This is a genomic window from Burkholderiales bacterium (assembly GCA_023511995.1).
In the GTDB taxonomy this organism is placed as follows: domain Bacteria; phylum Pseudomonadota; class Gammaproteobacteria; order Burkholderiales; family Thiobacteraceae; genus Thiobacter.
In genome coordinates this window covers 1-56,132 of the sequence record JAIMAL010000016.1, presented here as the reverse complement: position 1 = coordinate 56,132, position 56,132 = coordinate 1, and the positions used below count along the sequence as shown (strand labels likewise).

General features: G+C 61.7%; 56 protein-coding genes. 24 read left to right on the top strand and 32 right to left on the bottom strand.

All coding sequences use genetic code 11. The features are described from left to right. Nucleotides 1-3: 3 nt before the first annotated feature. Complete coding sequence (locus tag K6T56_09295; protein ID MCL6556540.1) at nucleotides 4-276, bottom strand: hypothetical protein; 273 nt, start codon at nucleotides 274-276, stop codon at nucleotides 4-6. 794 nt (nucleotides 277-1,070) lie between these two features. Here K6T56_09295 and K6T56_09290 point away from each other — a divergent pair. The 6 genes from K6T56_09290 (at nucleotide 1,071) to K6T56_09265 (ending at nucleotide 3,390) form a co-directional block, all read left to right on the top strand. Further along, nucleotides 1,071-1,610, top strand: a complete 540-nt coding sequence (locus tag K6T56_09290; GenBank protein MCL6556539.1) for a hypothetical protein — start codon at nucleotides 1,071-1,073, stop codon at nucleotides 1,608-1,610. A gap of 7 nt (nucleotides 1,611-1,617) precedes the next feature. Continuing rightward, on the top strand, nucleotides 1,618-1,860 hold the full coding sequence (locus K6T56_09285) for a DUF2789 domain-containing protein (protein ID MCL6556538.1): 243 nt from the start codon (nucleotides 1,618-1,620) through the stop codon (nucleotides 1,858-1,860). Between the two features lie 95 nt (nucleotides 1,861-1,955). Beyond that, nucleotides 1,956-2,267, top strand: coding sequence for a DUF883 family protein (locus K6T56_09280; GenBank protein MCL6556537.1), 312 nt, complete (start codon nucleotides 1,956-1,958; stop codon nucleotides 2,265-2,267). Nucleotides 2,268-2,273: 6 nt separating this feature from the next. After that, nucleotides 2,274-2,681 carry a phage holin family protein gene (locus K6T56_09275; GenBank protein ID MCL6556536.1) on the top strand — a complete coding sequence of 136 codons (408 nt, stop codon included), beginning with the start codon at nucleotides 2,274-2,276 and terminating at the stop codon, nucleotides 2,679-2,681. Next, nucleotides 2,659-3,012 (top strand): YqjK-like family protein, encoded by a 354-nt coding sequence (locus K6T56_09270; protein MCL6556535.1) that lies wholly within the window; start codon nucleotides 2,659-2,661, stop codon nucleotides 3,010-3,012. The genes K6T56_09275 and K6T56_09270 overlap by 23 nt, the downstream gene beginning before the upstream one ends. Nucleotides 3,013-3,084: 72 nt before the next feature. Next, on the top strand, nucleotides 3,085-3,390 hold the full coding sequence (locus tag K6T56_09265) for a hypothetical protein (GenBank protein MCL6556534.1): 306 nt from the start codon (nucleotides 3,085-3,087) through the stop codon (nucleotides 3,388-3,390). A gap of 184 nt (nucleotides 3,391-3,574) precedes the next feature. Here the strand turns inward: K6T56_09265 and K6T56_09260 are convergent, their stop codons facing one another. The 14 genes from K6T56_09260 to K6T56_09195 form a co-directional block, all read right to left on the bottom strand. Further along, nucleotides 3,575-4,018 carry a hypothetical protein gene (locus K6T56_09260; GenBank protein ID MCL6556533.1) on the bottom strand — a complete coding sequence of 148 codons (444 nt, stop codon included), beginning with the start codon at nucleotides 4,016-4,018 and terminating at the stop codon, nucleotides 3,575-3,577. A gap of 7 nt (nucleotides 4,019-4,025) precedes the next feature. Beyond that, entirely contained in the window at nucleotides 4,026-5,159 is a 1,134-nt protein-coding gene (locus K6T56_09255; protein MCL6556532.1) for an NAD(P)/FAD-dependent oxidoreductase, read from the bottom strand. Between the two features lie 56 nt (nucleotides 5,160-5,215). Beyond that, nucleotides 5,216-5,446 carry a sulfurtransferase TusA family protein gene (locus K6T56_09250; GenBank protein ID MCL6556531.1) on the bottom strand — a complete coding sequence of 77 codons (231 nt, stop codon included), beginning with the start codon at nucleotides 5,444-5,446 and terminating at the stop codon, nucleotides 5,216-5,218. A gap of 34 nt (nucleotides 5,447-5,480) precedes the next feature. Beyond that, a complete protein-coding gene (locus K6T56_09245) occupies nucleotides 5,481-5,870 on the bottom strand; it encodes a DsrE/DsrF/DrsH-like family protein (protein ID MCL6556530.1) in 390 nt (129 codons plus the stop codon). After that, nucleotides 5,867-6,709, bottom strand: a complete 843-nt coding sequence (locus tag K6T56_09240; GenBank protein ID MCL6556529.1) for an ABC transporter permease — start codon at nucleotides 6,707-6,709, stop codon at nucleotides 5,867-5,869. The genes K6T56_09245 and K6T56_09240 overlap by 4 nt, the downstream gene beginning before the upstream one ends. Before the next feature lie 90 nt (nucleotides 6,710-6,799). After that, nucleotides 6,800-7,573: an ABC transporter permease gene (locus tag K6T56_09235; protein ID MCL6556528.1), complete on the bottom strand. Its 774-nt coding sequence runs from the start codon at nucleotides 7,571-7,573 to the stop codon at nucleotides 6,800-6,802. Nucleotides 7,574-7,602: 29 nt separating this feature from the next. Further along, the gene (locus K6T56_09230; GenBank protein ID MCL6556527.1) at nucleotides 7,603-9,021 is read right to left on the bottom strand and encodes an ABC transporter substrate-binding protein; all 1,419 of its coding nucleotides are present in this window, start codon (nucleotides 9,019-9,021) and stop codon (nucleotides 7,603-7,605) included. A 95-nt stretch (nucleotides 9,022-9,116) separates the two neighbouring features. Beyond that, a complete protein-coding gene (locus tag K6T56_09225) occupies nucleotides 9,117-9,929 on the bottom strand; it encodes an ABC transporter ATP-binding protein (protein MCL6556526.1) in 813 nt (270 codons plus the stop codon). Nucleotides 9,930-10,024: 95 nt separating this feature from the next. Next, nucleotides 10,025-10,447 carry a hypothetical protein gene (locus tag K6T56_09220; protein MCL6556525.1) on the bottom strand — a complete coding sequence of 141 codons (423 nt, stop codon included), beginning with the start codon at nucleotides 10,445-10,447 and terminating at the stop codon, nucleotides 10,025-10,027. A 49-nt stretch (nucleotides 10,448-10,496) separates the two neighbouring features. Continuing rightward, complete coding sequence (gene scnC, locus K6T56_09215; GenBank protein MCL6556524.1) at nucleotides 10,497-11,219, bottom strand: thiocyanate hydrolase subunit gamma; 723 nt, start codon at nucleotides 11,217-11,219, stop codon at nucleotides 10,497-10,499. Nucleotides 11,220-11,248: 29 nt separating this feature from the next. Continuing rightward, nucleotides 11,249-11,620: a nitrile hydratase subunit beta gene (locus K6T56_09210; GenBank protein ID MCL6556523.1), complete on the bottom strand. Its 372-nt coding sequence runs from the start codon at nucleotides 11,618-11,620 to the stop codon at nucleotides 11,249-11,251. A 15-nt stretch (nucleotides 11,621-11,635) separates the two neighbouring features. Further along, nucleotides 11,636-12,130: a nitrile hydratase subunit beta gene (locus K6T56_09205; protein ID MCL6556522.1), complete on the bottom strand. Its 495-nt coding sequence runs from the start codon at nucleotides 12,128-12,130 to the stop codon at nucleotides 11,636-11,638. Between the two features lie 333 nt (nucleotides 12,131-12,463). Further along, a complete protein-coding gene (locus K6T56_09200) occupies nucleotides 12,464-13,279 on the bottom strand; it encodes a methyltransferase domain-containing protein (protein MCL6556521.1) in 816 nt (271 codons plus the stop codon). A gap of 693 nt (nucleotides 13,280-13,972) precedes the next feature. Continuing rightward, the gene (locus K6T56_09195; protein MCL6556520.1) at nucleotides 13,973-14,623 is read right to left on the bottom strand and encodes a HupE/UreJ family protein; all 651 of its coding nucleotides are present in this window, start codon (nucleotides 14,621-14,623) and stop codon (nucleotides 13,973-13,975) included. 250 nt (nucleotides 14,624-14,873) lie between these two features. On the opposite strand from K6T56_09195, the gene cynR reads away from it, so the two are divergent. The 4 genes from cynR to K6T56_09175 all read left to right on the top strand — a co-directional run bounded on the left by cynR (nucleotide 14,874) and on the right by K6T56_09175 (nucleotide 20,334). After that, entirely contained in the window at nucleotides 14,874-15,839 is a 966-nt protein-coding gene (gene cynR, locus K6T56_09190; GenBank protein ID MCL6556519.1) for a transcriptional regulator CynR, read from the top strand. A gap of 1,613 nt (nucleotides 15,840-17,452) precedes the next feature. Next, entirely contained in the window at nucleotides 17,453-17,917 is a 465-nt protein-coding gene (locus K6T56_09185; GenBank protein ID MCL6556518.1) for a hypothetical protein, read from the top strand. 340 nt (nucleotides 17,918-18,257) lie between these two features. Further along, nucleotides 18,258-19,544, top strand: a complete 1,287-nt coding sequence (glcF, locus tag K6T56_09180) for a glycolate oxidase subunit GlcF (GenBank protein MCL6556517.1) — start codon at nucleotides 18,258-18,260, stop codon at nucleotides 19,542-19,544. Nucleotides 19,545-19,554: 10 nt separating this feature from the next. Continuing rightward, a complete protein-coding gene (locus K6T56_09175; GenBank protein MCL6556516.1) occupies nucleotides 19,555-20,334 on the top strand; it encodes a transporter in 780 nt (259 codons plus the stop codon). A gap of 1,489 nt (nucleotides 20,335-21,823) precedes the next feature. Here K6T56_09175 and cynS read toward each other — a convergent pair. Genes cynS through K6T56_09155 form a run of 4 tightly spaced genes read right to left on the bottom strand, consistent with a single transcriptional unit; the run spans nucleotide 21,824 to nucleotide 25,432 of the window. After that, complete coding sequence (gene cynS / locus K6T56_09170; protein MCL6556515.1) at nucleotides 21,824-22,267, bottom strand: cyanase; 444 nt, start codon at nucleotides 22,265-22,267, stop codon at nucleotides 21,824-21,826. A 26-nt stretch (nucleotides 22,268-22,293) separates the two neighbouring features. Then, the gene (locus K6T56_09165; GenBank protein MCL6556514.1) at nucleotides 22,294-23,220 is read right to left on the bottom strand and encodes an ABC transporter ATP-binding protein; all 927 of its coding nucleotides are present in this window, start codon (nucleotides 23,218-23,220) and stop codon (nucleotides 22,294-22,296) included. 10 nt (nucleotides 23,221-23,230) lie between these two features. Next, entirely contained in the window at nucleotides 23,231-24,064 is an 834-nt protein-coding gene (gene ntrB, locus K6T56_09160) for a nitrate ABC transporter permease (GenBank protein ID MCL6556513.1), read from the bottom strand. 6 nt (nucleotides 24,065-24,070) lie between these two features. Then, complete coding sequence (locus K6T56_09155; protein ID MCL6556512.1) at nucleotides 24,071-25,432, bottom strand: ABC transporter substrate-binding protein; 1,362 nt, start codon at nucleotides 25,430-25,432, stop codon at nucleotides 24,071-24,073. A 702-nt stretch (nucleotides 25,433-26,134) separates the two neighbouring features. Here K6T56_09155 and K6T56_09150 point away from each other — a divergent pair. After that, nucleotides 26,135-28,663, top strand: a complete 2,529-nt coding sequence (locus tag K6T56_09150) for a cation-translocating P-type ATPase (GenBank protein MCL6556511.1) — start codon at nucleotides 26,135-26,137, stop codon at nucleotides 28,661-28,663. Nucleotides 28,664-28,755: 92 nt separating this feature from the next. Here K6T56_09150 and speE read toward each other — a convergent pair whose 3' ends face one another. The 3 genes from speE to K6T56_09135 form a co-directional block, all read right to left on the bottom strand. Beyond that, nucleotides 28,756-30,021 carry a polyamine aminopropyltransferase gene (speE, locus tag K6T56_09145; GenBank protein MCL6556510.1) on the bottom strand — a complete coding sequence of 422 codons (1,266 nt, stop codon included), beginning with the start codon at nucleotides 30,019-30,021 and terminating at the stop codon, nucleotides 28,756-28,758. A 136-nt stretch (nucleotides 30,022-30,157) separates the two neighbouring features. Then, a complete protein-coding gene (locus K6T56_09140) occupies nucleotides 30,158-31,429 on the bottom strand; it encodes a nitrate/sulfonate/bicarbonate ABC transporter ATP-binding protein (GenBank protein ID MCL6556509.1) in 1,272 nt (423 codons plus the stop codon). Nucleotides 31,430-31,432: 3 nt separating this feature from the next. Beyond that, nucleotides 31,433-33,148: an ABC transporter permease subunit gene (locus tag K6T56_09135; GenBank protein ID MCL6556508.1), complete on the bottom strand. Its 1,716-nt coding sequence runs from the start codon at nucleotides 33,146-33,148 to the stop codon at nucleotides 31,433-31,435. A gap of 141 nt (nucleotides 33,149-33,289) precedes the next feature. Here K6T56_09135 and merT point away from each other — a divergent pair, with 141 nt between their 5' ends. The 8 genes from merT (at nucleotide 33,290) to K6T56_09095 (ending at nucleotide 43,158) form a co-directional block, all read left to right on the top strand. Next, nucleotides 33,290-33,637, top strand: a complete 348-nt coding sequence (merT, locus tag K6T56_09130; GenBank protein ID MCL6556507.1) for a mercuric ion transporter MerT — start codon at nucleotides 33,290-33,292, stop codon at nucleotides 33,635-33,637. A gap of 11 nt (nucleotides 33,638-33,648) precedes the next feature. Beyond that, entirely contained in the window at nucleotides 33,649-33,942 is a 294-nt protein-coding gene (merP, locus tag K6T56_09125; GenBank protein MCL6556506.1) for a mercury resistance system periplasmic binding protein MerP, read from the top strand. 2 nt (nucleotides 33,943-33,944) lie between these two features. After that, entirely contained in the window at nucleotides 33,945-35,564 is a 1,620-nt protein-coding gene (gene merA / locus K6T56_09120; protein ID MCL6556505.1) for a mercury(II) reductase, read from the top strand. A 369-nt stretch (nucleotides 35,565-35,933) separates the two neighbouring features. After that, nucleotides 35,934-36,968, top strand: coding sequence for an efflux RND transporter periplasmic adaptor subunit (locus K6T56_09115; protein MCL6556504.1), 1,035 nt, complete (start codon nucleotides 35,934-35,936; stop codon nucleotides 36,966-36,968). Continuing rightward, complete coding sequence (locus K6T56_09110) at nucleotides 36,965-40,009, top strand: efflux RND transporter permease subunit (GenBank protein ID MCL6556503.1); 3,045 nt, start codon at nucleotides 36,965-36,967, stop codon at nucleotides 40,007-40,009. Before K6T56_09115 ends, K6T56_09110 begins: the two co-directional genes overlap by 4 nt. A gap of 284 nt (nucleotides 40,010-40,293) precedes the next feature. Then, nucleotides 40,294-41,541 (top strand): molybdopterin-dependent oxidoreductase, encoded by a 1,248-nt coding sequence (locus tag K6T56_09105; GenBank protein ID MCL6556502.1) that lies wholly within the window; start codon nucleotides 40,294-40,296, stop codon nucleotides 41,539-41,541. After that, the gene (locus tag K6T56_09100; GenBank protein MCL6556501.1) at nucleotides 41,538-41,822 is read left to right on the top strand and encodes a cytochrome c; all 285 of its coding nucleotides are present in this window, start codon (nucleotides 41,538-41,540) and stop codon (nucleotides 41,820-41,822) included. Before K6T56_09105 ends, K6T56_09100 begins: the two co-directional genes overlap by 4 nt. Before the next feature lie 148 nt (nucleotides 41,823-41,970). Further along, a complete protein-coding gene (locus K6T56_09095) occupies nucleotides 41,971-43,158 on the top strand; it encodes an MFS transporter (protein MCL6556500.1) in 1,188 nt (395 codons plus the stop codon). A gap of 18 nt (nucleotides 43,159-43,176) precedes the next feature. Here the strand turns inward: K6T56_09095 and K6T56_09090 are convergent, their stop codons facing one another. Together K6T56_09090 and K6T56_09085 are read right to left on the bottom strand one after the other, a co-directional pair. Further along, on the bottom strand, nucleotides 43,177-45,663 hold the full coding sequence (locus tag K6T56_09090; protein ID MCL6556499.1) for an arsenate reductase (azurin) large subunit: 2,487 nt from the start codon (nucleotides 45,661-45,663) through the stop codon (nucleotides 43,177-43,179). An 11-nt stretch (nucleotides 45,664-45,674) separates the two neighbouring features. Next, on the bottom strand, nucleotides 45,675-46,193 hold the full coding sequence (locus K6T56_09085) for an arsenate reductase (azurin) small subunit (GenBank protein ID MCL6556498.1): 519 nt from the start codon (nucleotides 46,191-46,193) through the stop codon (nucleotides 45,675-45,677). Between the two features lie 171 nt (nucleotides 46,194-46,364). Between K6T56_09085 and K6T56_09080 the strand changes: the two genes are divergently transcribed. From K6T56_09080 to K6T56_09070, 3 genes are read left to right on the top strand one after another with little or no spacing between them, the layout of a single operon-like run. Next, nucleotides 46,365-47,210, top strand: a complete 846-nt coding sequence (locus tag K6T56_09080; GenBank protein ID MCL6556497.1) for a PhnD/SsuA/transferrin family substrate-binding protein — start codon at nucleotides 46,365-46,367, stop codon at nucleotides 47,208-47,210. Next, nucleotides 47,207-48,607, top strand: coding sequence for a two-component sensor histidine kinase (locus K6T56_09075; GenBank protein ID MCL6556496.1), 1,401 nt, complete (start codon nucleotides 47,207-47,209; stop codon nucleotides 48,605-48,607). The genes K6T56_09080 and K6T56_09075 overlap by 4 nt, the downstream gene beginning before the upstream one ends. Next, entirely contained in the window at nucleotides 48,604-49,920 is a 1,317-nt protein-coding gene (locus tag K6T56_09070) for a sigma-54 dependent transcriptional regulator (GenBank protein ID MCL6556495.1), read from the top strand. The genes K6T56_09075 and K6T56_09070 overlap by 4 nt, the downstream gene beginning before the upstream one ends. Before the next feature lies 1 nt (nucleotide 49,921). Here K6T56_09070 and K6T56_09065 read toward each other — a convergent pair whose 3' ends face one another. From K6T56_09065 to K6T56_09030, 8 genes are all read right to left on the bottom strand, one after another. Beyond that, entirely contained in the window at nucleotides 49,922-50,329 is a 408-nt protein-coding gene (locus K6T56_09065) for an arsenate reductase ArsC (protein ID MCL6556494.1), read from the bottom strand. After that, nucleotides 50,326-50,835, bottom strand: a complete 510-nt coding sequence (locus K6T56_09060; GenBank protein ID MCL6556493.1) for a DUF302 domain-containing protein — start codon at nucleotides 50,833-50,835, stop codon at nucleotides 50,326-50,328. The genes K6T56_09065 and K6T56_09060 overlap by 4 nt, the downstream gene beginning before the upstream one ends. Nucleotides 50,836-50,877: 42 nt before the next feature. Continuing rightward, nucleotides 50,878-51,222 carry a LysR family transcriptional regulator gene (locus K6T56_09055; GenBank protein MCL6556492.1) on the bottom strand — a complete coding sequence of 115 codons (345 nt, stop codon included), beginning with the start codon at nucleotides 51,220-51,222 and terminating at the stop codon, nucleotides 50,878-50,880. Then, entirely contained in the window at nucleotides 51,222-51,677 is a 456-nt protein-coding gene (gene moaE / locus K6T56_09050) for a molybdopterin synthase catalytic subunit MoaE (GenBank protein MCL6556491.1), read from the bottom strand. The genes K6T56_09055 and moaE overlap by 1 nt, the downstream gene beginning before the upstream one ends. Continuing rightward, nucleotides 51,674-51,928, bottom strand: coding sequence for a molybdopterin converting factor subunit 1 (moaD, locus tag K6T56_09045; protein ID MCL6556490.1), 255 nt, complete (start codon nucleotides 51,926-51,928; stop codon nucleotides 51,674-51,676). Before moaD ends, moaE begins: the two co-directional genes overlap by 4 nt. Further along, nucleotides 51,925-53,142 carry a molybdopterin molybdotransferase MoeA gene (locus tag K6T56_09040; GenBank protein ID MCL6556489.1) on the bottom strand — a complete coding sequence of 406 codons (1,218 nt, stop codon included), beginning with the start codon at nucleotides 53,140-53,142 and terminating at the stop codon, nucleotides 51,925-51,927. The genes moaD and K6T56_09040 overlap by 4 nt, the downstream gene beginning before the upstream one ends. Then, the gene (gene mobB, locus K6T56_09035) at nucleotides 53,139-53,648 is read right to left on the bottom strand and encodes a molybdopterin-guanine dinucleotide biosynthesis protein B (protein MCL6556488.1); all 510 of its coding nucleotides are present in this window, start codon (nucleotides 53,646-53,648) and stop codon (nucleotides 53,139-53,141) included. The genes K6T56_09040 and mobB overlap by 4 nt, the downstream gene beginning before the upstream one ends. A 246-nt stretch (nucleotides 53,649-53,894) precedes the next feature. Next, nucleotides 53,895-54,020 carry a 30S ribosomal protein THX gene (locus K6T56_09030; GenBank protein ID MCL6556487.1) on the bottom strand — a complete coding sequence of 42 codons (126 nt, stop codon included), beginning with the start codon at nucleotides 54,018-54,020 and terminating at the stop codon, nucleotides 53,895-53,897. A gap of 199 nt (nucleotides 54,021-54,219) precedes the next feature. Here K6T56_09030 and moaA point away from each other — a divergent pair, with 199 nt between their 5' ends. Both moaA and K6T56_09020 read left to right on the top strand, forming a co-directional pair. Then, entirely contained in the window at nucleotides 54,220-55,293 is a 1,074-nt protein-coding gene (gene moaA / locus K6T56_09025; protein ID MCL6556486.1) for a GTP 3',8-cyclase MoaA, read from the top strand. 316 nt (nucleotides 55,294-55,609) lie between these two features. Further along, the coding region (locus K6T56_09020) for a hypothetical protein (GenBank protein ID MCL6556485.1) at nucleotides 55,610-56,132 on the top strand (523 nt) is incomplete at its 3' end.

The window sequence follows — 56,132 nt, the reverse complement described above, 5'->3', positions numbered from 1 at the left end:
GCATCAACTTCTGACACCCCGCCACTCCATGCCCGCAATGCCGCCAAAGCCTGACAATAGCCCCAAAGGCCAGTCCCGCTGGGTGGATACCCCGGCCGGCGTCGGCAACCCGCTGAAGGGGATCGGGCGGACGAGGGATGTCGCCAGGGTCCCTGCGAGGGCGGGGCCGGCAACGGTGTAGACGGACAGCCGGCAAATGGCAACGGCAAACGGCGCGATGATGAAGGCGCCGCCGAGACCGTGGGTACCGCCGATGTTGCCGACCGCGAAGGCCAAGCGGAATAGGCCCGGCGTGCCAAAAAAGAGTTCCGTTCAAGAACTCCTATTCCTGGTGAGCCAAAAATGCCCCATCCAAATCGTGACATCGGCGCTCACCCCTTTCGAAGCCCCGGTACCCCCTTGGTCTGCGTGACCAACGCGTCGTCAAGCTTCGACTGCGACCGGCCCTTGCAGGGAAAAACTCGAAAGCAGGCGTCGGGCCATGTGTACCAGGACGCCGCCAGCGAAGTGCGTGAACTGGTGCGGCTTCCGCAATAGCAGGCGCGCATGTCATGGCCAATGCCGATTCCTGCCTAGCCCGGCAACGAAGACCCGGGTCACTGGCCATGCCACACGGCCTTCCCTGTTCGAGCGCCAGACACCACTGGGAATCGCACCCGGTTTGAAGGCGACACGGGTGGCACTCACCGAATGCTGGTGAAGGGCAGCACACTCACCTCAAAAGGCAGCAGCGAATGCGCCGGAGATAAGCACCGTCGCGCCGAAAACGCAATCACCAAGGCCACGAGGGAAAAGAACCACGTTTCCACACCGGCGACGGCAAGGCAAAGGTACGTTCGGTTTATTGTGATTCCCTCAAGCCGTGGTCGGTCCAATGAGAGAGCGGCAGGATCTGGCGGGGCCTCAGCCCGTCACGCCACGGCCGCTAACACCGGGACAGGAATTTACAGCGACTTGCGGCAGCGGATAGCGGCTTGTGCCCGCCACGCGCGGCTCCTGCATCGTTGGTGACGGGCGGCGGCCAAGAGGTTATAGTGTCGCTTTGATTTTCGTCCAGCCGGCAAACCCCCATGTCTCCTTCCCCCATTTTCCTCGAGCGGGCCAGACTCACAGGCGCCCTAGAGGTGCTCGACAGTCTGCATGAAGATTTCGCTCTACGTCGTGATGAGGCACAAAGCGAGGCCGCGCGCGATGCCTATGATGAAGTACTCACCGTGGTGGAAGCCCTGCAGGCCGAATACCAGCGCCGCCGGGAGGCTCTGCCAGCAGTCAGGAGCGGTCATGCCACTTTCGTTTTCCTTCTCGATGGAATGGGCAAGGTGCATCCGCTGCCCCATGGACTGTATCTCGCCCTGGTGCGCGGGGTGGCCACGGCACCGGAATTTTCCGGCAAAATCTTGCGCATCGCCGAGTGGTACGTGCGCCTGAAGGACAATGAACCGGAGGCGGTGGTGAACGAACACTACGGCTATCTCGCCTTCGATGCCGAAGGCCGCCTCGACTGGAAACGCAGCCGGCCCGAGGCGCACGAGGCCCTGCCCACTCGCGAGGAGCGGGCATGTATCGAAGCCGCCCTATTTGCTGCGCCCACCCCCGAGGTAGAGTGTTGAGGATCCCATGGAGCACGGTTTTCATCCCTTTCATGAGCTCTTCGAGCAGCTGGGATTGCCCAGTGACGGGGAGGCCATCCGCCGCTTCATCGCCGAACATTCGCCGCTGCCCCACGACGTGCCGCTCCACGCCGCGCCTTTCTGGACGCCCGCCCAGGCAGCTTTCCTGCGCGAGGCCATCGAGGCGGACAGCGACTGGGCGGAGGTGGTGGATGCCCTCAACGCCGCCCTGCGCGAGCATCCGGCATGAAGCGGGGTTGAAATTTTCTCTTCCCGGCAGCAGATTACTCTAAACCGCGGAAGTCTCCGCGGATCCCTCCCATCCACTGAAAGAAAGGTCTCACCATGGCAACGGAAGAACTCAACGCCCAGGAAAAACTCGTCGCCGACATGAAAGCTGTCATCAGCGACGCGGAAGAGGTACTCAAAGCCACCGCCGACCAGACCGGCGAAAAAATCGCCTCCCTGCGCGCACGGGTGCAGGAACGACTGCACGCAGCAAAAGCGAGGCTTGCCGCCGCGGAGGCCGTGCTGGTGGAAAAGACCAAGGCCGCGGCACGCGCCACCGATGCCTACGTGCATGAGAATCCCTGGAAGGCGGTGGGCATCGCCGCGGGCATCGGTTTCCTGGTGGGCTTCATCCTCGGCCGCCGCTGATCCTTCATGAGCACGCCCGCCGGAGGGGAAGGTCTCTTCGCCTCCCTGAAAACCCTTGCGGCCACTCTGGTCGCAATGGGGAAGACGCGCCTTGAACTCCTCTCCACGGAGATCGCCGTGGAGAAGGCGCGGCTGATGCGTCAACTCATCGTGGCGCAGCTCTTCGTCTTCTTCCTCATGCTCGCCATCGTCTTCGGCGCGTGGTGGTTGGTACTCCTTTTCGAGGCGTGGCGGGTTGGCCTCGTCGGCACCCTGGGGCTTGCCTTTCTGCTGGCTGCGCTGCTGTGCGCCCGCTGGCTCGTGCAAAGCAGCCGGCAGTCTCCGCCGCCGCTCGCCGACACCCTGGCCGAGCTGGAGGAAGACCTGGCGCAGTTGAGATCCGCGGCAGGCCATGATCAGCCGAAGAGAAGCTGAACTCCTCGCCCAGCGCACTATGCTGCGGGAACGCATTCGCCATCAGCGGAGCGCCCTTGCCACAGCGGCGCAGCCCCTCGCCCGCGCCTGCGGCCAGGTGGATCAGTTACGTGCCCTGGGGAGCGGTGTCATCCGCGCCGCACACGCCTTCACCGCGCACCACCCGTGGGCATTGGCCCTGTTCGTGGGCGTCCTGGTCGCGGTGCGTCCGCGACGTGCCTGGCGCTGGGCGGGCCGTGTGTTTTGGGCATGGCGCCTCATTCGGCGCGCGACGGCCCTCTGGCAACGTTTGACTGCTGGCAGCCCTGTGCACTTCGTTTCGCCACGCTGAAAGAGCACTGTGCTATAAAAAACCAGGGACCATCGTCCGATGGTCGCCCATTCACGACGAAAGGAGAAACGAATGAAAACCACTTTGCGGGTAGCCCTATTGGCCACTTTGGCTTTATCGGGAGTTGCGTTAGCTCAGGGTCCCCACTACCGCTTCAACCAGAACAACACCCCCGGCTGGAGCATGATGACTCCGGAGGAGAGGGCCGAGCATCGAAACAAGATGCTTGCCGCCAAGACCTATGAGGAATGCAAGCAGATTCATGAGGAACACCGCAAGGCGATGGAAGCGCGTGCAAAAGAGAAGGGCGTCACCCTCAACATGCCCCGCTATGATGCCTGTGACCGCATGCGGGCGCGCGGTTTCTTCCGCCAATAACTGTCTCGCGCCGAATCGGGGGAGGGGCGCAGACTGTGCGCCAGTCCGAAACCCAAAAAGTTCACAAACTCAATTAGGTCACGCGGAGCCTGCCTCTCTCTCCCCGAACATGGCCGCTGGAAAACATTCGGCTTTCCTTTCCATGGGCGCCTATCACCTTCGGCCCAGCTGAATGGCCCTCTTCTCACGGCTGCGCGCCCACGCCTTTTCGGTGAATTTCTCTCAAGTTCTCGCTAAGCTTACCACCAATCAACGACAACAAGCGCAATCCTTCAACCACGCCCGGCCCCCGGATAATCTCCAGCAGAGACAGAATCCCTGCAGGCGCCTGCGGTGTCGCCGCGATCTCCCGGCCCGCATGGCTAAAAGCATCAGCCATTGATACCAAGAACCGTTGATTCTCCGGCCGATCAAGCTCATGCAAAAGGTAAACAAGACCCTGATTCCGGGTCAGCCGGTCCAGCAGATTAAGTCCTTCACTCACGGCAGCCGCCAGCCTTCCCACCATCTCGTCGGTCATCGCATCGCGCGCGGCTGCGAGCAGATTGGCAAGTTCTACGATCGTCGCAATAGTTGGCTCGTCCAAGCTAAAAGGTACCGCCTCGTTCGCCGTCTGCGTGTTCATCATACCTCCCTCAGAGCAAGCCACGGACCGTTGTCCAATACATCTGGTTGTACGCCTTCTTAAACCAGTGTATCCACTTCGATGGCGGTTTCAAGTCCGGCAAATTTACGTAATCGAACGCGTTGTACGTCGCCCGATCTAGTCCCGCTTCGATGAAACAATACACCTTTCCGTCGTACTCCCGGACCGGCAAGCCAGTCTTGACCAGAGATGAGACGTTTTCTGCAACAATCTCCGCCTGAAAATGCGCAGCCGAGCCGGTTTTGCTGACCGGCAAATTGGTCGCATCGCCAATCACATAAACGTTCTCATGCCCTGCCATCGTCAGCTTATGGCGATCGGTGGGAATCCAGCCCGCTTGGCCAAGCTTATTATTTTCGATTTCCTCCATCCCTCGATGGGGCGGAATTGCGATTAGCAAATCATATTTACATTGAGTCCCTTCTTCACTATACACAATCTTTTCGACCGGATCGATCTCTTTAACGTTAAACAACGTCTCATACTCGATGCCACATTTATCGAACTCCGGCTTCGCCCACACGGCGACGTTGCGGGTCCCGTGCACCTGGTTAATGGGATAATGGTAGCGCAGTTTTACTTTGTCGCGTATTCCCCGCGCCTTAAAGAAATCATGCAGCATAAATACGGCTTCCACAGGCGCGACCGGGCATTTGTGCGGCAAAGAAACGACAATCGCAACCGTACCACCACGAAATTCCATCAAACGGCGGTACAGGCGAACTGCCCCTTCCTCTGTATAAAAATGTTCGGCTCCTTCATTTAAACCGGGAATTTCCTCTGGGACGATACGACACCCCGTCGCTATGATAAGCACATCATAGTCATATATTTTGCCCGAACGCGTCAACAGCTGGTTCTTATCCAGCTCAAATCTCTCCACCGGATCGACATGAAATTCGACAGTCTGCTCGAGTAATGACGCTTCGTCGCGGTAAAGCTCGTTGGGCATCATCTGCCCAAACGCCACGTAGAGCAGCCCGGGCTGGTACATGTGCCGGGGTGATGCCGACAGCAACACAATTTTCGCTTTATGCTGTCGAATTTCTTCCGCGAGGTGGCGCGCCAAGTGGTTCGCCGCTACGGTACCACCGGTACCACCACCGACAATGACGATCTTCATTCCCTATCTCTCCTTTCACCTGCACGCGCCCGGCCCCACAGAAGCCAGTTAGCCTTTCATTTCGCCTTCCTTACTTTGATGTGCCACACTCCGTCTATCTTCTCGCTACCGACCATCTCATGCCCAACTTTGTTCACCCACTCTGGAACATCGGTCGCCGACCCGTCATCAGTCGACAACAGCTCTACAATGTCTCCGACGTTGACCTGTTTCATGTTACTAATCAGCTCCATGAGCGGCCCTGGACAGAACGTATTACGGGCATCAACCACCTTGGTACTACTCATGTTTCGACTCCCCATCCCTTAGCCGCAACCTATCTTAGAACGTAAGTATAGGGCCGCCCTCTGCGTCCCCAAGAAACTTGGTCAACCCGGTCGGCGCGCCAAGTCCTTGCTCAAGTTGCTCCTGTTTGAGCTGGAGGATGTCCATCGCCATGGAACAAGGCAGCAGTTGCGCATCGCCCAGTTCCACCGCTTGCATAAACAACTGCTTGAACTCAGGAACCCCAGGTCTTCTCAGTTGGTCTCCGATACGCCCTTCGCTGGCCGGCTTCAGATCATGCCCCTTTATGAAAAACTCTAATGCGTTCATCGATAGAAACACCCTTACCTCGGTGCCCATCGCCGCGGCGACCGACGCTACCATCGCCGCCATCTGCAGCTTCTCCAGCGTTCCGCTCACGCAGACCACGCTGAGCTTACCACTCATTCTTGTACCCCTCTTTGCCAGGTGAAACGCCTAATCACGAACACACAGGCCGAGTCGAGTATATAGCCGACCACACCGATCACAAGAATTAAGCCCATCAAATTATCGTATTCCAAGCTTTCGCGCGCGTCCTGTATGGCATAGCCAAATCCAGATGTGACCCCAAGAAACTCCGCCGGAATGATCACGATCCAGCCCACCCCTATGGCAAGGCGAATCCCGGTCATGATGTCATAGGTAATGGCTGGAACCACGATCTTTGTCACCATGTGCCACGGTCTCGCGCCAAGATTTTTCGCCACCTTGAACCAGCTTGGGTCCACCTTGCCTAGCCCAGCCGCGGTCGCAAACATAATCGGCCACACTGCAGCGATCGCTATGAGAAAGATGATGGCTTCATCCCAGCCCCGGAACACGACGATTGCAATCGGCTCCCAGGACAAGGGGCTAATCATACGCAAAAATTGAAACGGCACATCGCTGAGCTGCTGAAACCACCGACTCCGCCCTAACGCAATCCCGATTGGAACCCCAATCGCAATTGCAATCAGCAATCCACTACCCAACCTATAGCCACTACTCTGCAACGCATTCGGAATGATTCCGCTGCTCCAGAGCTCCGGTAGCGCTTTCAGGGCGGCTTCAGGGCTAAAGTCCCGAAACTCGGCCAGGTTCGGGTTCAGAGTGATTATATGAATGCCCGCCCACCACAAGCCAAAAAGCGCGGCAAGGCCTGCTCCGAAATACCAGCTTTTCTGCGCGGTGTTCTTTGCGAAACGTGACAGGCAGTTGCCCGTCACTCCGCCGCTCACCATTTCTGTTGTCGCTGCACGTGCCATTATCTAGGACCCTGGATAATCGTTATTCGACTTTTCCCCACACCTTCGCAATGCCTAAATGCTTTCCCACTCGTTTTCCGACGGCCGCTACTAATGGTGCCAACTGTACTTTTTGACTAGGAATTTCATCACACCGTCCAGGGTGTAGCCAATTAAGCCAATAGTCAACACCAGGGCGGTTAGATGATGATAGGACAAGGTTTCGCGAGCGTCCTCGATTGCGTAGCCCAGGCCAGAGGTCACGCCCAGATATTCCGCCGGAACCAGAACGATCCACGCCACCCCCAAAGCGAGCCGCATGCCAGAGAAGACATCATAGGCAATCGCTGGCCAAACGATTTTCGTCAGCAACTGCGAAGGCCGGGCTCCAAGGTTTCTCGCCACCTTGAACCAAGCCGGATCAACCTTCGCTAGCCCAGCCGCCGTTCCATAGATGACCGGCCACACCGAAGCCATCGCAATTAGGAAAATAATTGCTCCATCCCATGTCGCAAAGATCAGTACCGCCAGCGGCGTCCAGGATAGAGGGCTAATCATCCGCACAAACTGAAAAGGGGAGTTCGCGTACGCCGCAAACCATTTACTTCGCCCCAGAACTACCCCCACCGGCACGCCGATGGCAATCGCTATTGCCAGCCCCATGCCAAGCCGGTAGCCGCTAGCGATCGACGCCGCCTGGATCTTCCCCATCTCCCATAATTCAGGGAACGCGCCGAGGGTGGGTACCAGCCCGAATTTGGCAAAGCTGGCGGTTTCCGGGTTACTGACGATCCAGTAGCCACCGGCAAGCCAGATTGCGGCGATGATGCCAATGCCCGCAACGGCGAACATTACCCGCCGCAGCTGCGTCTGGACAAGCTGCATTGCTCTTGTCGGCTGAGCCCGCAACTCAGTCATAGTTGAATGACCTCAACACGATTGAAGGGGTCACCAGTCTGGGGCACGCTCAAGTCGGCACGCCATCCTGGATTTTCCTCAAGCGCCTTCTTAACGTATGTGTACTGCACCAGGTCCTGCGCGACAAAATCAGGAGAGAGTTTCTTCACAAAGTCGATCTCCCCTCCGACCAGCAGATCGCGCATTTCTTCAACAACACGCTTGGTCGCCGAGGGATACGGCCAGGGCTGAAAATTAATCCTATGCTGTTGCCACTGTGGGTGCTTGATCGCCGGAGGCTGGCTATAATAGGCGGCGTCATAAAAGAGCAACACCCTTTCGACTACTTCTTTATCGAATGGAAGATATTTCTTGCCATCTTTTGATAGCATCTCTGCCATTGCTTTTCGATTATCCCGCAAGTGCAGTTGCGCCTTGACGATTGCGCGGTGTATGGCCTGCGCCCACTCTGCACGCGCAGGGTCCATTGCATCATCCTCGTGCATTACCACCACGCAGCACGGGTGTCCCTTCCACACATCACCGGTGAACCGAAGGATTCTGCCCCCCGCTTTGAGCTCACCTAAGGCATTGAAAGGTTCCGCCACGATATAAGCATCGATCTGCCCCGCCGCGAGGGCCGGTGGCATATCCGGCGGATTGAGTACCAAAAAGTTAACCTCGTTGGGCGCCAGCTTGGCATCTTGCGGCCGAATGACCGGGGTAAGTCCGGCATTGCGAACGATTCTCTGCGCGATAATATTGTGAATTGAATACCAGTAAGGCACAGCCAACTGTTTTCCGCCTAGCTCATGGGGCGCCATTACTCCAGATTTCTTGCTCACCACCAAGGCCGAGCCGTTGGTGTGATTCCATGCGGTGATTTTGATCGGGAATTTGTTGTAGTACCGCATGTAAATCGGCAAGGGTATCAGCATATGACTGAGATTGAATCGCTGCGCCGAGAACGCTTCCACCAAAGGCGACCAACCCCTGATCAGTGTCGGCGGCTCCGATTCAAGGCCCTCCCGCTTGAAGAAACCAAGCTCATGGGCTACCAGCAAAGTTGCGGCATCGGTAATCGGAATGTAGCCAATCTTGATTACAGGATCAAAAGGTTTTTTCTTTCTCGGCTCCTGTTGCGCCGATGCACGCGGCGCGGCCAACATCGCGCCTAGGCCGCCGGCCGCCGCTAGCGCCGCAATCTTGAGGAGGTCGCGACGGGACACCGCCGTACCGAGCACCTTGGCGAAAAGCGGATCGTAATCAAGCGCCAGATTCGGGTCTTCGGCGCCCTCTCTCACCGCCTCACTTTTTGGCATCAGCCTGCGCAGCCGCTCGCTTACACCGTGTTTTCTGTTACATAAAGTGCAGCAGCAACCATCGACATGCACCAATGGCTTCGCCTCTGTCAGCTCATCTTTTTCACGTTTCATGACAAACCTCCTTTGGCATCAAATCATCGCGGCGGATACCGATTCTCGGCGGGATCACCCGCGGGTCTTTTTGCCGCTTAGTTAGCACCGTCCTCCTAGCTACTACTTGACCCTCCCGTTGCAGCAACCTGCTGGGCACTGCCACCACCTCTTGCAACCGCCTCCTGGAAGGCGGACAAAAGCTGTGCACGCAGTTTTTGTACCGCTGGATCACTACGTTCCCTTGGGTCAGGCAAATCTATGGTCATTTCACGCATGATCGTGCCGGGCGAACCTGCCATGATGACAGCCCGATCCGCCATAATGACAGCTTCGTCGATATCATGCGTGACTATGATGATATTGAAGCCTAGCCGCTTAGCGATGGAACGCACATCTTTTTGCAAGGCCGCCCGGGTAAACGCGTCCAAAGCGGAAAAAGGTTCGTCAAGGAGCAGAAGTTCCGGTTCCATGACCAGGGATCGCGCTAGCGCAACCCGTTGTTGCTGACCACCAGAAAGATCCTGCACGTTGGATTCCGCAAACTCTTCCAGCTCAACCAATCGAATCGCGTCATTGACACGTTTTTCAATCTCCGCCTTGCTCCATTTCCCGAAGGTCAGCCCGACCCCCACGTTTTGACGTACGGTCATCCAGGGGTACAAATGGGGCGCCTGGAACATCATTACCCAGCGGGGTGAAGGGCCCAAAACCTCCGTCCCGTTGAGTACCACACGTCCTTCGCTAGGCTTTAGTAAGCCCGCGATGATGTGAAGCAGCGTAGACTTGCCGCAACCGGAGCGCCCGATGATGGCAAGTGCTTCTCCAGGCGGTGAGACCAAATCGACACGCGAAAAAGTCACTTGCTTTCGCCCGGGATAGCGATGCGAAAGCCCCTCGATCCTCATTTCCGTCCCACGAATTGCCATCGACTCAAATCCCCTTGGTTGCGCCTAAGGTACGGTGCGCCTGCATTGCGAGTCACAAGAGACGCGCCAGCATAGGGTCACGCGGCCAGACTGAATTAAACGCTCCGCAATCGTTCCCCTACCTCCTGCAGCTTCCGCGCAAGCTCCTCTTCTGTAAAGAAGCCGCGTTTCAGCATGGAATGCGCTAACGCAAGCAGCTGACGCTCAGGATAGGGAACTTCCGCGTAAATCGTTTCTGCCAGATCATCTTCTTCCGCGCGCCTTTCTAGGGACGGCAGGGCGCAGGAACCAGGCTCGATCTCGTCGTAGGACTTGACACAGGAGTCCCCTGCCAGCAGATCACAAGTGGCTTCCAGATCAATCTTCCATGGTGGATCTGGATTTGTTACCCCATATTGCGCAGCGAGATCCTCCCATACTCTTCCCCTCGCCCGCAGTTCCTCCAGGATGGGTATCGGACGAAGCTCGCTTCCATCCCACGTCCTGTACCCTACCGTGCCCGTTTGCTGTTGAGACATGCCACCCTCCTTCTCGCACGAAGCGTCACCCTCCGGTACAATCCCCCTACTAGTGGTCATGATGGACCGGCCGCCTCGCCTTGAGAACGGGCCGTTTCGCGTTTGTCGTGACTCCCGGTTTCGGCACGGCCACGCCGATCAAACAGTCACGCGTCACAATCTCCGCCAATTGCTCCTCGGTCCACCCCTCGGTCCCCTCTGGCCGAACGGGAAGAACGATGTATCGCGTCTTCTGGTTCGAATCCACAACCCGAATCTCAACGTCCGGATCAAGTTGCAAACCGAACTCGGCCAACACTTGCCGAGGCCACCTGACCAAGCGCCGGCGATAATTTGGCGTGCGATACCACTCTGGTGATTGCCCCAAGATCGGACGCGGGTAGCAAGAGCAAAGCGTACACACCACGACGTGTTTGAGTTTCGGTGTATCTTCCAAAACGCGAAGGTGGCAATAATCGCTCGGCGTCCCAAATTTTGTCGGAGGCGTCAGAACCCAGTCCACGCCGACGGCCTTGCTCGCAGCGACACCGTCTTCCACTGCAAGCTTCTTAAACTCGGGATCAAGCCACGCCTTTGCCACCAATCTCGCCGCGGGAAGTGGCCCCAAGCTGTGTACGTACTCTTTCCACACGCGGTGATCCTCAGCCGAAAAAAGCCCTTTCTCGATCGCGAGTTCACGTACCGCCATTTCAAGAATTTCAAAGTCGCTCACCTCATCTACCATTGGGGCGGGAGCGTGCTCGTGTTCATGGGGATGAGTGTCCATCGTCATTTCCTAGACTCCTTATCAAACAGCAATGCTCATGCCAGTTCGAGATAACGTTCAGGAATTTCTGTTTCCACGCTATCGTTACCGTACACATCGAGGTACTCCGGCCACAGGTCCTTCTGTTTGAAGACAATGCTGTAGAACCATTCTACGTGTTCTTCGTTGCCGAAGGCCTCGTCTTCTGCCGCAGGGCTCTCATAGACCAGCCTGACAATAGTCCCTACCGCTCCCCGTGTATATGTCTGCGTTCGCGTGTAAAACAGATCTGGAATATCCTTGATGCGCACGCGATCGCCGACTTTGAATTTTGGTGGGCCGGCCATCCCCTTGAAGCATTGCGGGTCGCCGATACCCGTGGCCATTTTGGCATGATGTTCCCTGTCCCAATGTGGTTTAGTGCTCATGGATCCACCTCTCGCTCACTTGCTCTCCGATGCGTTTTTAGGGGGAAGATATTCACCCAGTCCTTCACCTCTAGCTACACGCTCCCTCAGTTCCATGATCTTGTAGTGCAGCTCGGTGAGGGTGATGAACTGCTTATCGATCATGATGCGCGCAGCGGCAAGCAACCACCGCCCATAATAGGGGAGCCCAAGGTAGGCCGTTTGCCCAATATCCACGTTTTGCCTTCTGCGTCTCTCCTCGGCAGTCCACACGCCCCGCCACGCCAGACATTCGCATGTCGCGAAAGTGTTAAGCTCCCACAGTTCTTCTTCCTTTTCGTGAAACACGTGCGGCAGGCCAGGGATGTCCGGCTCACCGCCTATGTCGTGTGCTGTGCGTGTGTAGGCCCGGAAGAGAGTGTGGTCGATTTCGGTGGGCGCTGGTGCATGGGTTTGTTTATGTAGCGCCGGTTGAAGCAGCGGTGTAGTGTCCAGATGTCTAAGGACTTCCTGCCTTACTGTCTCTGACATTGCTGTTCTCCTCTATTGACGTACTGATCGTACTGGTATTGATCGACACAGCCTCGATGGCCCCGCCATCTAAGCTCGCCCAAGCTCCTCACCCCAAGAATTCGCGCAGCAACCCTAGCGCACGGCAAACGTCCTACTCTTATGTGTAACTTAGACCGAGGTTTACCTCAGATCCAATAGGGATTCAAAATCTCAGTCATAGGGATTCCCAATACCCTGGCCTAGCTACCCCCGCGCCCGCCGGCCTACCTAACGACCATCCGGGGCGAAGCGCCCGATACGTTAGCTCGCGCACCGCGTTCAGCTCGACTGTGCATCCCATCGTTTAGGCCCTTAGGATCTCGTAATCAAAAAGGTGTAATAATTACAGGATGCAAAAAAAGTGCCTTTTTCCCATGCCTGGCTTTGATAAGCATACCAACATGCAACCGCTGACGTCGGCAGCATGCCCGACTGTTCTACGTAGGGGACAAATGTTTCCGCAAAAGAACGAAAGTAACTTGCATATCCAATTTCCGTGACGGCGTCACCCCACGCGTCAAGCACCCTGAGCCCACATGCTGGTAGCAACCGCGGCAGATCCTGAATAAGAGCAGGGTTGTTAAAGGTGCAATTCGCAAGTGCCATATTCATTTCCTGGGCCAGGTGATGGTCCGGATACGCATAACTCAGTGAACTGTAATCCCCATCAAAAATGACCATCGTTCCACCAGGTCTCAAAACTCTCCCCATTTCCACTAATGCAGACATCGGGTCGGTGACATGGCTCAAGAGCGTATTGGCTATGACAATATCGAAGGTGGCGTTAGGATAGCCAAGTTGGTGTACATCTCCTGTGCGAAAGGTCAGCCGGTCTAGCAGCCCTTCAGCGTTGGCGAAGTGAACCGCAGCGTCGATAAACTCTTGGCTTTGGTCGATGCCAAAACCCAGTCCTGTGAAGTCATCGCGTTTTAGCAAGCGCCTTAAAAAAGCCCCGGTGCCGCATCCGACATCCAGAACCAAGGGTTGCTCTGCCAGATTCAGCTGGCCGAGATATTTGTCAAGCAATGTTGTGAAAACGGGGTCTTGCGCACGACTCTCAAGACGCCTGATTAACTGCTGAACTGCTGCCGGGTCGAGATCGTTAACGTAGCGATAGGGGTCCCTCATCATGGCCCCCTGGGTTGGCCAGCCGCGCCTGGTAGGCGACCAAACCTTTAGCTTGGCTGCCCTCACCCCGGACTCCGCGGCCCTATCACCCACCAGGCGCTCCCGTTTCCTATCGTCACCCGCCCGAGCCAAACCTCAATTCCTCCACACGAGCACTTTCCAGAGTCTCCCCCCGTCACCCCACTTAATGGGGCCCTTTCTTGTGGACTCAGGGGCAAGCGAGTCACTTGAAAGCTCTTTTCCCTTGGTCATTTGACGAAGATGCTGTTTCGGACTCGGCTCTGTTTGCGGTTTTCATGGTTTTGATGGTGGACCACACCTCACACAGCATGTCAGCCTACCCTCCGCACTGGGAGATCTCGGCTCGGGGCGCCCTAGCCCTCTTAGGAACTCCTCGACCCAACCTGCCAAAGATCAGGGGCGGCGCCGGCGGGACAGGAAGCGTGCGATCCCTCTCCAAACTCGTTGGCCGCTTCTTGCTGTTCAGCTGTCCTATTCAAACGCATGGGGGAGACCCATCACCCGACTACGCATCCATCCCTTCCGGCAACCCAGTTAAAAGCGCACCTCCTGTCTCTTTGAGCTACCCCTCAATTGCCTCGGCTGCGGGCTAGCTGCGAGGGAGGAATTAGGGGGGCACCGGGCAGAGAGACCCTTCTCTGGTAGGATCTGCTCTGAGCCGCCCTGCCCCATTTACGCAACGCGAAGGGCCATAAACACAGTGCCAACGGCAAGCGCGGCAACGCTAGCGAGCCGGACAGTCCAGGTTTGCACACGGGGAGCGGCTACCCCGAGTCGCTCAATGGCGAACGCACCAAGGGCAATCACTGCATATTGCACCAAAGCAAATCCAAGCAAGTACGCAACCAACGGCGTAGGTTCAGCACCGACGATCGACTCCCCATAGACATAGCCGTGCACGAGCCCGCTCAGCGCAAAAAACCCACTTAACGCCAAGGCACGCAGGTGCAAGCGCGCGAGAACAAGGACTGCCCCGAGAATTATGCTTGTCGCCACCAGAACCTCTGCAAGTGGCAGATTCGTGGCCTCAAGATGGATAGCTGTTCCTGCTATGGTTGCAACAACAAAAGCTAGCGGCGCTAACCAGCGGTGAGTGCCTCGCAGCACGGTCGTCAGAAAGATCGCGACGACGAGGAAAAATAGATGATCGATATCGATGACGGGATGCGCCAAGCCAGACAGTAACCCTTGTTCAAAAGTCGCTGGGGTCTGCCCGTCCATCATGTGATGGGCGAATGCAGCTGGTACCACTCCCGCGGTCAAACCTCCGGCCAACAGACGTGCCCCAAAGCGGTGCGTGTTAAAGTAGAGTCGTAGATTCATCGCTGATCTCCTCGTCTTGGTTGTTCACATCCATCAGGTCTTCCCGCCAAACCCCAGCCCTGAGCACGCCGCCCAGGCGGCAAAGTCGGGCGGAGCTCGACGGTCGGTTAATGTGCCATTGCAGGCGAACACAAAATCCTTTGCTTCGACGATCACGCGGCATCGCTTCCGCGTGGCCCAATCAAAGTGTATAGTAGGGTTCTGTTGAGGCACCAAGATCAATTTCCGATGGGTCTTATAGGGTTTGGCTATGGACCGAAACCCTGCCTTCCCCAGAGCTCTGCGCTACCTGCTGGCCATTGCGGAGACCGGGAGCTTTACGCGCGCTGCAGAGGTGCTATACGTATCACAGCCCTCTCTGTCCCAGCAGATCAAGCAACTAGAGGACCTTCTCGGCGTCCAACTCCTTGACCGTTCCGGGCGTGCTACGCGTCTTACCCCGGCAGGGGAGGTGTATGTCTACCATGCGAGGCGCGCCCTGCGAGAGCTTGAGCTGGCACGGCGGGCAGTCCAAGAGTTGGATGACTTGAGCCGCGGTTCTCTGCGGATCGGAATGACGCCCATCACAGATGTGCTTGCGGTATCGCTGCTCGAACAGTTCTCGCGTCGCTTTCCTGCGATCAACGTTAGCGTTACCGAGATGCCGCAGCGCGACATTGTGTCCGCACTCGGTGCCGACGAAATCGACCTGGGGATCGCCTTCAGCAGTGCGCTCTCAGCGCATTCCACGACGGATGAAGTCGACAGCGTCATGTTGTTTGTTGAGCAGCTAGTTCTCGCTGTTGCTGCCCATCATCCCATCTCCGCGCATGGTGGCCCGGTGCCCAAACATGTACTCGAGGAGTACCCCCTCGTCATGTTCAGCACCGATTACGAACTGCGTCGACAGGTCGACCAGTACTGCATGGACTATGGCGTTTCTCCTCAGGCACGGATGGAAGTCACCTCGCTGAGTGTCATTCTTGAACTTGTCCGGCTTGGGCACTTAGTAACTGTGCTGCCGCGGACACTCGTGTGCGCCCAGCATGGCTTACAACCCATAAGCCTGCTGCCGGAGCTACCCCGTCACACGATATGTCTTCTGTGTAGGAAAGATGGGTACAAAAGCCCCGCCTGCCGCGCCTTTGGTGCCCTCGCTCTCACTTGGGCGACAGAACGATGCCCCCTTGGCTCCAACTCTGCGCCATGTCCTGCGGGAAGCAACTGTAGTTCTTAGAATTGAGCCGCCCGCAGGCATGCTGTGACGATGGGTCACCCGCGTTCGTCAAGGGTTGCGTGGAGCGCGCAGCTTGCATCCTGACTACCTTGCTGCGAATGGTGAATCAACCCTGGGGCGACTCACGTCGAAAACCAGGAGGTGGTCAACGCATCGATTACTTATTCGCCGTCAGGCATGGCCTGGTCCCAGGCCGATCACCCCGCGGTGGAACAGGTCGATTTACATCGCTCCAGCCACCCAGCCATCACTCCCTCCAAGGTCTGTCATATCCTCGCTCTATACCCGATTCGGTGCTGCCATGGCGCGGTTCCGGAGAGCAGACGCTCCCCGCAGACCGGCCGTGGCTGGTGTCAAACTGGGCGTTTCGTGGTGTCTCGGAGGCAGTGGGCCGTCCTTGTCGCCTCTCCGACCGTCTGCCCATCCCATCGGACACCTTGGAGTCACGCCGCCAAAAGCCAGCGATCATCCTCGGGCTGCCGCAAGTCCTTAAGACTGCTCCTGAATGAGGTGACTCGGGTCAGTTACTCGCCAACGGTCGGAAAGCGCCGATGGCTCGCACTGCTTTCAGGCTCGATGGCCGCTGCTCGACAGAGAGGACAGCGCGAATCGTTACCCGCGGCTCGTACTTCACCTACCGATCGAAACAGATAGATGGCCCCCTACGCACAGCCTTTGCGTAGGATGCCATGGCCTTCTCGAGGATACCGTTATCTCTAAGGTTGCGCGGCACACTGCGAGTTGCAGGCTACGGCGTTTCGAACCGCCGGTTGAGCTGCTATTCCCGGCGGTCTAGACCACGTTACCGACCGCCCGGTCGACCAAACCCGGCTCTCCGCGCGCCTGCCTAACGAAGCTATCCTGCCTTTACACGCCTGCGCGCGAGCGCCTTCAAGTCCGCAATGTTCTTTTACCCAAGCACCCTGAGCATCTTTCCCCATCCCCTCCGCGCATTTTTTGACGTAGTTTTGCAAGGCATAACTGCGGCAGACGACCACGAACAGAAAACCCCTAGCCCCGCGGTAGCAGTCGGCCGGCTGAAACGGCCCGGTGGAGCGAGGGACCTCGCCCTGCGAATTCCTCCTGTTTTGGCATGCCGGACTGCCGGGCGTGTAGGGAAAGACCCCGCTTAGCAGGTACCCTGCGACTTCGTCGCACAGCACCGCTTATAGCCGCCGTCGTCCCTGGCGAGTCCTGCCAAAGACCAGCTGTTAGGTCCCGGACGATTGTATGGAGACAAAACGACGTGCATTATTCGTCAGCCACAAGGTGATGTGGGAGCTGATTGATAACTCCCCAGCAAAGGGACATGGACATCGGACTGTAGTATAAGAACGCCGCGACCCCGCCGGCGAGGCGGGCGTATATGCAAAGCCCGTCGTTGTTGGTCGCGCAAGGTGCGGCTGAACTAGCTTCTTCTGCAGACACCCTTCGGCGCAGGAAGAGCCGCGACAGCGTCGAAGACCGACCGCATACTGCGCATCCACTGCAAACCACCCTCACGCCCGCGCAGGGAGCCGTGGGATCACGCTGCGCGCCCCCGTTGCTGCCTCTGGACGATCTCTTCATCGTCGTGCGCGAGCTCGTCCACGAAGGCATGTCGCCGCTCGCCCTTGCACCACCTGCTGGTTCGGCAAGGGGGATCTCGCATAGCCGCTGCAGTCGGTGAGAAGCCGGGGCACGAGACGTTCGAGAGCGATGAGCCGGGCTTTGTGCATCTCTACGTTAAGTATCTACCTAAGACCCCTGAAGAGGAGCACCGCCGCCACCTCTTTCTCGCCGTCGACCGTGCAACACGCTGGATGTTCGTGAAGCTCTATGCCGACAAGACGGCGGCTTGTGGGCGTGCCTTTTGGGCCGCACTGCCTAAGAGCTGCCCGCCGCGCAGCAAAACGCTACTGAGGGAAAACGGCACGGCGTTCACGGACCGCCTGTTTGGCTCCAAGGATCACCAAGCGACGGCTGAACACGAATTTGATCGACCTTGTGCTGCGCCCGAGATCGCGCCCCCTCTGACCCAAGCGCCGCACATCACCGACCAACGTGCTGGTAGAGCGCTTCAATGGTCGGAGCCCTGAGATCCTGACCACGTACCACTTCAAGAGTGTGGACGACTTGGAGACCGCCTTGCACATTATGTCTGGCCATACAACCCTCTTCTAGCGCCGAAAGCGCTTGGCCGCGCTGCCCCATGGAAGCCATGAAAAGTGGTATGCTCAAAGCCCTTATCTGTTCGTTAAACCAACACTAAGCGTTCGGGATTCGACGAGCAGCCTCAGTCATACCGGATTCCTATAGCTGCCATCCGCAAAAATTCTTAGACAAACCGTTAAAAGCTATCCATCTTAATTGTGGGTTACCTCTAGGAAGAATCCCTTCCGGCACGATCCGGAGTTGCTGCCATGGAGTGCGCTGGACATGCTTGTGGAGACCGCTGAGCGTTTTCGTCAAATCCCATTTGGCCGGGAGGCGGCACGGCTTATTGACGCATGTGTACAGTGTGGGCAGTGCACAGTCCGTTGCCCAACGTTCCGCCTGACCAACGATGAATGGGACGGCCCACGCGGTCGGATCTATCTGACCAAGCAATTCCTCGAGGACAGAGCACCAACCCTGCATTTGCTTCCGCCGGCGTATGAACTACGTAGGCTGACTAGTCCGGATTTCCGCCAGGACGTGCGCTTCTACCTGGATCGCTGTCTGGGCTGCCGCTCGTGCGAAGCAAGCTGCCCCCAGGGTGTGCGTTACGGCCGTCTACTTGATTTTGCACGTGTGCTGCTCGAGAGGGAAATGCCGCGGCCCCTGAAGGAGAGAGTTCTACGTCAGCTGGTCCGCTCGATTGTTCCGTATCCCGCTCGCTTCACACTGGCGCTGCGCACGGCGCAACTGCTGAGACCCTTATTACCAGCGAGCGCACAGCGGCTGATTCCTCCACTTGTACGATCAAAAAGGCACACATGGCCACAGCCGTCACACAGGCGGACGATGGTGGTTTGGCAGGGCTGCGTGCAACCCGCACTGGCTCCTGGCATCAACTTCGCAGCCGCGCGCGTGTTGGATCGCTTGGGTATCTCTCTCGTTCCGGCGAAGTCTGGATGTTGCGGCGCGATCAGCCTGCACATGGGGATGTGGGACGAAGCCCAGCAATTTATGCGAAAAGCCATTGATTCTCTCTGGCACCATGTGAATGCTGGTGCTCAGGCAATTGTCGTCACCTCGAGTGGCTGCGGCATGCATTTGCGTGAATATGGAGAGCTCTTGGCCGACGATCCTGCTTACCGCGAAAAGGCACAACGCGTGAGTTCGCTGGTTCGCGACGTTGCCGAGGTCATTACGGCCGAGTGGGCACCCGGTCAGCCACCCGAGGTGATCCAACGCGAGGAAACGCGGATCACCTTTCAGGCGCCTTGCAGCCTTCAGCACGGAGAAAAGTTGGCGGGAGTTGTAGAGGCTCTTCTGCGCCGTACCGGCTATAAGGTCTTACCGGTGGCCTATGGTTTCACATGCTGCGGAGCGGCTGGTTCGTACAAATTGTTCCAGCCGAAAATAGCAGAACAACTTCGGCAGCAGAAACTTAAGACGCTCGTCACGGGACGTGCCGAGCTCATCGCAACAGCCAACATCGGCTGCCTTACACACCTGGCCGCAGCATCCCCCCTTCCTGTCTATCATTGGCTTGAGCTCCTTGATGCTCGCCTAAAGTGAAAGAGGAGGTATGGTTTTTCCGCTTCGTAAGCGCTACTGCTTGATCACCGCCTTGCTCCTCGTGAGCGGGCCGATGAACCAGACACACGCAGCGCATCCCCTGATTACAGAAGATACCGCGACCCAGGGTGCGGGCAGATTCCAACTGGAAGTAGCCCACGACTCGGCGAGGTTAAAAACTGATGGTAGCAAGATGCGGCAGGACGTGTATAGGATCACGCTCTCTGCAGGACTTGACGATAAGCTCGACGTGATCGTTGGTTTGCCTTACCAACGCAATCGAGACTCTTCAGGAGGTCCCTCAGCGCAAACACAGACCGAAGGCTTTTCTGACCTCGCTATCGCTCTCAAATGGCGCTTCTACGAGGAGGCACAACTAAGTTTCGCCTTGCGCCCGGATTTTAGTCTGCCTACCGGGGAAAACGGACTGAGCGCCAATCGCGTCATTCCCAGTATTTTCGGCGTCATGACCTATCGCATGCCCCATTGGACCACACACCTTCACGTCGGCTATACGCGCAACTTCTACGACTCTGAACCTCAGCGCAAACACCTACACCACCTTTCGGCCGCGGCCGAGTACCATATCAATTCCAGCTTGCGGCTCGTCAGCGACCTTAGCCAGCAGACCAACCCAAAGCTTGGAGAGACGGCCTACGTCAGGTCGCTCCTTCTTGGAGCGATATTCTCCCCTACCCCGGACTTCGATATCGATTTTGGCCTACGTTTCGGCCTGACTGACAGCGCTCCCAACACGAGCTGGCTGTTCGGTCTCACGTTTCGGTGGTAGGGCAGGCTTTCACCATAAAATCACGCCCTCGTCAGGGTGTGTCTCCCTTCTCTCCTAAGGTTGTGCACAAGCTTGTGTCACCGGCCTATTCCAGTAGTTGCCCTTCCGACTGATCGCGCAAGTCATTCGGTTTGTGACAAGACCTGCCCGAAACACCTCGTTTGTGTACCCGCTGCTTTCCCCTCACTGAGTGGGTAATTAGTTCAGCACAGGTTTTCTCTTTAACCATGGCTGGCCTCTTCACCCTTGAGCAGGTCGATCACCATCGACAGGCCTGCCAGTCCCCCCATCTGGGTGCGGCCGTAACACATCCATTCCATGCCCGATTCGACGCTGTGAGGCAAAGCGCCACTGCGTAAATCCTACGCAACCGGCCCGCTCTGCCTGGGTCACGCGTGGACCTTCTCGCCGCCTATGCCATCGCCCTGCTATCACACTTAGGTCCTTATCTTCCTAAGAATGCCATGGCAGCGTTCTGGTATTTCCGGTGCGATACCAGGGCCCCGCCACGCGGACCCGTTGTCCTGCTGGTAATGAGGCAGGCGCATCCTGGGTGATGCATGCTGTCTTTTGCTTCGCACCTGTCCGACGACGGATCCTGCGAATAGCACCGCAACTTCTCATCCGTCTGCGCCCAGCAGCCGTCACTGATACCGTACTGCGCAGCCATCTGTACCTTGCCAAGCAAATAATCCACCAAGCGTATCCGTCCAGCGCCTTTCTCACTCGGCCCGACTTTTGAGGCGGACGGAAAATTGGTCGAGGAAGTGGGGGGCCGTCCTCGGAGAAGACCAGCCAGTCGGCCGGTTTGGGGTCGATGCGCGCACAGCCATAAAGAGCTGCGCCAAAGGATCGTCGACCAAGGACTCCGGGATGGTGTGCTCGAAGCGCTGGGGGACGTTCATCTTCGGTGTCTGGGTTCCAACGCTCGATGCCGTCCCGCTCGAGCAGCCGATCGTCTGTCGAACCGAGGGGCGTTGTTCGTGGGCAGCGTGTTGCGAGTGGGCAGCTGCGGTGGGGCGGGCTTGGAGGGTGGGCAAAAGCAAAGCCTGTGTGGGAGACGGGGTCGCGGTGAAGGCGACGATGTCACGGCGCAGCCGGTCGTGGATTCGGTAGAGGGTCGGGAGGCCGCCACCTGCAGCGGCTGCTCGTGCCGTTTCTTGGGGGCCCGGGCTTGGCGTGGCGGCTGAGGGGCTCAACTCCCCCCGGCGGTGCATGCGCGGGGTGTGGCGCCCAGGCTGCGATGCGACACAAAGCGCATCGCGAGTCGCTTACAGGCCGTGGCGATCTCCAAAGGGCAGAATGTTAAGCGGTTGCTCGTGTCTTTGGCAGTCATCTGCCAAAGATGCCCCGAGGCGGCTAGCCGGTTAGGCCCCCGCATGCGATATCCAATGTGATGCACTCGTCTGGCAGGCCTCTTGGATCAAGGGCCTGCCAGGGTTTCTGAATTGGTGCACCAAGCCAACAGCCGGCAAGCCGTGATCCTGCCTCAATACATCTTGTAGGGGAGGAACTTTCCGCTGAGCACGATCTTGACCCTGTCCCCTTTCGGATCGGGCTCACGGCTGATGTCCATAGAGAAATCGATCGCACTCATGATGCCGTCGCCAAACTCCTCGTGGATCAACTCCTTGATAGTCGTACCGTAGACCATGATTAGCTCGTAAAACCGGTAAATCAGGGGATCGGTAGGCACCGTGGTCGGCAGCGATCCCTTATACGGAACCACCTGCAACAAAGCTACCGCTTCGGCAGGTAGCTCCAACAACTCCCCCAACACCCTGGCTTGTTCTGCGGTGAAGGTCATCTGTCCCAAGCACCCTGCAGTGACCCACTCCTTGCTCTGGCCCACTGCCTTAGCGATCTCGCTCCACTTCAGCCCTTTCTTCAGTTTGTTGGCAACAATCATTTCAGTGACGTCAGCGCGATTCATAACGATTACTCCTCAATTCAACGAGTTTAGGATACAGAAGGTACAGTCTGCCGAGGTGGGTACACCAACTCCCGCCCACCGTCGGCTTCCTCGTCCGCCTCAAGCCCCGGGCAAACGATTGGCGGACTATGGCCATCGTAATCGGGCTGTGCAGCCATCGTAGAGTGCCTGGAACGGTTCACCAGGAAATCAATCAAGTGGTTGCGGATGCGATAGTAGTGGGGGTGCTTGTATACATCATGTTTTGTCCGACTCCGCGGCAAGGTATTGACTACGATCTCGGCAATCCTCGCTTCTGGTCCGTTGGTCATCAGCAAAACCTTGTCGGCCAACCGGATGGCCTCATCCACGTCGTGAGTGATCATAAACACAGTCTGACGGGTCTTGGCGCAAATACTCAGCAGTTCATCCTGGATCATCGCGCGGGTCAGTGCGTCGAGCGCAGCAAAAGGCTCGTCCAGCAGCAACATCTTGGGTTCAATAGAAAACGCGCGCGCAATTCCGACCCGCTGCCTCATGCCGCCCGAGAGCTCGGCCGGCTTTTTGTATTCGTGTCCAGTCAAATGCACCAAGTCTATGTATTTCTGACAATGGGCACGAACCTTGTCCTTGCTCCATTCTGGCCAGCGCGATTTAATGGCGAACTCGATGTTTTCCCTCACCGTAAGCCAGGGAAAGAGAGCATGCCCCTGGAATACGACGCCTCGGTCCAACCCGGGCCCTGATACCTGCCGACCGTCCATGATCACGACGCCGTCGGTGGCCTCATCCAGCCCAGCAAGAATATTCAGTATCGTCGATTTGCCGCAGCCTGAATGGCCGATGATGCAAACAAATTCACCACGCTCAATAGTGAAGTGCACCTCTTTGATTGCCGCCACGGGCTTGCCGCCCCGCCTGGCTGGGAAAATCTTGGTTAAGCCCTCCACTTTGAGAAAAGGCTGGGTGCTCATAAGCTTTCCCTCATTCTGTGTAGCTGACCAGCTTGAGTAGAGCGCCAAAAACGATATCCAGGCAAAGCCCTACCACGCCAATCAGGAATATGGCAACAATTACGTTGACGATGCTAAGATTGTTCCATTCGTTCCAGACGAAATATCCTATACCCGTGCCCCCAATCAACATCTCGGCAGCAACAATCACCAGCCACGCTATACCCATAGAGATGCGCATGCCAGTGACGATGGTCGGGGCAGCTGCAGGGAGGATCACTCCCCAGGCGGTGCGTAAGGGTTTGACTTCAAGAGTTCTGGCGACGTTGAGCCATTCCTTCTTCACAGAGGCAACCCCATGTGCGGTATTGAGTAACATCGGCCAAATCGAACAGATAAAGATCACGAATATGGCCGACAGACTAGAGTCCTTCAGGGTATAAAGTGCCAGTGGCATCCAAGCCAGAGGCGAAATTGGCTTCATGACCTGGACGAACGGATTCAGCGCACCCTGCATCACCGGCGACATGCCAATAACGAACCCAAGCGGAATCGCCACGATGGCAGCCAGCACAAACCCAGAGATAACGCGAGCCAACGAATACGCGAGCTGAATACCAATCCCTTTGTCATTGGGACCATTGTCATAGAAGGGACTGGATAGTTTGCTCAGAAGCGTCCTGCCGACCGCCATTGGGCCAGGGATGTCAGAAGTTTGGGCACTGCCCCCCATAAGAGTGGCGTACTCGTCAGTGACTCTGGCCGACGTCTTGTGATCTGCCTCTGTGGCAATATGCCAGACCAGTAGAAAAGCCGTCAGAATCACCAGGGAGAGCAGTCCGGACCGAAAAGCAAGAGATCGCATCATCGCTCAGGCCCTCCTCAAGGTGAAGGAACGCAAATATTCCTCGGGTTTGGCGGGATCGAATTCCTTGCCCATAATGGTGTGTTTACGGTAGTTTTCCTTGGGTGGGTTCAAGCCTAGTTCCATCATGCGTTTTCTGGCGTCCGTTGCCAAAAACACATTTTCCGCAATCTGTCGATAATCCAAATCTCCCTTGACGTATCCCCAACGCTTTAACTGTGTAAGTATCCATACCGCCATCGACTGCCAAGGGAAGGGGTCGAAGTCGACTCGATCCGGCACGTTCTTGACATTGCCCAGACCATCGGCAAAGCGGCCGCTCATGACCTGCTCCAATACTGGTACAGGCTGGTTGAGGTAGTTGGCTGGGGCAATCGCTTGGATGATGGTACTTCGGTTGGCTTTGTTACTGGCGTAGTGGGTAGCCAGCGCAATGGCACGGAACAGCGCACCAAAGGTATTGGGATAGGTCTTGGCGAAGCCTTCCGCCACGCCGAACGCGCAGCAAGGATGCCCGTCCCAGATTTCCTTGGACAAGGTGTGAATAAAGCCAACACCTTCGAAGACCGCGCGCTGATTGAACGGTTCCGGGCCAAGGAAGCCGTCTATGTTTCCGGCACGGAGGTTGGCCACCATGTCGGGTGGCGGCAGCACGCGCAGCTCGACGTCCTTGTCGGGATCAAGACCATGTTCTGCCAGGAAATAGCGCAACAGCAAATTGTGGATCGAATAATCGAAGGGAATCCCAAACTTCATGCCCTTCCACGAGCTGGGAGACAGCTTGTCTTTATGCTTGAGGTGCAGAGTGATGGCCTGGCCGTTGATGTTCTCGATCGCGGCAACGTCAATTGCGACCGGCCTGGAACCGAGCCCCAGGCTCATGGCAATGGGCATGGGTGAGAGCATGTGTGAAGCGTCGTATTCTTTGTTGATAACCTTGTCGCGCACCACTGCCCAGCCCGCCGTCTTGACGAGGGTTACGTTGAGTCCCTGCTTGGCATAAAAACCCATGGGTTCAGCCATGATGATCGGAGTGGCGCAGGTGATCGGAATAAAGCCAATCTTGAGATCCTTCTTTTCTATCGGGCCACCACCCTCGGCTGCTAGAGCCTTGGCGGCGCTCAGAGGAAAGAAATGAGAGATCGCCGCCAGCGCTGTCCCCGCTCCCACGGCGCGAATGAAATTGCGCCTTGTCTCGTCTTTCGGAAACATGGCGCGCACCACTGTGGCTTCCACCAGGCGGCCAATGACGGCCTCCTCTCCGCGCACCTCGGCGTCGTGTTCAGCCTGGCTGTGATGGCGGCCGCAGGCGCAGCCGCGCCGGTGCAGGCGCAGGTTGGGGTCGAATGGATTCTTGAACGCAGACATCACAGACTCCTTTCACACACCGTGAACAGTCGCTCGCTGTCCTTTCGCGTAGCAATATGCGTTCCAACCCAAGTGAAAAAATCCGGCTAGCGGAAAGCTAGCGATCCATCTGGCCTTTTCTCACCGTGACAGCGGAGTCGCGAAGGTTCCGCATCATCCCCAATGCACAATAACTGGGCACGATGCACCTTAGCAGTGCATCAAGAAATCAGTAGACTCGACGTGACAATAGGATCAGACCATGCACTTCCTTGCGTATCCTCGAAGCGGGCGAAATGTGTAAACTGCCCCAGCATCGAGGTGAAGCACATGCACGTGTATCAGATCATCAGATCGTTGAGCTGCCTGACGACCTTCCGCGGGACGAGTCGACCGGGAGCCACTCGCTTTCGACTTGCACACGATCAGGTAGACTGTAGAAAGGGTTAGCGAAGTAGAAGGGGGGCGCGGATCTGCTCCTGATCATCTGGCCGGGAAAATGCCGCGCACACGCTCTCTCTGAAAGCTTCAGTAAAAAGCTGAACACATACCCAATCGCTTGACAGCCACCCGCTTTTTGGATGCAAACCCATGCTTCTTTAAGGCCCTCCCTGGGCCATGGGCGCACGGTTCAATCGCAACGACCGCCGGCCCCCACGGGCCGTCTCTTCGCCGACCCGGCGCCACCCTCCGGCGCTGCCTGATTCCGGCTCTCCTGCTGGGATGACGACGCCAAAGGCGCCTTCCGGTCTCGACGCGACGGAAGCAGCGCGGCGCCTGCAGGAGGAGGGACCCAATGTCCTTCCGGGTGAGGCGCGGCACGGGTTTTTACGGCTCCTTGTGGAGGCCCTGGCCGAGCCCATGTTCCTGCTACTGCTCGGTGCCGCTTTCCTCTATTCCCTGTTCGGGGAACTGCGCGAGGCGCTGTTTTTGCTCGGCTTCGTGCTGGTCACTCTGGGGCTTACCCTCTATCAGGAAGGCCGCAGCGAGCAAGCGATCACCAGGCTGCGCGATCTGTCGAGCCCGCGTGCGCTGGTGATCCGCGATGGGCAGCGGGTGCGCATTCCCGGCCGCGAAGTGGTGCGCGGCGATTTGGTGGTATTGAGCGAAGGCGACAGGGTTCCCGCCGACGGCGTGTTGATTGAGGCCAGCGGGCTCATGGTGGACGAATCACTGCTCACGGGCGAGGCCGTGCCCGTGCGCAAACTGCCCGCCGAGGGCGAACCGTCACCGACGCAGCCCGGGGGTGAGGACACGCCCTTCGTCTATTCCGGGACGCTGGTGGTGGCCGGCCACGGGATTGCCCGCATCACCGCGACCGGCCCCCGCAGTGAAATGGGTCGCATCGGCCTGTCTCTCGCCGGTCTAACCCGGGAAAGCTCGCCTCTAAAGCAGCAGACCGCCCGTCTCATCCGCACCCTCGCCCTCTTTGCCCTCGCCGCGAGTATCACGCTCGCCCTCATCTATGGGTTTCTGCGCGGTGAGTGGCTCACCGCCGTGCTCGCCGGCATTGCGCTGGCGATGGCACTACTGCCGGAGGAGTATCCGGTGGTGCTGACCCTTTTCCCCGCTCTGGGAGCCTGGCGCCTGTCCGCGCAGAAGGTTCTCACGCGCCGCGTGGCAGCGATCGAAACTCTGGGCGCGGTGTCGGTGCTGTGTGTGGACAAGACCGGTACCCTCACCGAAAACCGCATGCAGGTGGCGGAGCTGTGGCAGCCGCAAGCAGGACTCGCAGTGGCGGCCTGTACGCAACTGCCCGAATCCTTCCATCCCCTGGTGGAATTCGCCATCCTCGCCAGTGAAGAAGATCCCTTCGACCCCATGGATCAGGCTTTCCATGCTCTGGGGCAACGTCTCCTGGCCGACACGGAACATCTGCACCGAGATTGGACGCTGGTGCACGACTACGGTCTTCATCCGCAACTGCGCACCATGGCCCATGTCTGGCGGAGTACTACCGAGTCGGCCCATATTGTGGCGGTCAAGGGCGCACCAGAGGCCGTGGTGGACCTCTGCCATTTGGCGCCGGGGGAAGCGCAAAGGGTGTTGGAGGCGGCGGAGGCGATGGCATCACGCGGCCGGCGTGTGCTGGCCGTGGCAGGGGCGCGCTTTGCCGGCGAGGTCCTGCCTGCCATGGAACACGATTTCGATTTCCGCTTTCTCGGGCTGGTGGGACTGGAAGACCCCTTGCGTGCCGAAATCCCGGAGGCCGTCGCCCAATGTCACGCGGCAGGGATTCGCGTGGTGATGATCACCGGCGACTATCCCACTACCGCCCGCGCTATCGCCCTTAAGGCGGGATTGCCGGCCGATGACGTGCTGTCCGGCGAGGAGTTGGCGCGGCTCGATGAGGCGGCATTGCGCCAACGCCTTGCTGGTGTGCATGTCTGCGCGCGTATCACACCGGCGCAGAAACTGCGCCTGGTTCAAGCCTTTCGCGCCGCGGGCGAAATCGTGGCCATGACCGGCGACGGCGTGAACGACGCGCCGGCGCTGAAGGCCGCACACGTGGGCATCGCCATGGGCAACCGGGGCACCGACGTGGCGCGGGAGGCGGCATCCCTGGTCCTCCTCGATGACAACTTCGCCTCCATCGTCAATGCCATCCGCCAGGGGCGGCGTATCTTCGACAACCTGCAGAAATCCATGTCCTACATCATGGCGGTGCACGTGCCCATCGCCGGCATCGCGCTGCTGCCGGTGCTGGCAGGCCTGCCACCGGTGTTGTATCCCGCCCATATCGCCTTCTTGGAGCTCATCATCGACCCGGCTTGTTCCCTCGCCTTCGAAAACGAACCCGCCGAAGAGGACATCATGCGTCGTCCGCCGCGCGATCCCCAGGCTTTGCTCTTCGGCGGCGCGACCCTCGCCCGCGCCCTCGCCCAGGGGGCCGCCGTGCTGGCCGTGGCCGGCATCGCGCTGTTCTGGGCCGCGTCCCACCTCGATGCAGAGCAGGCCCGTGCTTTCCTCTTTGCCCTGCTGGTATCGGCCAACCTCGCCCTGATCTTCGTCAACCGCAGACGAGGCCTTTCCCTCGCTACACTGCGGCTCCCTAACCGGGTGCTTTTTCTGGTGACGGTGGCCACGTTGGCGCTCCTGCTTTTCGTGCTCTATGTGCCGTCCCTCGCCGCCCTATTTCACTTCCGGCCGCCGCCAGCTGTGGGCGTGGTTGGGGCGTGTCTGCTAGGTTTTGCCGCGACCGTTCCCCTTGCTCTGGTGCAAGGACGCAGGACCTTCTCACACCGGGCCTAAGCCCCGGCGCAAGCGCAAGGCACTATACCGCTTGCACAGGACAATTCGAGGCGCACCGAGACCGCACGGCAGCAGGCTGCCGTGCGGTGGCTTTACGCCGTGGCGCGTTGAGGGGCGATGTCGTCGGCAGGACGCACCAGTTCGCGATAGAAATTGGGCAGGGCGAACAAGGCGTAGTGAACGTCGGCGTTGTAGTAGTTGAGATGGGGAAGGGCGGCGCTGCGGCTTTCCACCACGGCCCGCTCCACGGCGGTGGGATCGAGGCGGTCGGAAGCGACCGCGAAGCCCCAATAGGCTCCATAGAGGGGAACGTAAAGGCCGAAACAGTGCACCTCGGCAAAGACGCGGCGCAGGGCCATCACGATGGCGCGCACCTGCTGCGGCTCGAAGACGGGCGTGCCGGTGTGCAACACGACGGCAGCGCCGGGACGCATCACCCGTTTGACGGTGTGAAAGAATGCCTCGGTGTAGAGGGAGCCGGCGGGCGTTTCGGGATCGGTGAGATCGAGCAAAATCAGGTCGAAGCGGTCCTCGGTTTCCTGCACATAGGCGAAACCATCGCCGATACGCACCGAAAGACGCGGATCAGCAAACACGCCGCGATGGATGCCGGCAAGATGCTGGCGGGCCACGGCGACCACTTCCGCGTCCAGCTCCGCCATGACGACGCGCTCGACGCTTTCATGTTTGAGCACCTCCTCGGCCGCGCCGCCATCGCCGCCGCCGATGATCAACACTTGGCGCGGTGCACCATGGGCCACCGCCGCTGGATGCACGAGGGCCTCGTGGTAGAAAAATTCCTCGCCCTCCGAGGTCATGAAATGGCCATCGATGCGCAGGGTGCGGCCAAAGGCGGGCGTGTCGAAGACTTCGATGGTCTGGTAGGGACTGCGTTTGGTGAGCAGGCGCTGGCGGCTGCGCAAGCCATAGACGGCATCGCCGGCATCGTTCAAAGGCTCGATGATGAGCTCATCCGGCGGATGCTCCTCACTGCCCCGCTGCAGGCGGTGGATTTCACTGCGCGCCGGGTCGAAAGCGGCGACGATTTCGCGCAGCAGCGTCTCCGCCTTGCCCGAATTGTCGGTGGTGAAATTGCACACGTACACGTCCAGGGTGACGGCTCGTTTCTCCGGCCAGGTGTGTACGGCAAGGTGGGATTCGGCGAGCAAAAGCATCCCGGTCACGCCCCCGGGCTCGCCGTTGTATGGTGGAAAGGCATACCACTTCTCGTCCACCAGAGTAAGCCCGGCGGCGACGGTGTGGCCGCGGCAAAGTCCTGCGAGTTGTTCGGCGTCGGTCATCAGACCGTCGGCACAGCGGCAGTCATACAGATCAGCCGTCAGATGAAGCCCCTGCATGGCTCAATCCCCCATCCAATCGGTTGCACCACCAGACCGAACAGGCCTGGACGAAAAGCCCGCGATTATATCAGCTTGATGCCAGAAAACGGAAGATGGCGCAGGTTGCGCCCAATGAGCGCAAGATGGGGGCGGTTCAGTCACTTTCCAGATAGAGCTCGTGACTGTCGTGGTCGTAGGCGAAGAGGTCAGCAAAGCGGCCCCAGTCCACCGCGATGTCGAGCTGACGTTCGGCCTCGGCGCCGAATTCCGGTGTCAGCCGCTCGACGAAATAATCTCGGTCGACACGCTGGTTGTCGTCCTGTTGCAGGCTCTCGTAAATCCAGCGGATCAGGGGCACGCGCAGCAGCCGGCCGGCGATGATCTCTTTGCGCACGGGAATACTGGCTTCGGCGTATTCCTGTCCCAGCGGTGTGAGGATGATGTCGCCGGCCTCGAGACGCGCCAGTCCCAGCCGCTCGGCGGCCTCCACCAGCGGCGCTAGGGTAGTGTAGTCGGCACCGATGGCCTGCGCCAGCCGCGGTAGATCGGCGCGGCCGTTTTCGGCAGCGATTTTTTCTGTAAGCCCGCCGAGGGCGATCAGGCGCACATCGGGCAGCCGCCGCAGCACCGCGCCGGTCCCCGGTGCGGCGCCCTGAACTTCCGCTTCGCTGCCGGTGCGGCCGGTGACGGCGGCGTACACCCGATCCACCAGGGCCTGGAAGGCGACGTCCTTGCGCGCGCGGGGATGACGCAGACCGACGTGGATTTCCCCCAGCACCCGGCCGGGGTCCTTGGCCATCACCACGATGCGGTCGGCAAGCTCCACCGCCTCTTCGATGTTGTGGGTGACCATGAGAATGGCCCGAGTAGGCATTGCCTGCGCCAGCCACAGCTCCAAAAGTTCGCCGCGCAAGGACTCCGCGGAGAGCACATCCAGCGCGGAGAATGGTTCGTCCAGGCAAAGGAGCTCTGGCTCCACGGCCAGGGCCCGGGCGAAGCCCACCTTCTGCCGCATGCCCCCCGAAAGCTCCCGCGGATAAGCCGACTCGAAGCCCGACAACCCCACCAAGTCCACCAGTTCTTGGGCGCGCCTAGTGCGCCGCGCTTTGTCCACGCCGCGCGCCTTCAGCGCCACCTCCACGTTCTCCAGGACGGTGAGCCAGGGAAAGAGGGCGAAGGTCTGGAAGACGATGGCAGTATGGGGGTTGACACCGTGCAGGCGGCTGCCCCGGTAACGCACCACACCGTGACTCGGTGCGGTGAGACCGGCAATGATGCGCAGCAGCGTCGATTTGCCGCAGCCGGACGGCCCCACCAGGCAGACGAGCTCACCGGTCTCGATGGTGAGATTGATATCACGGAGGGCGTGGAAGTGGCCGAAGCTCTTGCCCACGTGTTCGAGATGGACGAGTGCATCGGCGGCCATAATTCACTCCAAACGGTAACGCGCTTCGGCGAGACGATACAGACGCAGCCAAAAAAGCCGGTTGGTGAGCACCACCGTCAGCACCATGACCAGGGTGGCGGCAGCGAGCAGTGGAAAGTCGCCCTGCTCAGTGGCCCGCGCGATGACGGCGCCGATGCCTTCCGTGGCATGGGTCTGGCCGGCGAATTCCACGTATTCGGCGACGACGCTGGCATTCCACGCCCCTCCCACGGCGGTGATGGCGCCGGTGACGGCGTAAGGAAAAAGCGCGGGTAAATAAAGGACGCGCCAACGGCCCCAACCGGACAGGCCGAGCAATGCCGCGGTATCGCGCAAATCCCGCGGAATGGCGGAGGTGCCCGCGATCACGTTGAACAGCAGATACCACTGGCTGCCCAGCATCATGAGAAGAACGGCGGACACATCGAGCCCGCCGGGCAGCCGGAGGAAGAAGAGCAACACGAGGGGAAACAGCGCCGTCGCCGGCACCGAGGCCGCCACCTGCGCCACCGGCTGCAGCAGAGCGGCAAGGCGCGGCCGCGTGCCGATGGCCACGCCGACGGGCAAGGTCCACGCCGCCGCCAGCAGTAACGCCGCCATCACGCGCAGGAAGGTGGCTAAAAGCCCGCGGCCGATGTCCGCCCAGGCTGCCAGCGGCAGGGTAGACAGCATATCGAAAAGCCGCAGCAGGCCTAAGCCTACGGCTAGGGCCAGCGCGCCCCACAGGACGCGTCGCGTGAAACTTCCCCGCGCCGTTGTCTCGCCAAAGTGCACGGTCGCAGTGGGATCCTGCCAGCGGCGATCCAGACGCTCCATGAGCGGCTGCCAGGCTTGGCTGATGAAACGCTCCACGAGGAGTGAACGGGCGAGGACATCCCTTAGCCACGAGCTCACGTGGTTTGCCCCTTCCACCGTTTCCAGCTTGAAGCGTTCCGCCCAGGCCAGCAGGGGCCGCCACAAAAGCTGGTCGAGGGCGACGATGAGGCCAATCAAGGTGCCCACGCCCAAAACGAGCGCATGGGTATCGCCTTGGTGGGCCGCCGTTTGCAGATAGCTGCCCAGGCCCGGCAGGCGGAAATCGCGGCTGCCCACAGTGAACATCTCCGCCGCCATGAGGAAAAACCAGCCACCCGCAAAGCTCATGATGCTGTTCCAGATGAGGCCCAGCGCGGCAAACGGTAGCTCCACGTATTTGAAGCGGAACCAGCCGCCGAAACGGAACACCGCCGCCGCCTCCAAGAGTTCCCGCGGCACGGTGCGCGCCGACTGGTAAGTGCTGAAGGCGAGGTGCCAGGCCTGGGAAGTGAAGATGAGCACGATGGAGGCGAGCTCCACCGCCACCCCCGTGGGAAGGATCACGGTAAGGGAAAGGAGCACCACCGGCAAAAAGGAGAGGATGGGCACGCTCTGCAGGACGTCGAGGAGCGGCAGCAGAACCCGCTCCGCCCGCCGGTTGTGGGCCGCGTAAAGCCCATAACTGACGGCAAAGAGCAGAGACAACCCATAGGCCGCCAGCATCCGCAGAAAAGACAGTGCCGCATACCAGGGCAGGGCCGAGGCGGCGAGAGAAATCTCCGGTCCCTTCACCACCGCCGGCGCATGGAAGGCCAGACGCGCACCAAGCCAGACGACGGCGCCGATGGCCGCGAGCACCACCGCATCGCCCCAGGTGAGGGGCGGGCGGGCAGGCAGGGAAAGGGGGAAATCGAGGCGACGCATGGGGGGCCGAGGCCAAGCCCCGCATCCTACCCCAGTGCCCGGCTGCGTGCCACCCTCGCGGCCTGTCCACTTCCACCCCTTGACTCCGTACCGCAGTACAGGGTCCATACTGGCCGCGTCTCGATGATTGGAGCCCAGACCATGACGCGTACCCGTAGCCCCAGACTGCCCCTCATCGGGGGCGTGCTCGCCGCCCTTGGCGCCTCCCTCTGCTGTATCGGCCCACTGGTGCTGGTGCTGCTCGGCGTGGGAGGCGCCTGGGTGGGGAGTCTTGCCCGCCTCGAGCCCTTCCGCCCCTTCTTCCTCGCCGCCGCCGCGGCTGCCCTCTATTTCGCCTGGCGCAGGCTCTACTCCCCTGCTGCCTGCACCCCCGGCGCGGTATGCGCAAGCCCGCGTGTGAGCCGCCTGTACAAGGCGCTCTTCTGGCTCGTGGCCCTCCTTGTGCTCTTTGCTTTCGTCTTCCCTTACCTTGCGCCCCTCTTTTACTGAAAGGAGTCCTTATGCTGAAAAAACTCATCCTCTTGCTCATGCTCGCCTTCGGCCTTGCGGGAAGCGCTTTTGCCGCCATGCGCACCGTCGTTCTTTCTGTGCCGGGCATGTATTGCGAAGTTTGTCCCATTACCGTCAAAAAAGCCCTGCAGAAAGTGCCAGGCGTGACCAAGGTGGAAGTCTCCTTCGCAAAGAAGGAGGCCGTAGTCACCTTCGACGACGCCAAAACCAGCATCAAGGCCCTGGAAGACGCCACCTTCGAGGCGGGCTATGAATCCACGGTGAAAAGCGGGGCAGCGAAATGAAGGTGCACACCTTGGCCATCCACGGCATGACCTGTGGGCACTGTGCCGACACGGTAAAAGAGGCGCTGTTGTCGGTGACGGGGGTGCGCCACGCCGAGGTCTCCTATGCCGCGGCCACGGCCCGGGTGGAAGCGGAGCCAGACACGCCCGTCGACGCCCTCCTCGATGCCGTCCGCGCCAGGGGCTACCGCGCCGAGGCAATGGAAAACCCTGGCCCGGCGAAAGCGCCGGGGCTTTCCGTGGCCATCATCGGCAGTGGCTCGGCAGCCTTTGCCGCCGCCCTCCGCGCCGTCGAGGCCGGCGCGGCGGTGACCCTCATCGAGGCGGCCACCCTGGGCGGCACCTGCGTCAACGTGGGTTGCGTGCCGTCGAAGATTTTCATCCGCACCGCCCACCTCGCCCATCTTGCTGCGCGGCACCCCTTCACTGGGCTTGGTCGGCAGGCGCTGGCCGTGGACCGCCGCTCCCTCCTCGCCCAGCAGCAGGCACGGGTGGCGGAATTACGCCATGCCAAATACGAAAGCCTGCTTGAAACTCATCCCGGCATCCGACTTTTGCGCGGCTTTGCGCGCTTCGAAGATGCCCACACTCTTCTCGTAACGCAGCCAGACGGCAATAGCTTGCGCCTGACACCGGACCGCATCCTCATTGCCACCGGACGCCTGCCCCACATACCACCGCTGCCTGGGCTCGCCGGCACGCCCTTCTGGACCTCCACCGAGGCGCTGCTGGCGGAGGAAATGCCAGCCCACCTCCTCGTGCTGGGGGGCTCGGTGGTGGCCCTGGAACTCGCCCAGGCCTACCTGCGCCTGGGCTCCCGGGTCACTCTGATTGCCCGGGGTAGGCTGCTCCCGAAGGAGGATCCGGCCCTCGGCGAAGGCCTCAAGGCGGCACTGATCGAGGAAGGCATGACCGTGTTGACGGACACCCCGGTCACGGCCGTGGCTTTCGACGGCCAATCGTTCTTACTGAAAACCGGCCTAGGCGCCACCCGCGGCGACCGGTTGCTCGTTGCCACCGGTCGCACACCCAATACCGCCGGACTCGCCTTGGAGCGCGCCGGTGTTGCCGTGGATGCCAGCGGCGCCATCGTCGTGGACGACCACCTGCGCACCTCGGTGCCCCACATCTATGCGGCGGGCGATTGCACCAACTCGCCTCAGTTCGTGTACGTGGCGGCAGCCGCCGGCACCCATGCTGCCATCAACATGACCGGCGGCGATGTGGCACTGGATCTTTCCGTGGTGCCAGCAGTGGTCTTCACCGATCCCCAAGTGGCCACCGTGGGTCTTTCCGAAGAAGAGGCGAAACGGCTTGGCGTGGAAACCGACAGCCGCACCCTGACGCTGGACAACGTGCCCCGGGCGCTCGCCAATTTCGACACCCGTGGCTTCATCAAACTGGTGGCGGAGAAAGCCAGCGGACGCCTGCTGGGCGCACAGGTGCTGGCGGCGGAAGGTGGCGAAATCATCCAGACCGCGGCGCTGGCCATCAAAAACCGCATGACGGTGCAAGCACTCGCCGCCCAGCTCTTCCCCTACCTCACCATGGTAGAAGGGCTCAAACTCTGCGCGCAGACTTTCACCAAAGACGTGAGCCAGTTGTCCTGCTGCGCGGGATAGAAACCTCAGGGGCGCCAGTAGCGGTAACCCTTTAGTTGCAGCCGGATCATCTCCGGCGCACCGGCGGGCACGAACTCCACCTCCAGCGGGAAATCGGCATCCCTCTAGCCGTAGGCGCGCATGCTGATGCGGCAAGCCTTGAAGCGCACGCCCTGCCGCGCCAGGGCAGCGAGCAGGATTAGGTATCGTTGTACAACGTCGTTGCCCGATTTTCGCCGCGTGTGCGGCATGTCAGCCTCGAGTCTCTCTCCACCCGAGCTTTCCGCTTCGCAGTGGCGAGGCCGACACGACACCGGCGATTCCAAAGGGTGGCCTGCTTTGGCGCGGACGGCATCTGCTATCATCGCCGCACCTTCCATCGGTCCCGTCATGTCTGCGCGTCTTGTTTTACTCGCTTTGCTTTTCGCCACTACCGCCTGTCAGGACCGCTCGACACCGCCGTCCTCCCCGCCACCCCGTGTGGTGCGGACGGCCGTCGTCGCTCCCGCCGGCGGAGCGGAGCTCACCCTTTCTGGCATCGTCCATGCCCGTTTCGAAACGCCCCTTTCCTTCCAGGTGGGTGGACGGATCCACGCGAGACATGTGGATACCGGTCAGCGGGTGAAGGCCGGTCAACTTCTCTTCGAGCTGGACCCCCGGGATCTTCTCGAAGCGGTGCGCGCCGCGGAGGCGGAACGCGCGGCGGCCCAGACCGGCGCCGAGGCGGCGCGCCGGGAGCTTGCGCGCATGGAATCCCTCGCCGCCCGCCAGTTCGTCTCCGCCGCCGCGGTGGAACGCGCCCAGTCCACCGCGGCGGAAACCGCCGGACGGCTTGCCGCGCTGGAGGCCCGGCTCACCCAGGCGCGCAACGCGCTGGCGTATGGGCGACTCGCCGCGCCGGCCGACGGGGTGATCACCACCATCACGGGGGAGCCTGGACAGGTGGTGAATCCCGGCCAGACGGTGGCCGTGCTCGCCCAGGGCGAGGCGCGGGAGGTGGAGGTGGATTTTCCCGAACACGTCCCGCCCCCTGAGGAGGGCGTGCTCAAGGAAACCGGCGCGCGACTGCGGCTGCGCGAAGTGGCTGGCGCCGCCGATCCGGTGACGCGCACGTTCCGCGCACGCTACCGGATCGAGGACGCCCCTGCCCCCCTGCCGCTGGGGGGTGTCGTGCGGGCGGTGTTCCGTCGCGGCGGATCGTCGACGGCCTTGCGCGTGCCCCTTGCCGCCCTCGATGAGCGTGGCAGTGGTCCCCGCGTGTGGCGCATCATCGACGGACGCGCCCAGCCCGTCACCGTCGAGGTGCTCAGCGTGGACCTGGAAAACGCCACCGTGCGCGGCCCCTTGCGCGCCGGTGAACGGGTGATCGCCCTCGGCACGCATCTGCTCCATCCCGGCATGCCAGTGCGGGAAGCCGCGCCATGAGCTTTCCCAATCTCTCCGCGCTCGCCGTGCGCGAGCGGGCGGTGACGCTGTTTTTCCTCATCCTGGCGGTGGTGGGGGGACTGTTCGCCTTCCTCTCCCTGGGCCGCGCCGAGGACCCGGCCTTCACCGTGCGCGTGATGATGGTTTCGGTGCTGTGGCCGGGCGCCACCCCGCAGGAGCTGCAGGACCAGGTGGTGGACCGCCTGGAAAAGCGCATCCAGGAAGTCGAGTATCTCCACCGCATCGAAACCACGGTGCGGCCGGGCCGCGCCGATCTGCAGGTGGAATTCCACGACTATGCCCCGCAGGCGCGGATACGGGACCTTTTCTATGAAGTGCGCAAACGCATGCAGGACGAAGCCCCACGTCTGCCGCCCGGCGCCCTGGGGCCCTTCGTCAATGACGATTTTTCCGATGTCTATTTCGCCCTCATCGCCCTCACGGCGCCGGGGCTGCCCCATGCCGCGCTGGTGGAGGCTGCCGAGGGCGTGCGCGACCGCCTGCAGGGCGTGGAAGGCGTGCATAAGGCCATCCTCCTCGGCGAACGGCCGGAGCGCCTCTACGTGGAATTCGACAGCGCCCGCCTCGCCAATCTGGGCGTAAGCCCTGATGCCGTCTTCGCCGCCATCGATGCCCACAACCGTCTGGTTCCGGCCGGCCGCGTGGACAGCCGCGGTCCCCGCCTCTACCTGCGGGTGGACCGGGACCTGAGCGAGCCGGAGAAACTCGCCGCGGTGCCGCTCGCGGTGGGCGACCGGGTGTTCCGCCTCGGCGACATCGCGACGGTGCGCCGCGGCTACGAGGAGCCGCCCAGCTACCTGGTGCGCGCCCGCGGCGAGGAAGCGGTGCTGCTCGGTGTGGTGATGCAAAAGGGGGAGAATGGCCTTGCCTTCGGTGAGCGTCTGCGCGCCTTCGTCGCCCGGGAGAACAGCCGGCTGCCGCTGGGCATGGGGCTTGCGCTGCTCACCCATCAGGCGGATGCCATCGCCCGCGCCGTGAATCTCTTTGAGCTCAAATTCCTGGCCGCCCTGGTGGCCGTGATGGGGGTGAGCATGCTTGCCCTGGGCCTGCGCGCCGGCATCGTGGTGGGGGTGGCCGTACCGGTGACGCTGGGCCTCACCTTCCTCGCCATGAAGGCCCTGGGCATCAACCTGGACCGCATCACCCTGGGCGCCCTCATCATCAGCCTCGGGCTTTTGGTGGACGATGCCATCATCGCCGTGGAAATGATGCTGGTCAAAATGGAACAGGGCTGGGACAAAATCCGCGCCGCCGCCCATGCCTGGAACGTCACCGCTGCTCCCATGCTGGTGGGCACGCTGGTCACCGCGGCAGGCTTCCTGCCCATCGGTTTTGCCCGTTCCGGGGTAGGCGAATACGCCGGCAACATCTTCTGGGTGCTGGGCCTGAGTCTGGTGATCTCCTGGCTGGTGGCGGTGGTGTTCACCCCCTACCTGGGTGTCAGCCTGCTTCCCGCGCGGCCGGCGCAAAGCCACGCCGACCCCTACGCCACACGCGGCTACCAGCGCCTGCGCGCCCTCATCCGGCTGTGTGTGGAAAGGCGCAAGACCGTGGTCGCCATCACCCTCGCGCTCCTTGCCCTGTCGGCGGTGCTGCTGACCACGGCGGTGCAAAAACAGTTTTTCCCCGGTTCGGACCGGCCAGAAGTGCTGGTGAGCGTGTATGCCCCGCAGGGTAGCAGCATCACGGTTACCGATGCCACCGTGCGCCGGCTGGAGGAGCTGCTCAAGTCCCTGCCGGAGGTGAAGACGCTTTCCGCCTATGTGGGCGGCGGTGCGCCCCGCTTTTTCATTTCTGCCAATCCGGAGCCGCCGGATCCCGCCTTCGCCAAACTCGTCGCCGTCACCGGCAACGCTGCCGAGCGTGATCGTGTCATCCGCTTTTTGCGCGCGCGCATCGAGGCGGGGGATTTCCCCGAGGCGAGGATCCGGGTGGCGCGGTTATTGTATGGTCCGCCGGTACCCTGGCCGGTCACCTTCCGCGTGATGGGGCCCGATCCGCAGGTCCTAAGGGACATCGCCCACCGCGTGCGGGCGCTCATGGAGGTGCACCCCAACGTACGCGATGCCCACCTGGAATGGGACGAGCGCGCGCCCGTGCTGCACATCAGCATGGACGCCGATCGTCTCGCCCGACTCGGCCTCACCCCCCTACATGTCGCGCAGCAGCTGCAATTCCAGCTCGAAGGCGGCAGCGTCACCCAGGTCCGACGCGGCAGGCGCGCGGTGGAAGTGATCGCCCGCGGTCACCCCGAGGGTGCCTCCTTCGAAGTGCGCAACCGGGAAGGACGCAAGATTCCGCTAAGCCAGCTCGGCCAGTTGCAAATTCGCTATGAAGAACCCGTGATCAAGCGCTACAACCGCACGCCCTTCGTGGCCGTCCTGGCGGACGTGGAAGGCGCACAAGCCAATGACGTGACGGCGGTCCTATGGCAGCACATGGAAGAGCTGCGCCGCAGGCTGCCCGAGGGTTACCGCATCGATACCGGCGGTTCCGTGGAACAGTCGGCGAAAGCGGAGAATTCCATCCGCCGCCTGCAACCGCTGATGGTGGCGGTGATGTTGATTTTGATCATGCTGCAGATGCGCTCCTTCAGCGGCACCTTCATGGTGGTGGCCACGGCACCGCTCGGTCTGATTGGTGCCGTGGCTGCCCTCCTCCTCTTCCGTCAACCGTTTGGCTTCGTCGCCTTGTTGGGGCTGATCGGACTGGCGGGCATCCTCATGCGCAACACCCTCATCCTCACCCAGCAGGTGAAAGACAATCTGGCCCAGGGCCAGGAAGCGGAACACGCCGTGGTGGAGGCGGCGGTCTCCCGCGCCCGGCCGGTGGTGCTCACTGCGCTGGCAGCAGCTCTTGCCTTCGTGCCTCTGACCTTCGACGCCTTTTGGGGGCCGGTCGCCTTCGTCCTCGCCGGCGGTGTCATCGCCGGTACCGCCATCACCCTCCTTTTCGTGCCCGCCCTCTATGCCCTCTGGTTCCGCCTGCCTGCGGGCGGGCCAAGGGGACTTCCGGCGTAAGCCGCCTTTTCCCGCCTGTCCGTGTCAAGGCAACGTTAAACCGAGTCCAATCCCTTGACGCAGTTTATTGGGTGGTCTAATAGTGAAAGGCGATAGCCGGCATCGCCCTGTCGGGGTCGGGTTTCCGGGCGCGGACTGGCTGTCGCACGGCCTGCGCCCGGAAATCCGGGACAAAAACAGAGGGACAACTCCCCGCGTGCCGTTCCCCCTGGGACGAGGCCGGGGAGATCTTTTCCCCTGCCGGGGCGATCAGGCCAATCCCCATTTCCAAACGAGGAGGAAATATGACCACACGCAGGGAATTTCTCACCCGTGGGCTTGCCCTCGGTGCGGCAGGGCTGTGGCTGCCCCAGGGACGGGCCGAGGGGCTTTTCGACATCCCCGTCCCGACGCTGCCAGCAGGTGATGTGGAACAGTCGGTCATGGCCACGCTGCCGGGCAAACGGCCACTGATCAAGCGCACCTGGCGGCCCGCCAATTTCGAGACGCCGGTGGCGCTCTTTGACCGCAGCGACTTCACACCCAACGATGCCTTCTTCGTCCGCTGGCACCTCGCCGACCTGCCGGAGGCCAACGATCCGCGCCTCGCCGAGACCAATTACGTCCTCAAGATTGGCGGCGATGCGGTGGAGAACCCCTTGAGCCTGAGCCTGCCACAACTCAAACGGGAGTTTGAACAGGTGGAACTCGTCGCCGTCTGCCAGTGTTCCGGCAATCGACGGGGACTCGTGCAGCCCCATGTCGCGGGCATCGAGTGGGGCTATGGCGCCATGGGCCAGGCCCGGTGGCGGGGTGTTCGGCTGCGCGATGTGCTCAACCGCGCGCGCCTGCGCAAGGAAGCCCTGGAAGTGGTTTACGACGGCCTGGACCGGCCTGTGCTGGAGAAGACCCCCGATTTCATCAAGAGCCTGCCGGTGTGGAAGGCACTGGATGAAAACACCCTGCTCGCCTGGGAGATGAACGGGGAGCCGTTGCCCTATCACAACGGCTACCCACTCCGCCTGGTGGTGCCGGGGTGGACGGCCACTTACTGGGTGAAGATGATTTCCGAGATCAATGTGGTGAGCAAACCCTACGATGGATTCTGGATGAAAACGGCCTACCGCGTGCCCATGGGCAAATTCCCGGTGACCGACCGCTTCATCAGCCAGGAAGTACCGGGTGGACCCAACACGCCCATCACCGAAATGGTGGTGAACTCCCTCATCACCAATCTGGAACCCAACCAGAAAATCCGGGCTGGCCAGTGGACCGAGGTGCGCGGCATCGCTTGGGATGGCGGCCGGGGCATCCGTCTGGTCGAGGTCTCCACGGATGGAGGTCGCAGCTGGCAGCCCGCTGAACTGGGGCGCGATCTGGGCAACTTCGCCTGGCGGTCGTGGAGCTATCGCTTCAAACCGCGCAAGGGCCGTTACGGCATCCTCGCCAAAGCCACCAATGCCGCCGGTTCCACGCAGACCTTCCAGTGGATCGCCAATCCCGCCGGCTATCATCACAACGTGATTCAGCGCATCGACGTGGAGGCCGTATGAAAACGTTCACCGCCCTCGCTGCCCTGCTCCTTTTGCCCCTGGCCGCCCAGGCGGACGAAAGTCAGATCAAGCTCAAGGATGGCCCGGGCAAGGACAAGGTCGCCATCCACTGTGCGGTCTGCCACAGCACCGACTACATTCCCATGAATTCCCCCTTCCTCGACCGCAAGGGCTGGGAAGGCGTGGTGAACAAGATGATCAAGGTGATGGGGGCACCCATTCCCCAGGAAGATGTCCCTGTGATCGTCGATTACCTCACCCGCCACTACGGCAAATCCTGAGCGCGGCGGGCGCCGCAAGAAACACCCGCCACGGCTTCAGCCCGGGGCGGGTTTTTCTTTGCCTGGAAAGCGAAAGGCACGTTCTCCTTTTTCTTTGCCCGCGCAGCAAAGACCGTTATCCTTCTTCCCTTTGTTTTCCGACTGAACGATGAACGCGCGCCTGCCCCGGGGCGTGATCGCCCTGGGCTTCGTCTCCCTCTTCATGGACCTCTCCTCGGAGATGATCCATAGCCTCCTGCCCGTGTTTCTGGTGGCGGTGCTGGGCGCATCAGCGATGACGGTAGGGGCGATCGAGGGCATTGCCGAAGCCACCGCCTCCATCGCCAAAGTCTTCTCCGGTGTGCTTTCGGACTGGATGGGTCGCAGAAAGCCCCTTGTGCTTTTGGGCTACGGGCTGGCGGCCCTGAGCAAGCCCCTCTTCCCCCTTGCCACCAGTGTGGGGGCGGTACTCCTTGCCCGCTTCGCCGACCGCATCGGCAAAGGCATCCGCGGCGCCCCGCGGGATGCCCTCATCGCCGACATTACCCCCGCCCCGCAGCGGGGGGCTGCCTACGGCCTGCGTCAGGCCATGGATACCGTCGGCGCCTTCGCCGGACCCCTGGTGGCCATGGTGTTGATGGCAGTCAGCGGTGACGATTTCCGCTTCGTTTTCTGGGTGGCCGTGCTGCCCGCGGTGGTTTGCGTGCTGCTGATCCTCTTTGGCGTCGAGGAACCGGAAGCCACCCGCCCCGCCGCCGACACCCGTTTCTCCCTCCGCCGGGAGGCGGTGGCGCGACTGTCCGCGCGTTACTGGATGGTGGTGGCCTTCGCCGCCGTGCTCACCCTCGCCCGCTTCTCCGAAGCCTTCCTCCTTCTGCGCGCGGAAAGCCTGGGGCTTGCCGCCACCTGGGTGCCCCTCATCCTGATCGTGATGAACCTCGCCTATGCCGCGAGCGCCTACCCCTTCGGCAAACTCGCAGATAGCGGCCACCCGCGCCATTTGCTCGCGCTGGCCCTCCTTTTCCTCATTGCCGCCGATCTCGTCCTTGCCGCCGCCTCCCATGTCTGGCTCACCGGGGCGGGAGCGGTCCTCTGGGGCCTGCACATGGGCGCAAGCCAGGGGCTGCTTGCCACCCTGGTCGCCGCCCATTGCCCGCCGGAGCTGCGGGGCACGGGCTTTGGTGTCTTTCATCTTGTCAGCGGCCTCGCCCTGCTGCTGGCCAGTGTCATCGCCGGTGCGCTGTGGGCAACGCTGGGGGCGGCGGCCACCTTCCTTGCCGGCGCCCTCTTCGCCCTCATCGCCGGCATCGGGCTGTGGTTCGACACAAAAAAGCCGCCCCGCAGGGCGGCACAATGAACACGCAGGGCTTCGTGCTCAGGTCTGATAGCGGCGGGACTTGAAGGACACCGTGCGCGCGAACTGGTCGGAGCCGCCCACCTTGCGGATGTTCGCCCACGTCCCTTTGTAGTAGGGCACGTAGTTGCGGTCAGTCCAGTTGGTCACCACATCGCCAACGATGCCGTTGAACCAGCCAAACTGCATGAAGGTGTGGTTGCGTTTGATCGCCGGGTCAGGGTAGGCCATGGCATAGGTCGCCCCATAGTCGTTGTAGATCTCCACGATGTCGCCGGGCACCACCCCCAACTCCTTGGCATCCTGCGGATTGAGCTCGATGATGGCCATGGGGTAGCGGTCCTTCACATGGGGATCGTACTTGTTGTGGTAGCCGGTCTGCCAGACCTCGTTGAGCCGGCCGTTGTTGATGTAGAAGCGGTACTTCTGCTTCTGCAGGGCCACCGGCTGCGGCAGGCCCGGCCACGGCGCCGGCAGGAAGCGCGCCTTGCCATCCTTGGTGTCGAACTTGTTGTCGGTGTATAGCATCGGGGTGCCAATCAGCTTGCCGTCCTTGTACTCCTTGATCGGCAGTTGCACCCCGTTGTTGCCGGCCTTGCGCAGACGCTCGTAGGTGGCCAGGTGCCCAGTGGGTCCCCCCTGGCTGTCGATGGGCCCGGCGCCAGGCTGGCCGGCGCGACGGAAGCCATCGTTGAAGGCATCCTCCTCCGTCTTCCAGTCGAAGCCCGAGAAACGGGCGGCCATCGCCTTGTTGCCCTCTTTCTCGTACAGCGCCTTCATGGTGTTGGCGATGTCGGCGGCGATGAGACAGTCCGGCTTGGCCACACCCGGCGGGTCCATGAATTTTTCCGAAAGGCGCAGCCGCCGTTCGCCATTCATCGAGGTGAGATTCATCTCGCCGGGATGAGCGGCGGGCAGCGCCACGTGGGCGGCATCCATGATCATCGTCGGATAGAGATCGATGAGGGTCACAAACAGCCCACCCTTGTTCATCACCGCCTCGACGATGGCGTTGACCTGGCCGTCGGTGTCCGCGCCGCGGGCCTTGCGCAGCGCTTCCTTGACGATCTCCGAACGGCGCAGTACGGCATTGCGGTAGGCTTCCGCGTTGAGGGTGGTCTGGAAACTGTTGCAGCCCCAGAAGGTCAGGGTGCGGCCGCGGCCTTCGATGATCTCCTTGTCCACGTAGATCATCTTCTTGCCCGGATATGGAGGCCGCGTGTAGCCCTCCTGGTGACCACCCATGCGCACACAACCGGTGCCGCGTCGGCCCACGTTGTGGGTGGCCAGCACCAGATCCAGAAGGGCGGACTGGATCAGATAATTGTCATTGCCCCAGATGATGCCCTTTTCGTAGGTGTGGCAGGTGCGTTTCATGAAGCCCGGCGCCTTCGGCTTGTAGGCCCATTCCGCGAACTGCTTGAGCTTGTCCACCGGCACACCGGTGATGCGGCTGGTCTCTTCCAGACTCATGCGGTTCGCCCGCACCGCCTCATCGAAGCCCGTGGTGTGCTTGGCAATGAAGTCGCGGTCGATCCAACCCTGCTCCACCACGTAGGTGAACACGCCGTTGAAGAGGGCAATATCGGTACCGGGTTCCAGTTCCAGATGGAGGATGCGGTCCTTGCCCACCGCGGTCTCCAGGATGGTGATGGTGGGGGTGCGCCGCGGATCGATGAACACCACGCGCGCATCGGGCATGGGTTCGTTCCTGGCGAAGAACTGCTTTTTCTTTTCCTTGGTCGCACCCTGCATGTTGGGCAGCAGATGGGCAAGGAAATAGTTGGTCTGCGTCTCGTACTGGTTGGCGCCCACGGAGACGATGCAGTCGGCGATTTCCGTATCCTCATAGGAATTGTTGAGTTCGCCGATGCCCATGTCGCGTGTGGCGTGACATTCGGAGTTGTAGGCCGGCCGGTTGTGGATGCGCACGAAGGGGGTCTGGAAGGCGGAAAACATCAGCTTGCCGGTGCCCCAGGTGTTTTCGAAACCGCCTCCCGCTCCACCGTGATCGAAACAGTTGAAGCCGATCCAGTCCGGACCTTCCCGGTCGAGGATGGCCTTGTGCACCCCGGCATAAATGGCCAGCGCCTTCTCCCAGGTGGTGTCCAGCCACTGGTCCCCCGTATGAAGTTTCGGATAGGCCAGGCGCTCCTTAGTGAGCCCTTCCGGCTGGTACATGTAGGAGGCCATCTTGCCGCCGCGCGTGGAGGAAAGGCCCTGGTTCACCACACATTCCTTGTCCGGCACGACCATGATGTGGTAACGCTTGCCGTCCCGGTCGGTGATGACATTGGTCATCGCCGGCGTGAGCGTCACGGCAAAGGGGGGAAGCTGTTTGCGGAAATCCAAGCCGAGGGCATTCTGGTGTGGCGCCCGGCCGCCCTCCTCGTTCTCCGGCCATTTATAGACGTGGTAGCCGCAGCCCACGATGCAGAAATGGCAGGTCATGTTGGTCTTCTGCGCGTTGACCGGAGGCAACACGATACGATCGGAACCTTTGCTCATGATTCACCTCCTCACAACACGTTGGCCTGGCGGCCGTAGATGAGCCCCTCGACGGCAATGGCCGTCACCGTGTCCGTCTTCGCGTCGTGCTTCAGCACGATGCGCGGCAGGTCCTCGGTGGCCTGGCCGCAGACCATCTGTCCCCCCATTTCCGCATCGAAGGTGCTGTAGTGACAGGGACAGCGGAAGGTACGGGTCGCCGTGTCGTAGGTCACCGGACACCCCATGTGGGTACACAGGCTGCTATAGGCCACGATGTCCCGGTCTGGACCGACACCGCCGGGAACCGGCCGCCCCAGCTTCACCAGGGTGCAGGGGGATGCGGCGTCCGGATAATGGAAGCTCACGGGTACGTTGACCTTGAGCTCGGCACCCTTGGCCAGCACCTTGTGGGGATAGGGCAGGGTGACGCGGCCCACTTCGGCGTTTTCGGCCGCCCCGGCCGCCCCCGGCACCGCCACCGTGGCAACGGTGCCCGCTGCCGCGGCACCGCCCAGCTTGAGGAAGGTTCTGCGGGAAATGTCAGTCATGGATGGCTCTCCTTTGGCAATCGTTTTTCCAGGGGGCGCAGCTCGCCCCGAGGGCTCAGTGGCAAACCGCGTGCCAGCTGACGGCTTTCGGCAAATCAAAGGGTTGGCGCGCTCCTTGACCCCGATCGTTTCGTATCGGTAACATGGGCCGTCACCCTTTGGTAACGGGTCATGCCGCCGCTGCGCGCCTTCTGGATCGCCGTCCTCTATCTTGCCTGCCTGGTCTCCGCCGCCGCAGCGCAGCCGCCCCTGCGCATCGGCACCACTCCGGTTTTCCTCGACGATCAGATCGGCTTCCTCGATCAGTGGGCCGCCTATCTGGGCTTGCGCCTGAATCAGCCCGTGCACTTCGTGCAGCGGGCGAGTTACCGGCAGATCGTGCGCGAGCTCATGGAAGGCAACATCGATTTCGCCTGGATTTGCGGCTACCCCTTCGTGCGTGAGGAAAAGCGGCTGCGACTGGTGGCCGTCCCCGTCTGGCAGGGTGAACCCCGCTACCGTTCCTATCTCATCGTGCCCCGCGAGGACACCGTCACCCAGAGCCTGCGCGATCTGGCGGGACGCATCTTCGCCTACTCCGACCCCCTCTCCAACTCCGGCTGGCTCTATCCCCAGACCCAACTGAGAGCCATGGGGGTGGACCCGCAACGCTATTTCGGGCGAACCTTCTTCACCTGGTCCCATCGCAAGGTGGTGGAAGCCGTGGCCACGGGGTTTGCCGACGCGGGCGCAGTGGATGGCTACGTGTATGAGACGCTGGCGCGCCTGCATCCGGAGATCACCAGCCGCACGCGGGTGGTGCACCGCTCGCCGCCCTTCGGCTTTCCGCCGCTGGTGGCCGCGCCCCACGTGGACGAAGTGGACAGGCTGCGCCTGCGCTCGGTGCTGCTTGGCATGAGCGATGACGCCGAGGGGCGCCGTCTGCTGCGGCATCTCAACCTGGATGGTTTCACCGCCGGCGACAGCCGACTTTTCGACGGTATCCGCGAGGCGCGGCGGCAGGTGGAGCGGCCATGAAGCTGTGGCGAGATCTTTCCTACCGGCACAAGGTGCCCCTGGCGCTTTCCCTGGTCATCGTCGTCACCGCCCTCATCGTCTCCCTCATTCTCCTCGCCCATGCCTGGCGGGATGCGCGGGAACAGCTCGCAACCAATGCCGCGGCCCTGGGCCGGGTGGTGGCGCGAAGCCTGGCCCCGGCGCTGTTGCACGATGATGCGTGGACCGCTTTCGAGATTCTGCGCACACCGCTGGAAGCGGGCGAAAACCGCCGCTTCCTCGTGGTCATCGACCGTGGCGGACGCATTTACGCCGCGAGTGACCCCAGGCGTTTCCGCACCCTCACCCCGGTGGCCGCGGTGCCCGAACTCAAGGCCACCGTGGCGACAGAGGGCAAGCCGCTGCACGAGGTGGGGGAATGGATTCTCCTCGACCAACCCATCCGCGCCGAGGATGGCACCGTGCTGGGACGCGTGGTGATGGGCTATCACCGCGACCTGGTGCTGCCCCGCTTCCATGCCACCGTGCGCCAGGTCCTGATTGCCACCGCTGCCGCGCTGTTGCTCCTGCTGCCCCTCGGCTGGTACGCGGGCAATGCCCTGGCGGTGCCCCTTTTGCGTCTGGCCGACTGCTTCTCCCGCGCCGGCCGCGGCCCCCTTTCCCCCAGCGAATGCCGGCTCGATGCGGGCGCGGACGAGATCGGGCTTCTGGGGCGGCGCTTCCAGGCGATGCTCCTCGAGCTGGAGGAAAAGCAGCGCCTGGAAAGACAGATGGTTGCCACGCAGCGCCTGGCGGCCATCGGGCGCCTGACGGCGGGGATCGCCCATGAGGTGAACAATCCCTTGGGCGGCATGCTCAATGCCATCAGCACCTATCGCCGCCATGGCCGGGGCGACCCCCTCGCCGAACGCACCCTCGGTCTGATCGAGCGTGGCCTCACCCAGATTCGCGAAACAGTGGGCGCGCTGCTGGTGGAGGCGAAACTGGAATCCCATCCCCTGTCCCCGGCCGATCTGGCGGATCTGCGCACCCTCATCCACGCCCAGGTGCGCGGCCGGCTGCAGCTCGACTGGGCGGTGGCCCTCAACGAGCCTGTGCCCCTGCCGGCCACTCCGGTGCGGCAGATTCTCCTCAATCTCCTGCTCAATGCCTGCCAGGCGGCGGAAAAGCGTGTCGCGTTGCGGCTTGACACACAGGCCGATGGGCTATTGCTCCAAATCGAAAACGATGGTCGGGCCATCCCGCCCAAGCGTCTGGAGCATCTCTACGAGCCCTTCGTGGAGGAGGAAGGCGAAGGCCGCGGCCTGGGGTTGTGGATCGTCTATCAGCTGGTGCGCCAGCTCGACGGCCGCATCGATGTGACGAGCGAGCCGGGCCTCACCCGTTTCACACTTTTTCTGCCCATCAAGACATCATGACCAGCCAACCCCTGCTCTGTCTCATCGAGGATGACTCCATCATGGGTGAAAGCCTGGTTGACCGCTTTGCCCTGGAAGGTCTGCCCACCCACTGGTTCCGCACCGCGGGCGAGGCACTGCGCGCCCTGACGGAGCGCGACTATACGCTGGTGCTCTCCGACATCCGCCTGCCCGATGGCGACGGGGTGAGCCTGTTCCGCGAAGCGACCTCGCGGCTGGCGAGGGTGCCGGCCTGGGTCATCATCACCGGCTACGGCAGCATCGATCAGGCGGTCACCCTGCTGAAACTGGGCGCCCGCGACTACATCACCAAGCCCTTCGATCTCGACGAGCTGGTGGCCAAACTGCGGGCGCTATGCGAACCCTGCCGGCGGACCACAGCCGATCATCCGGAACTCGGCCCCTCCCCCGCCATGACCCGCATCGCCGAAATCCTGCCCCGCCTGGCGCGGGAGGCAAAGATCGTGCTCCTCACCGGCGAATCGGGCGTGGGCAAGGAAGTGGTGGCCAGGGCCTTACATCGTCTGGCCGGCGCCGATACGCCCTTCGTCGCCCTCAACTGCGCCGCCCTGACGGAAAGTCTTCTGGAAGCGGAACTCTTCGGCCACGAAAAAGGCGCCTTCACCGGCGCCACCCGCAGCAGGCGGGGCGTTTTCGAGCAGGCCCACGGCGGCACCCTGCTGCTGGATGAGGTGGGGGACATGCCCTTGTCCATGCAGGCGAAGCTGTTGCGGGTGATCCAGGAACGCCAGGTGGTGCGCGTGGGCGGCGAACGCCCCATCCCGGTGGACGTGCGCCTGATCTGCGCCACCCATCGGGATCTGCGCACCATGGTGCAGCAGGGCAGCTTCCGCGAGGACCTCTACTACCGTATCCATGTCATCCAGTTGCGCATCCCGCCGTTGCGGGAGCGCCGCGAGGACATTCTGTGGCTTGCCCGCCGCTTTCTGCTGGAATATGCGCAAAGCCACGGAGGAGCGGCCAAGAGTCTTTCCCCGGCGGCGGAACAGGCACTGGTTGCCTATGACTGGCCGGGCAATGTGCGCGAGCTGCGGCACACCCTGGAGCGGGCCTGCATCCTCAGCGCGGCGCCCCTGATCGATGCCGGGGACCTCTTCCCGCCCCAGGAAAAAACCGGCGGGGAAGCCCCGGCCCTCACCGCCCTCGATGATTATCTGCGCGAATGCGAACGGGCCTATCTGAAAGAAGCGCTCGCCCGCCACGGCCACCAGATCGGCCGCACCGCAGCAGCACTCGGCATCAGCCGCAAGACGCTGTGGGAAAAGATGAAGAAACTCTCCCTCAACGATTGAATCAGCCGAGGAGCCGACGCCGCACTTCCGGCACCAGGCGGGCGCGGATTTCATCGCGCACGCGGCGGAAGCTGTCCAGCGGCTCCCCATGGGGGTCGTGGAAAGGCATGTGCACGCTGGGAATCGGACGGGGAAACACCGGACAGGTCTCCCGCGCGTTGTCGCAGACGGTGATGACGAGATCGATGGGCTCATTGAGCACCGCCTCCACGTCCTTGGGATAAAGCCCTACCGTGGGGATGCCCAGCTCTTCCAGTGCCTTGAGCGCCCCTTCTGCCACTTTCGGTTGTGGGCGCGTGCCGGCGGAAATCGCCCGCACCGCCGGCCCCAGGTCGTGATTGACGAGGGCCTCCGCCATCTGGCTGCGGCAGGAGTTCCCCGTGCACAGGATGAGAACGGTCTTGCTCATCTCAGCGCCTCCTCGATGATGGCGCGCAAAAGCCGCTCCACCTCGCGTAAGGTGTTCCGCCCGGCGCGGGAACCACTGCCGGCGGGGCGGCGAAAGGAAACATAGGTCTGCTGCGGTGCCTGCGGCAGCACGTAAATGGCAATCACGTAGGGGCAGAAGACGATGTGATGGGGATCCGCCTCCATCATTTTGCGCGACACCGTGGCACTGCAGAATTCGATGGCTTCCGCCTTCAGGTACACCTGGCGGGTTGCCCCCAGGTCTTTCCCGGTGCGCTCCAGCATGTCGCCGATGTGGGCGACATTGTTGACCACCAGACCCCGGCTGGTGAGCGCCTCTTCGATGAGGGTCTTCACCGTGTCGAAATCCTCGCCGCTGACATAGGTCACCCGCTCGGCCGTCACCTGCACCGGTGTCACCGGCTTCAACCCGGGCGCGGCGGATGCGGCTGGCAGCAACACCCATGCCAGCAGAAGAACAGTCAGGCTTCGGACGAGGGGTTTCATCAAACGATTCTCCTTCAAGCGTGTGACAGAAAAGGAAAGGGATCACGGGGCCTTGCGCAGCCAGTCGTCGAAACGGCGCAGATCGCCGGCGAGCGCTTTTTCTGCCTTTTCCTCCATGGCGCGGTAACGGCGCAGCACTTCGCGGCCGAAGTCGGTGAGCTGGGCGCCGCCGCCGCGCGCGCCGCCGGTGGCCGTGGTCACCAGGGGCTTGCGGAAGGCCCGGTTCATGGCATCCACCAGCAGCCAGGCCCGCCGGTAGGACATGCCCATGCTGCGCGCGGCGGCGGAAATGGAACCGTGCTCTCCAATGGCTTCCAGCAGTGCCACCTTGCCCGGACCGAGGGAACTGGCACTGCCCAGCAGGATGCGCAGACGGGGCCGCTGCATCACCTCTGCCAGCGTGCCGCCGCCGCTTCGTCCGTCTCGCGGGCCTCCACCCAGCGCGCCCCTGCCGGGGTCTGTTCCTTTTTCCAGAACGGCGCCCGCGTCTTGAGGTAATCCATGATGAACTCGCAGGCGGCGAAGGCATCGCCCCGGTGTGCACCGCTCACCGCCACCAGCACGATCTGGTCGGCGGGAAGCAGCCGTCCCACCCGGTGGATGACCAGGGCATCGGCGATGTCCCAGCGCCGCCGGGCCTCGGCAACGATCTCCTCCAGCGCCTTCTGCGTCATGGCCGGATAGTGTTCCAGCACCATTTCCCGCACTTCGCTGCCTTCGCTCATGTCGCGCACCAGACCGACGAAGGCGGCAATGGCACCGATGTCGCGCCGGTCCGCGCGCAGGCGCGCGAGCTCTGCGCCCACGTCGAAATCCGCTTGCTGCACCCGCACCATGCTCATCCCCCCGTCACTGGCGGAAAGATCGCCACTTCATCGCCGGCTTTGAGGGGCGCCTCGAGGGACACCAGCGCCTGATTCACCGCCACGCGGAAGGGACGCTCACCGAGTTCCCGTGCCCACACTCCGCCCCGCGCCCGCAGCAACGCCACCAAGTCCGCCGCGCTGGCCGCCTCACCCGGCAGGCTCAGCGCTTCCTCCGCCAGACCAAAGGCCTCCCGCAGACGGGCGAAATACAAAACCCGGACGTTCATCGCAACTCCGCGAAAGGAATGAAACGCACCCAATCGCCCCGCCGGATGGGGGTGGCCGCCGGCACATCCACCAGCCCCTCCGCCCAGACGGTGGAAGTCAGCACCCCCGAACCCTGGTGGGGATGGATTTCCACGCGGCCGGGGGGCTCAGTGTCCACCACGCGGCGCGCCCGCAGGAATTCCCGGCGCTTGTCCGGCCGCAGCCAGTCGAAATCGGCCTGAAGCCAACAGGCCTTCGGCATGACCTCCATCACCCCCTGCAGGCGCAAAAGAAACGGCCGCGCAAAAAGACACCAGGTGACGAACACCGAAACGGGATTACCCGGCAGCCCCAGGAAGGGCTTGCCCGCCACCTCACCGAAGGCAAGGGGCTTGCCCGGCTTCACCGCAATGCGCCACAAATCCAGGCGCCCCAGCCGTTCCACCGCAGCCTTCACGAAATCCGCCTCACCCACCGACACACCGCCGCTGGTCAGCACCACATCGGCCTGCTCCGCCGCCGCCGCGAGGACGCGCACCGTGGTTTCGAGATCATCGGCCACCGTGCCGAGGTCAATCACCTCGCAGCCGAGGCCGGCCAGCAGGGCGTTCACGGTGTAGCGGTTGGAATTGTAGATTTTTCCCGCAGGGAGCGGCTCGCCGGGGTTCACCAGCTCATCCCCGGTGAAGAAGGTCGCCACGCGCAGGCGCCGCACCACCGGCAGGCTCGCCAGCCCCACCGAGGCGGCCAGGCCCAGATGCTGGGGGGCTAGCCGTGTGCCCGCGGTCAACACCGTCGCCCCCGCGGCAATGTCCTCGCCGGCGCGCCGGATACTGGTCCCCGGCGCCACCCGACCGTGGATGACCACGCTGTCGCCCTCTCTCGTGGTCTGTTCCTGCATTACCACCGCATCGGCGCCGGGGGGAACGGGCGCGCCCGTGAAAATGCGCGCTGCCGTGCCGGGGACCAGGGGTTGCCCCAGCGTGCCGGCGGAGATACGCTGGCTCACCGGCAGACGGGTATCCCCCTCGACGGCAAGATCGGCCACCCGCACCGCATAGCCATCCATGGCGCTGTTATCGAGGGGCGGCACGGCGATGGCGGAAACCTGCGAAACAGCCAAAACCCGCCCCAGGGCCGACAGGGTGGGCACCGTCTCCACCCCGGCAATGGGTGCCGCAGCGGCAAGCAGGCGATCGAGGGCCTCATCGACGGAAAGCGGGGGAGCGTTCATATCGGTCTCGCGTGCTGAAGGATGAAATCGGCGATGGCGGGCACATCGTTCAGGGCGAACCAAGGCAGCGTCGTCGTCACCGGTTCATCCGAGGCCAGCGCCAGAATGTGGGGATCCTCCGGATACAGGAGAGCCGCGCCCAGGGCGGGCCGGTGCACCTCCAGCTTGGGTACCGGCTCCCGCTTGTAGCCTTCCAGGAGGACGAGATCACAGGGGGAAAGCCGCGCCACCTGCTCCTTGAGGGTGGGCGGTGCTGAACCGCGCACTTCATGCATCAGCGCCCATCGCCGGTCAGAAGCCAGCAAAACCTCGCTCGCACCGGCTGCGCGATGGCGCCAGGAATCCTTGCCCGGCTGGTCGAGATCGAAATCATGATGGGTCTGTTTGATCACGGCCACCGTCAACCCCTGCGCCACGAAGCGGGCAATCAGCTTTTCCAGCAGCGTCGTCTTGCCCGCGCCGCTGAACCCAGCCACGCCGAAAACCCGCTTTGCCCCGCGCTCCATGGGTTATATTCTGAACGATATAACGCGCGCCGCCAACCCCGCAAGTGCTTGTCCCCCTGCGGGCTGCCAAGCACCCTTAGCTGGCGCAACCCATGCCCACACGACAGCAGCCGCAAGCCGCGGAAAGGGTTGATCCGGTTTCACGACGAAGGCTTGTGGTTCGAGGACGGGCCGGCCATCCCACGTTAGCGGAGGTTTGACCTTCCCCAAAGAACGAAAGCCCCGGTGGGGCTTTCGCGGAAGGGGTCACTTGCGCTTGGTGGCGGAGGGAACAGTCTGCGGCGCTTTCTTTTTCGCCTTGTGCGGCCGGCTCACGCCATAGGAGCCGTTGAAAATCTTGCCGCGCCGCGTGCGCAGATCGCCTTTGCCCATGATGAACCTCCTCAACAGGGAAAAATCGTTATTTTAACCCAACTCGCCGCACGCTGGCCCCGGCGGGTAAGCGGACGTTTCGTCGCAGGGGCATGGAACCTGCGCCAACCCCAAGGACGGGCAAAAGAACTGCCGCGGCCGGGGTTGCCGTGTGCTACCCCCTCGGCTATATTCACCGCAATATAACGCGGGGATTGCCATGAATGCCCTTACCGACCGTTTCGGCCGCCGCATCGAATACCTGCGCCTTTCGGTGACGGATCGCTGCGATCTGCGCTGCACCTATTGCATGCCGGAGGGTTTCCGCGACTTCGAGGAGCCGGAACACTGGCTCACCTTCGATGAGATCGAGCGGCTCATCGGTGCCTTCGCCAGCCTGGGGCTGAAGCGGGTGCGCCTGACCGGAGGCGAGCCGCTTCTGCGCCGTCATCTGCCGGAGCTCGCCGCGCGCCTTTCGCGCCTGCCGGGCATCGAGGACCTTTCCCTGAGCACCAACGCCACCCAGCTTGCCAAGCACGCCCATGCCCTGCGCGCGGCAGGCGTGCGTCGCCTCAACGTGAGCCTGGATTCCCTGCGCCCGGAGCGCCTTGCCCGCATTGCCGGCCGCGACGTGCTGGGACGCATCCTCGCCGGGCTGGAGGCGGCGCAGGCGGCGGGATTCTCCCCCATCAAGATCAACATGGTGGCCATGCGCGGCGTCAATGACGACGAGATCGATGACATGGTCGCCTTCTGCATGGCGCGGGGTTTCATCCTGCGTCTCATCGAAACCATGCCCATGGGGGAGACGGGGCGCAATGCCCAGTATCTCGATCTGCAGCCGGTGAAAGCCGCCCTCAAGGCGCGCTTCGGCCTTATCGAGGGGAACCTGCCCGGCGGCGGGCCCGCCCGTTACCTGCAAAGCCCCGACGGCCGCTTCAGTGTGGGTTTCATCACGCCCATCTCCCAGCATTTCTGCGCCACCTGCAACCGGGTGCGCCTCGCCGTGGACGGCACGCTCTATCTGTGTCTGGGACAGGACGAACGTTTCGAATTCCGTCCTCTGCTGCGGCGGGGTGCCGATGAGGAAACCCTGCGCGCGGCGATCCTTGAAGCCATCGCGCTCAAGCCGGACTATGTCGAGGCTTTAAGCAACCGCGGCGTGGTGCTGCGTCAGCTCGGTCGCCATAACGAGGCGCTGGAAGCTTACGAACGCGCGCTCACCATCAAACCCGACTACGAGCAGGCGCAAAAGAATCGCAACAATCTTTTGGCTGACATGAAACGGCATTGATCCGGGCAGACGGCTCGGCCTCCGATCCCGGATGGAATTGCATCGGCAGCTGCGTCGAAAAATTCGTGTGGGACCGCCGGTCACGTATCAAGGGCGCTTTCAGCCTTGTGGAGCACGGCGCATTTCCCGAACAGCGATTGTTTGAAGGCGCTCTCATGTATCGCCGCCAGTGCGTGTGCCGAGGGCGAGATGAGGCCGCCGCCTTGCGTTCGCTGCGGCTTGGGGGCAATACTGAGCCGCGCTCACGTATCAGGTATGAAACGTCATCGTTGTTGGGGCGAAGTCGGTCGCGCTGTTCATCAAGCGGGCAATTGCAATGGATGTGGAGCAACTCATCGACGAAACGGTCGCGCCAGAACTTCAGGCGTGGCTGAGAAAATGGCCCAACGCCGTCGCGGCACTCAACCACATCGGAGAGCTTTTTACCAAGCTCAAAGAGCCGGAAATTTTGGGCGAGGTGGACGAGCACGTCAGCATTACCGGACCGGTCTACATCGGCAAGGGCACGCGGATCCATCCGTTCGTGACGATCCGGGGGCCGGTATACATCGGCGAAAACGTCAGTGTCCGCGCCCATTCCATCATCCGCAGCGAGGCCTACATCGACTCGCATTGCGTGGTGGGACATTCCGCCGACATCAAGCGCTCGCTGTGCCTGGCCGGGGCAAAGATGCAATGCGGCATCTTCGTGGGAGACAGCATCTTGGGTGCCGGGGCACGCATCGGCTCGGGTGTGATTACGGCCAACCGGAAGTTCAATCAGACCGAAGTCTCCTACAAGGACAAGAACAACCAACTGCATAAATCCGGACGCGAATTTTTCGGCGCCATCATCGGAC

Coding starts and splice junctions, on each gene's coding strand:
- K6T56_09290 (MCL6556539.1), top strand. CDS start 1,071: ATGTCTCCTTCCCCCATTTTCCTCGAGCGGGCCAGACTCACAGGCGCC.
- K6T56_09285 (MCL6556538.1), top strand. CDS start 1,618: ATGGAGCACGGTTTTCATCCCTTTCATGAGCTCTTCGAGCAGCTGGGA.
- K6T56_09280 (MCL6556537.1), top strand. CDS start 1,956: ATGGCAACGGAAGAACTCAACGCCCAGGAAAAACTCGTCGCCGACATG.
- K6T56_09275 (MCL6556536.1), top strand. CDS start 2,274: ATGAGCACGCCCGCCGGAGGGGAAGGTCTCTTCGCCTCCCTGAAAACC.
- K6T56_09270 (MCL6556535.1), top strand. CDS start 2,659: ATGATCAGCCGAAGAGAAGCTGAACTCCTCGCCCAGCGCACTATGCTG.
- K6T56_09265 (MCL6556534.1), top strand. CDS start 3,085: ATGAAAACCACTTTGCGGGTAGCCCTATTGGCCACTTTGGCTTTATCG.
- K6T56_09260 (MCL6556533.1), bottom strand. CDS start 4,018: ATGATGAACACGCAGACGGCGAACGAGGCGGTACCTTTTAGCTTGGAC.
- K6T56_09255 (MCL6556532.1), bottom strand. CDS start 5,159: ATGAAGATCGTCATTGTCGGTGGTGGTACCGGTGGTACCGTAGCGGCG.
- K6T56_09250 (MCL6556531.1), bottom strand. CDS start 5,446: ATGAGTAGTACCAAGGTGGTTGATGCCCGTAATACGTTCTGTCCAGGG.
- K6T56_09245 (MCL6556530.1), bottom strand. CDS start 5,870: ATGAGTGGTAAGCTCAGCGTGGTCTGCGTGAGCGGAACGCTGGAGAAG.
- K6T56_09240 (MCL6556529.1), bottom strand. CDS start 6,709: ATGGCACGTGCAGCGACAACAGAAATGGTGAGCGGCGGAGTGACGGGC.
- K6T56_09235 (MCL6556528.1), bottom strand. CDS start 7,573: ATGCAGCTTGTCCAGACGCAGCTGCGGCGGGTAATGTTCGCCGTTGCG.
- K6T56_09230 (MCL6556527.1), bottom strand. CDS start 9,021: ATGAAACGTGAAAAAGATGAGCTGACAGAGGCGAAGCCATTGGTGCAT.
- K6T56_09225 (MCL6556526.1), bottom strand. CDS start 9,929: ATGGCAATTCGTGGGACGGAAATGAGGATCGAGGGGCTTTCGCATCGC.
- K6T56_09220 (MCL6556525.1), bottom strand. CDS start 10,447: ATGTCTCAACAGCAAACGGGCACGGTAGGGTACAGGACGTGGGATGGA.
- scnC (MCL6556524.1), bottom strand. CDS start 11,219: ATGACGATGGACACTCATCCCCATGAACACGAGCACGCTCCCGCCCCA.
- K6T56_09210 (MCL6556523.1), bottom strand. CDS start 11,620: ATGAGCACTAAACCACATTGGGACAGGGAACATCATGCCAAAATGGCC.
- K6T56_09205 (MCL6556522.1), bottom strand. CDS start 12,130: ATGTCAGAGACAGTAAGGCAGGAAGTCCTTAGACATCTGGACACTACA.
- K6T56_09200 (MCL6556521.1), bottom strand. CDS start 13,279: ATGAGGGACCCCTATCGCTACGTTAACGATCTCGACCCGGCAGCAGTT.
- K6T56_09195 (MCL6556520.1), bottom strand. CDS start 14,623: ATGAATCTACGACTCTACTTTAACACGCACCGCTTTGGGGCACGTCTG.
- cynR (MCL6556519.1), top strand. CDS start 14,874: ATGGACCGAAACCCTGCCTTCCCCAGAGCTCTGCGCTACCTGCTGGCC.
- glcF (MCL6556517.1), top strand. CDS start 18,258: ATGCTTGTGGAGACCGCTGAGCGTTTTCGTCAAATCCCATTTGGCCGG.
- K6T56_09175 (MCL6556516.1), top strand. CDS start 19,555: ATGGTTTTTCCGCTTCGTAAGCGCTACTGCTTGATCACCGCCTTGCTC.
- cynS (MCL6556515.1), bottom strand. CDS start 22,267: ATGAATCGCGCTGACGTCACTGAAATGATTGTTGCCAACAAACTGAAG.
- K6T56_09165 (MCL6556514.1), bottom strand. CDS start 23,220: ATGAGCACCCAGCCTTTTCTCAAAGTGGAGGGCTTAACCAAGATTTTC.
- ntrB (MCL6556513.1), bottom strand. CDS start 24,064: ATGCGATCTCTTGCTTTTCGGTCCGGACTGCTCTCCCTGGTGATTCTG.
- K6T56_09155 (MCL6556512.1), bottom strand. CDS start 25,432: ATGTCTGCGTTCAAGAATCCATTCGACCCCAACCTGCGCCTGCACCGG.
- K6T56_09150 (MCL6556511.1), top strand. CDS start 26,135: ATGACGACGCCAAAGGCGCCTTCCGGTCTCGACGCGACGGAAGCAGCG.
- speE (MCL6556510.1), bottom strand. CDS start 30,021: ATGCAGGGGCTTCATCTGACGGCTGATCTGTATGACTGCCGCTGTGCC.
- K6T56_09140 (MCL6556509.1), bottom strand. CDS start 31,429: ATGGCCGCCGATGCACTCGTCCATCTCGAACACGTGGGCAAGAGCTTC.
- K6T56_09135 (MCL6556508.1), bottom strand. CDS start 33,148: ATGCGTCGCCTCGATTTCCCCCTTTCCCTGCCTGCCCGCCCGCCCCTC.
- merT (MCL6556507.1), top strand. CDS start 33,290: ATGACGCGTACCCGTAGCCCCAGACTGCCCCTCATCGGGGGCGTGCTC.
- merP (MCL6556506.1), top strand. CDS start 33,649: ATGCTGAAAAAACTCATCCTCTTGCTCATGCTCGCCTTCGGCCTTGCG.
- K6T56_09115 (MCL6556504.1), top strand. CDS start 35,934: ATGTCTGCGCGTCTTGTTTTACTCGCTTTGCTTTTCGCCACTACCGCC.
- K6T56_09110 (MCL6556503.1), top strand. CDS start 36,965: ATGAGCTTTCCCAATCTCTCCGCGCTCGCCGTGCGCGAGCGGGCGGTG.
- K6T56_09105 (MCL6556502.1), top strand. CDS start 40,294: ATGACCACACGCAGGGAATTTCTCACCCGTGGGCTTGCCCTCGGTGCG.
- K6T56_09100 (MCL6556501.1), top strand. CDS start 41,538: ATGAAAACGTTCACCGCCCTCGCTGCCCTGCTCCTTTTGCCCCTGGCC.
- K6T56_09095 (MCL6556500.1), top strand. CDS start 41,971: ATGAACGCGCGCCTGCCCCGGGGCGTGATCGCCCTGGGCTTCGTCTCC.
- K6T56_09090 (MCL6556499.1), bottom strand. CDS start 45,663: ATGAGCAAAGGTTCCGATCGTATCGTGTTGCCTCCGGTCAACGCGCAG.
- K6T56_09085 (MCL6556498.1), bottom strand. CDS start 46,193: ATGACTGACATTTCCCGCAGAACCTTCCTCAAGCTGGGCGGTGCCGCG.
- K6T56_09080 (MCL6556497.1), top strand. CDS start 46,365: ATGCCGCCGCTGCGCGCCTTCTGGATCGCCGTCCTCTATCTTGCCTGC.
- K6T56_09075 (MCL6556496.1), top strand. CDS start 47,207: ATGAAGCTGTGGCGAGATCTTTCCTACCGGCACAAGGTGCCCCTGGCG.
- K6T56_09070 (MCL6556495.1), top strand. CDS start 48,604: ATGACCAGCCAACCCCTGCTCTGTCTCATCGAGGATGACTCCATCATG.
- K6T56_09065 (MCL6556494.1), bottom strand. CDS start 50,329: ATGAGCAAGACCGTTCTCATCCTGTGCACGGGGAACTCCTGCCGCAGC.
- K6T56_09060 (MCL6556493.1), bottom strand. CDS start 50,835: ATGAAACCCCTCGTCCGAAGCCTGACTGTTCTTCTGCTGGCATGGGTG.
- K6T56_09055 (MCL6556492.1), bottom strand. CDS start 51,222: ATGCAGCGGCCCCGTCTGCGCATCCTGCTGGGCAGTGCCAGTTCCCTC.
- moaE (MCL6556491.1), bottom strand. CDS start 51,677: ATGAGCATGGTGCGGGTGCAGCAAGCGGATTTCGACGTGGGCGCAGAG.
- moaD (MCL6556490.1), bottom strand. CDS start 51,928: ATGAACGTCCGGGTTTTGTATTTCGCCCGTCTGCGGGAGGCCTTTGGT.
- K6T56_09040 (MCL6556489.1), bottom strand. CDS start 53,142: ATGAACGCTCCCCCGCTTTCCGTCGATGAGGCCCTCGATCGCCTGCTT.
- mobB (MCL6556488.1), bottom strand. CDS start 53,648: ATGGAGCGCGGGGCAAAGCGGGTTTTCGGCGTGGCTGGGTTCAGCGGC.
- K6T56_09030 (MCL6556487.1), bottom strand. CDS start 54,020: ATGGGCAAAGGCGATCTGCGCACGCGGCGCGGCAAGATTTTCAACGGC.
- moaA (MCL6556486.1), top strand. CDS start 54,220: ATGAATGCCCTTACCGACCGTTTCGGCCGCCGCATCGAATACCTGCGC.